Raw genomic sequence first — 56728 nt, 5'->3', positions numbered from 1 at the left:
CCCACGCTCCTGAGGGCTTCCCGAACACTTGACAGGGTGCGTCGTCGATCGCGCTGGACTCCGCCGGGTCCAGCGCGATCTTTTTTGTGCGCGGAACGTGGGCGAACGGGCGGCTCTGTGAGCGGCCTTGTCGGAGTCTGGGGAGGGGTGTCGGATCTCCTGTGGGTCCGCCCTGACGCTGGTGCAATTGCACATATTAAATTGACCAGTTGTAGGTGAGGCGTAAGTACCGCGGTTTTCAAAACTCATGCGGTGACACCCGTCACATGCCAGAGTCCTTGTTGCCGCTGGCTCATGTGCGCTAGGAGAGGCGGGTGTTGGGCTCGTCCTCGACGCTCGCGTCCGGCGAGGCCTGCGCGGGCCGCGGCGCGGAGTCCAGCGCCAGCCGCAGCAGGCGGTGGCAGATCGGGCAGTGGCGCGTCAGGTGGCGGTAGGACGAGGCGGCCGCCAGATGCGCACGGAGCAGGGCCCGCGTCTCGTGCCTGGCCGTCGCCGCCATACGCCACCTCCAGTGGGCCGTACGGAAAGCGGGGCCCTGGTCTCTGAGTACCGGGGCACGGAGGTGCCGTCAAGACGGCGGGAACGCAACAGAGCCCGGGTCCGAAGACCCGGGCTCTGTTTGATGTTGCTGTTGCGGTCCTGACGGGATTTGAACCCGCGGCCTCCACCTTGACAGGGTGGCGAGCACTCCAAGCTGCTCCACAGGACCTGGTTTCGCGGCGCTATTTGTGCGTTGCGCTGCGAGAAGAGACTCTACAGGAGGGTGAGCCCACTGGTCGAACTCACCCAGCGTGCGGGGTGCGTTACGGCACGGCCGCGTCGATCGCCTTCACGATGCGCTTGTCGGAGACCGGGTACGCCGTGCCGAGCGCGTGCGCGAAATAGCTGACCCGGAGCTCCTCGATCATCCAGCGGATGTCCAGGACCGACGACGGAACAGGCCGGCCCTGCGGCATCTGCTCCAGGAGCCAGGCGTACTCGTCCTGCATCTCGTGGACCTTCTCCATACGGGCCGTGTCCCGCTGGACGTTCGTCGGCATCTGCTGGAGCCGCCGGTCCGCGGCGACCAGGTACCGCATCAGGTCCGGCAGCCGCCGCAGCCCCGCCGCCGTGACGAAGCCGGGCTTCACAAGGGCGTCCAGCTGCTTCCGTACGTCCTGGAGGTTCGCCAGCAGCGTGGGGCTCCGTACGCCCTTCAGACGGCGCTCACAGGCCTGCCAGGCAGCAAGGACCTGCTGCACCTGCCCCACCGTACGAACCGTCGTGTCGACGATCTCCGCGCGCACCTTCTCGTACAGCTTCCGGTACGACTCCTCGTCCCACGCCGGTCCGCCGAAGTCGCCGATCAGCTTGTCCGCCGCCGCCATCGCGCAGTCGTCGAACAGGGCCTGGATGGAGCCGTGCGGATTCGCGGACAGGGCGAGCTTCTGGGGGTTCGTCAGCTTCTCGGAGGCGAACTTCGCCGGGTTCACCGGGATGTTGCGCAGGATCAGGCGCCGCGTGCCCTTCCACATCGCCTCGGCCTGTTCCGCCTCCGTGTCGAAGAGCCGTACGGACACGGTGTCGCCGTTGTCGACCAGCGCCGGGTACGCCTTCACCGGCTGGCCGGCGCGGCGGGTCTCGAAGACGGGGGTGAGGGAGCCGATGGTCCAGTCGGTCAGGCCCGTCCGCTCGATGGCCGCACCGCCCTGCCGCTCGGCCGTCGCGGCCGCCGCCTGCGAGATGGCCTGCCTCGCCTTCGGTTTGAGCTGGAGCTTCAGCGCCTCCAGATCCTTGTCCTCGGCCAGCTTGCGGCGGCGCTCGTCGACGATCCGGAAGGTGATGCGCAGGTGGTCGGGGACCTTCGCCCAGTCGAAGTCGTCGGCGGTGAAGGGGACCCCGACCATGCGCTTGAGCTCGCGGGCCATGGTCGTGGTCAGCGGCTCCTGGAGGGGCACGGCCGTGTCCAGGAACCGCTTCGCGAAGTTCGGGGCGGGCACGTAATGGCGGCGGATCGGCTTCGGGAGGGAGCGGATCAGCTCGGTGACGACCTCTTCCCGCAGACCCGGGATCTGCCAGTCGAAGCCCTCGTCCGTGACCTGGTTGAGCACCTGGAGCGGGACGTGGACGGTCACACCGTCGGCGTCCGCGCCCGGCTCGAACTGGTAGGTGACGCGGAACTTCAACGGTCCCTGGCGCCAGGAGTCCGGATAGTCGTCCTTCGTCACCGCCTGCGCCGACTCGCGGACGAGCATCTCCCGCTCGAAGTCGAGGAAGTCGGGCTGCTCGTGCCGCTTGTGCTTCCACCAGGAGTCGAAGTGGGCGCCGGAGACGACGTGGTCGGGGACCCGCTGCTCGTAGAAGTCGAAAAGGGTCTCGTCGTCGACCACGATGTCCCGGCGCCGGGCGCGGTGCTCCAACTCCTCGACCTCGCTGAGGAGTCTTCGGTTGTCGGCGAAGAACTTGTGGTGCGTGCGCCAGTCGCCCTCCACGAGGGCGTTGCGGATGAACAGCTCGCGGCTGACCTCGGGGTCGATCCGGCCGTAGTTGACCTTCCGCTGGGCGATGATCGGTACGCCGTACAGCGTGACCTTCTCGTACGCCATCACGGCCGCCTGGTCCTTCTCCCAGTGCGGTTCGCTGTACGTCCGCTTGAGCAGGTGCTCGGCGAGCGGCTCGACCCACTCGGGCTCGATCTTCGCGTTGACGCGGGCCCAGAGGCGGGAGGTCTCCACCAGCTCGGCGGACATCACGAAGCGCGGGGTCTTCTTGAAGAGAGCCGAACCGGGGAAGATCGCGAACTTGGCGTTCCGTGCGCCCAGGTACTCGTTCTTGTTGCCGTCCTTGACGTCCTTCATCCCGACGTGCGAGAGCAGGCCGGCGAGGAGGGAGACGTGGACGCGGTCGGCGGGGGCGTCGTCTTCGCTGAGGTGGATCCCCATCTGCTTGGCGACGGTCCTCAACTGCGAATAGATGTCCTGCCATTCGCGAATGCGCAGGAAGTTCAGGTACTCCTGCTTGCACATACGCCGGAAGGAAGACGAGCCGCGTTCTTTCTGCTGCTCGCGGATGTACCGCCACAGGTTGAGGTAGGCGAGGAAGTCGCTCGTCTCGTCCTTGAAGCGGGCGTGCTGCTGGTCGGCCTGGGTCTGTTTGTCGGCGGGGCGTTCGCGCGGGTCCTGGATGGACAGCGCGGCCGCTATGACCATGACCTCGCGGACACAGCCGTTCTTGTCGGCCTCCAGGACCATGCGCGCCAGCCGCGGGTCGACGGGAAGCTGCGCGAGCTTGCGGCCGGTGTCCGTGAGCCGTTTGCGTGCGTCCTTCTGCGCCGGGTCCAGGGCGCCCAGTTCCTGGAGCAGTTGGACGCCGTCGCGGATGTTGCGGTGGTCCGGCGGGTCGATGAAGGGGAACTTCTCGATCTCGCCGAGGCCGGCGGCCGTCATCTGAAGGATGACGCTCGCCAGGTTCGTACGGAGGATCTCCGCGTCCGTGAACTCCGGGCGGGCCGCGAAGTCCTCCTCGCTGTAGAGGCGGATGCAGATACCGTCGCTGGTCCGCCCGCAGCGGCCCTTGCGCTGGTTGGCGCTGGCCTGGGAGACCGCCTCGATGGGGAGCCGCTGGACCTTGGTGCGGTGGCTGTAGCGGGAGATACGGGCGAAGCCGGGGTCGATGACGTACTTGATGCCCGGGACGGTGAGGGAGGTCTCGGCGACGTTGGTCGCCAGGACGATGCGGCGGCCGGTGTGCTGCTGGAAGACGCGATGCTGCTCGGCGTGCGAGAGCCGCGCGTAGAGCGGCAGTACTTCCGTGAACCGGTAGTTCTTCTTCACCAGCGCGTCCGCGGTGTCGCGGATCTCCCGCTCTCCCGAGAGGAAGACGAGGATGTCGCCCTTGCCCTCGGCCTGGAGCTCCTCGACGGCATCGCAGATCGCGGTGATCTGGTCCCGGTCGGCGTCGTCGCCGTCCTCTTCGAGGAGGGGCCGATAACGCACTTCGACGGGGTACGTCCGCCCGCTGACCTCGACGATCGGGGCGTCGCCGAAATGCCGGGAGAAGCGCTCGGGATCGATGGTCGCGGAGGTGATGACGACTTTCAGGTCCGGCCGCTTGGGCAGCAGCTGAGCGAGATACCCCAGCAGGAAGTCGATGTTCAGGGACCGCTCGTGAGCCTCGTCGATGATGATCGTGTCGTAGGCGCGCAGCTCACGGTCGGTCTGGATCTCGGCGAGCAGGATGCCGTCCGTCATCAGCTTGACGAAGGTCCCCTCCGGATTCACCTGGTCGGTGAACCGCACCTTCCAGCCGACGGCCTCTCCGAGAGGTGTGTCCAGCTCCTCGGCGACCCGCTCGGCGACGGTACGGGCGGCGATCCGGCGGGGCTGGGTGTGCCCGATCATGCCCTTGACGCCTCGCCCCAGCTCGAGACAGATCTTGGGAATCTGGGTGGTCTTGCCGGACCCGGTCTCACCGGCGACGATGACGACCTGGTGATCACGGATGGCCTCGGCGATCACGTCCTTCTTCTGGCTGACGGGCAGCTGCTCGGGGTAGCTGACGGCGGGCACGCGCTCGCGCCGCCGGCTCATCCGCTCCTCGGCCCGTGCGACCTCCGTCTCGATCTCGGCGACCACGGCGGCCCGGGCCTCCGGCTTACGGATCTTGCGCGCACCTTCGAGCCTGCGCCCGAGCCGGTGCGCATCGCGCAGGGACAGCTCGGTCAGGCGGGGGGCGAGGGCGCCGAGGGCGGGGGTGCCCGGCGCGGGGGTGCCGGGGGCGGAGTGCGTAGACATACGGGATCCAGGATCTCATCCCGGGGATTTTCGTGGCGAACGCTTTTGGGAGGCATGAGAAACGGTGGCATGAGAAACGCCCCCTCCGGTCTCCCGGAGAGGGCGTCTGTTGTGGCTGGGGCCGGGATCGAACCGGCGACCTACCGCTTTTCAGGCGGTCGCTCGTACCAACTGAGCTACCCAGCCACGAGGTTTCACGTGAAACCCCAGCGGTCCTGACGGGATTTGAACCCGCGGCCTCCACCTTGACAGGGTGGCGAGCACTCCAAACTGCTCCACAGGACCAAGCATGCGTACGACAGTGTCGCACACTGCGACTGTCGGACTACCTCGCCTTCGTCGCCGGACTGGTGGTTCCCAGTGACCGGTTGGAGGTTGGCTGGCGTGCCGATGTCGCTGGAAAAGCGTATCAGACCACGGGGCGTGCTCAGCGCACTTAAGGAGCGGCTCGACGGCCCCTGCGGTCAGGAGGTTTCGCAGGTCAATGCGGCGTAGAAGGCGGTGAGCTTGGCGACGGCCGGGGTGACGTGCTCGTCCTTGTCGTAGAGGGAGATGTGGGTGCCGCCGTCGATGACGAAGAGTTCCTTGGGCTCGGCTGCCTTCTCGATGGCTTCGCGGCTGATGTACGCCGTGTTCGCGTCGGATCCGATGATCATCAACAGAGGGCGGGGCGAGATGAGGTGGATCAGGGCGTACGAGTCGTACTGGATGAGCTGGTCGAGGCTGCGGACGGGCCAGGGCTGGACCGCGCGGGGGTGGTGACCGCGTGGGGTGCGGTAGTACTCGTGGGTCTCGGCGTCCACGGCCTCGGTGATCCATTCCTGCCGGGGGACGGCCTCGCCGCGGGCCTCCGCGGTGCGTGCGGCTCCGGCGAGCTCGAGCAGGGAGCGCGTGGTCCGCGGGTCCTGGGTGCGGCCGAGGCCGTCGCGCATCACCGATCCCAGGTCTCCCGCGCTGACCGTGGCGACGGCCTTGATGCGCAGGTCGGTCTGGGCGGCGTAGGGGACGTAGCCGCCGGAGGCGCAGATACCCAGAGCGCCGATCCGGTCGGGATCGATCTCCTCGCGGGTGGTCAGGAAGCTCACGGCGGACTTGACGTCCTCGGCGCGCTGGAAGGGGTCCTCCAGACCGCGCGGCTCGCCCTCGCTCTCGCCCTGGTAGGCGGCGTCGAAGACCAGCGCGGCGAAGCCCTCGCGGGCCAGGCGCTCGGCGTAGATGCTCGCGGTCTGCTCCTTCACGCCGCCGCCCGGGTGGGAGACGACGATGGCCGCAAGCCGCTCGGCGGGGGGTGTGTCGGGCAGGAAGAGGGTGCCGGCGAGCTTGAGATCGCTGCTGAGGAAGGTGACGTCTGTCTTCATGTCCTCGACCCTGGCAGGCGGGCCGCGCTGGGATAAGGGGACAGAACTGGCCCCCTCACCGGCCCGGCTCCCGGTGCCAGACTTGCTCGCGTGAGCAGTGAACTGGGTGACTTCCTCAAGGCCCGGCGCAGGGAGCTGAGCCCCGCGACGGCCGGGCTCCCCGACGACGGGCGGCGGCGGGTCCCGGGCCTGCGCCGGGAGGAGGTCGCCCTGCTGGCGTCGATCAGCCCCGGCTACTACACCCGCCTGGAACAAGGGCGTCGCCGGGCCTCCGAGCCGGTGCTGGACGCCCTCGCCCGCGTGCTGCGGCTCAGTGAGGACGAGCGTGCCTACCTGTACGAGCTCTCGGGCAAGGACGCCGGCCGACCGCGCCGGCGGCCCACTCAACGGGTCCAGCCGCAGCTGCGGCGCCTGCTCGACGATCTCACCGACACCCCGGCCCTCGTCCTTGGCCGGTGCACCGACATCCTGGCGTGGAATCCGCCGGCGGCCGCGCTGTTCACCGACTTCGCGCTCCTTCCGGAGAGCGGACGCAATTTCGTGCGCCTGGTGTTCTGCGACCCGAAGGTGCGGGCCCTGTATGTCGACTGGGACTACATGGCGCGGGCCTGCGTGGCGCAGCTGCGGATGGAGGCGGCCCGGGACCCGGAGGATCCGCGCCTGGCGATGCTGGTGGGAGAACTGTCGGTGCGGGACCCGGACTTCCGGACATGGTGGGGCGACCATCGCGTGGCCGTGCGGACCGCGGGCACCAAGGCCCTGCGCCACCCGGTGGTCGGCGAACTCGCCCTTGACTGGTCCACACTGACTGACGCGGCCGACCCGGACCAGCAGCTCATCGCCCTGACCGCCGAGCCCGGCACGCCCTCTCACGACGGCCTGCGTCTCCTGGGCGCCGTCACCGCGGAACCATCCGCGTCGCCACGGTAGTCGGACGGCCAGGAGATGGTCCGCGGGGGTGCACGGGGAGGGTCGGCTCGCGGTGGCAGGGCTCAGATCGACGTGATCGGCGGCTCGTCGACGGGCAGTGGCAGCGCGACGATACGGCGTGCCTCGGCTTCTTCCATGCCGAACATCCGCAGCACGTTGAGCACGCTCTGGTCGGCGATGTCGTCGACCGAGGCCTGCGGGTCGACGTCGCACAGGTGCATCGTGGCGATCAGGCAGCCCGCCGTGCAGGCGAGCGCGACCCCGACGTCCTCGGTGACGAAGCGGCCGGCGGCGATCGCCGCCTCGATGTCGCGGCGGGCGTGTGCCGCGTGGCCGTACGACGCGGAGAGCAGCGCGCCCTTGCCGCTCATCAGCACCCGTGCCATCCGGGGGCGCGTGCGGATCAGGCGGCCGGTCAGCCGCATCGACGTCGCGAAGACCACGGCCGGGTCGTCGACGTCCGCGAGCAGGCCGTCGAGCCATGCGGCGTGGGCCTCGAGCGCCTCGGCGATCGCCGCGTCGAGCAGCTCGGCCTTGGACGAGAAGTGGTTGTAGAACGAGCCGAAGCCGACGTCGGCCGCCTCGGTGATCTGCTGGATGCTGACCTCGAGGTCGCCGCGCTGGGCGTAGATCTCCTGCGCGGCCTCGATCAGCGCCGCACGCGTGCGCAGCTTGCGCCGCTCTCCACGTGACGGTGGCCGTTCTGACATGGCCGGAATCGTATCCGGGCCGACCGCCGGCTCACCCATCGGTTGCTGACCAGGTGAGCGCCGGGCTCGCGCCGGTGAGCCCGGCGCCCTGCCTCAGCCGCCGGTGGCGACCGCCTCGCGCAGCCGGGCCAGCTCCTTGTACATGACCTCACCCGGGCAGTCCGTCTCCAGCCAGTCCTGGTGGCCGCTGATCTCCGCGACCTCCTTCGGTGTGCCGTTGACCGGGTTCGTGTACGTCACGGTCGCCTGCGGGTCGACGCCGTGGACGCGCACCAAGGCCCGGACCAGGCCGGTGAGCGAGCTGCGGGCGGCGTCTGTGGGCCCCTGCTCCATCAGGTTGCCGAGCAGGGCGATGCCGAGGTTGCCGGAGTTGAAGCCGACGGTGTGGAAGGCGGTGACCAGCTTGCTGTCGGCGTCGTGCGCGGGCATTGCGTCCTCACCGGAGTAGCGGCCCTCGTAGATGATGCCCGCCTCGTCGATGAGGAAGTGGTAGCCGATGTCGCCCCAGTCGTTGGTGACGGCGTGCAGCTCGTAGATTCCGCGGACCGTGGCGGCCGGGTCCGGGTCGGCGTTGACCGTGGCGGTGTGGTGCACGGTGATGGTCTGGAACGGGTAGTACTCGGTCGGCGTGTTCTCCGTGCCGTCCGGCTTGAACCGCAGCGACTCGTCGGCGCCCCAGGCCGGCCGGGACCGATAGGCGAGGCCCCGTATCCGGGTCGTGTCGGCCGGGACGGCCATGGTGCGCTGCGGGCCGCGCGTGGTGTCGAGGGCCAGCGAGCGCAGGCCGGTGGCGCCTTCGGGGGCCTTCAGCTCGTAGCCGGAGGCCTGGTCGGCGGGGACGAGTAACGCGCCGCCGTTCGCGTCCGAGCAGCCGCTGGCGCTGAGCGCGCGCCACTCGCCCGGCTTGCCGTCGGCGTCGCGCAGGCGGATGCCGCCGCCGGTGGCCTTGGGCGTTCCCTCCCAGCGGACGCCCACATAGCCGATCGGGAAGGCGGCCTCGACGAGTGCCTCACCGGTGGCCGTCTTGGCCCGGGTCTTGGGGAAGGCCTCGGAGGTGGTGCCGGGCTTGGCGTCGTCGATGTCGGCGGCCGTGGGCTCGGCGTCGTTCGTCGTGGCCATCACGGTCGGCGTGATCACCGCACCGGCGGCGACCGCGCCCGCGGCACCGATCAGGGAGCGCCGGGCGACGCGGGTCTTTGTCCGGTGTTGGGGTGACGTGGGGGGAACTGTCACGGTGGTTCCTCAATCATGAGTCGACGTACGAAAGGACTGACTCCTGAGGCCACAACAGCCCCTGAGGCCAGTTGAGTTGAAGACGCAAAAGGGAGCGTAGGGGTTCGGTCGCCGTGACTGAAGGGAAGCCAGTCGGGTACGAAACTGTTTCGTTTTTGTCGTGTTAACCGTATCGTTCACCTCGGGAAGGTGAGTGGGGTGGCGGCAGCGCCACACGTACCCCGGACCAGCGCTTCCCTGGCCTGAGCACTTGAGAGGCAGCAACCATGACCACCACCGGAACAGGCGGCCTTCGGGCCCGGATCCGTACCAAGGACGGCTGGGCCGTGCCGCACGCCGTGCTGACCGTCACCGACATGGCGGGCCGGCAGACACTCCGCCAGGGGGCAGCGCAGGACGGTCTCGTGGCGACCGACGCCCTGGCACCCGGAACGTACACCGCGATCGTCACCGCCGTCGGCTACGGCCCGGTCGCCGCCACCGCCATCGTGACCGCCTCCGGTGGCGCCGACCTCGGCTCGCTCGTGCTGGCCCGCGCCGGGGGCGTGGAGCTTCCGCCGCCCGGGCCGTGGACGATCGACCCGGCGCACTCCACGGTGACCGCGGCCGCCCAGCACCTCGGGCTGACCAGCGTGCACGGCCGTTTCAAGGAGTTCGGCGGACGCATCGAGGTCGCTCAGAACCCGCTGTCGTCGAGCGTGGAGGCGGTCATCGAGGCCGCCTCGATCGACACGGGCAACGCGATGCGCGACGACCACCTGCGCTCCGCGGACTTTCTCGACGCGGACGTCCACCCCAAGATCACCTACCGCAGCACGGGCCTCGCCCCGGCGGGCGAGGCCCGCTGGACCGTGCACGGCGAACTCGCCCTGCACGGCGTGGCCCGGTCCGTCGATCTGGACCTGTCCTACCTGGGCACCGGCCCGGACCCGTGGGGCGGTGTGCGGGCGTCGTTCCGCGCGACCACCGAACTGCGGCGCGAGGACTTCGCCATGAACTACAACCAGGTCGTCCAGGCGGGCATCGCGGCCATCGGCGCCACCCTGCGCGTGGAGCTCGACATCCAGGCCGTCCAGGGTGAGCAACTGCCGCCTGTCGCCTGACAGAAGCGGCCGTGGATACCCGTAAACGCCCGTACACACCACAGCGTCCGCCGCCCGGTTCTTCCGGGCGGCGGACGCTGTCGTCACCGTGTCGACCGGTGTCGCTAGGCCTCCTTGTGGCCCAGCAGGATGTCGACGTCCTCCCCGCTGCCGTTCAGCGTGACCGACGTGGCCACCGGCGGGTAGCCGCTGGCGATCACGGTGTACTGGTCGCTGGAGAGGTCGGTGAAGGCGTAGCTTCCGTCGACGCTCGTGGTGCGCGTCCCGACGACGTTCCCGGCGGCGTCGATCAGCGTGACCTGGGCGTCGTCCAGCGACCGCCCGTCGGAGGTGTGCACCGTGCCGCGCAGGGTCGCCGCGGCGGCGAGCTGGATGTCGCAGCGGGCGGTGTCGGCGGAGACGGTGGCCGGCACGGCGGCCGGGCGGTGGCCGGGCGCGCTGACGCTGACCGTGTAGTCCCCGGGCAGCAGGTCGCCCAACCGGTAACCGCCGTCCATTCCGGTCGTGGTGGAGGCCGTCACGTCACCGCGCTGGTCGGTGGCCAGCACCAGCGCGCCGGGCAGGGCCTCGCCGTCCCCGGCGCGCACCGTACCGGCCAGGCCACCCGAGCTGGGCAGGACCACGAGATCGTGGGAGACGGGTGCGCCGTTCAGGCTCAGGGTGACGACCTGTGGCTGGTAACCGGGCGCGGAGCCGATGAGGACCAGGCTGCCGCGCTCGGACGTGTCCACGGCGTACGTGCCGTCCGCACCGGAGGTGGCACGGGCCAGCTGGTGCCCCGACCTGTCCAGCAGGGTGATCGCGGTGCGGGGTACGGGTGCGCCCGCCCTGTCCCGCACCTGTCCGCTGACGATGCCCGTACCGCTCACGCCCGTACCGTCCACGCCCGTCTCGAAGGCGCTGACGGCCGCGGGCGTGGCCGGATCCGGGGCGGGGGCCGGAGCCTCGACCTGCGCCTCGGACTCCTCCGCGGCCACGCTCGCGCTCTTCTTCGAGCGGAACAGCAGCGCCGTGATGATCACGGCCACGGCGAAGAAGCCGGCCGACCACCAATAGGCGACCTCGTAGCTGTGCAGCGCCGCGTTCGCCTTGACCATCGGGTCGGACAGGTGGTCCGCCACGTAGTTGGTGGCGGCGGTGGCGGCCAGGGTGTTCAGCAGCGCGGTGCTGATCGAACCGCCCACCTGCTGGGTGGTGTTGAGGGCCGCCGAGGCCACGCCCTGGTCGCTCGCCTGCACCCCCAGGGTGGCGTAGCTCATCGCCGGGGGCATCGACATGCCGAGCCCCGCGCCGATCAGCAGCAGCGGCCCCAGCACGTGCGCCGCGTAGCTGCTGTCCAGGTCGAGGCGAGTCAGCCAGACCATGCCGCCAAGGGCGAGCAGCAGGCCGGTGGGCACGACGATCTTGGGACCGATCTTCGGCACCAGCCAGTTGGTGGATATCTGCGCCAGCACCATCAGCGCGGCCACCATCGGCAGGAAGGCCACGCCGTTCTTCACCGGCGAGTAGCCCAGCGTCGACTGCAGGTAGTAGGTGAGGAAGAGGAAGACGCCGAACATCCCGGCGGACGAGATGAGGATGGTCGACAGGGCGGCCGCGCGGTCGCGGTCGGCCAGGACGCGCAGGGGCAGCACGGGGTGCTTGGCACGGGTCTGCCAGAAGAAGAACGCCAGCAGCAGGACGGCGCCCCCGGCGAGGAAGCCCCAGGTCATCCAGTTGTCCCAGTCGTGCGTCTCCGCGTTGGCGAAGCCGTAGACGATGCCGAACAGGCCGCCGGAGACCAGGATGACACCGAAGATGTCCAGCTTCGGCCGCTCGGCCGGGACGGAGCGGCCGAGGAAGACGATCGCGCCGATCAGCGCCGGAACCGCGATGATGTCGTTGACGTACAGCGTCCAGCGCCAGTCCAGGTACTCGGTGAGCACACCGCCGAGGACCAGGCCGACGGCCGCGCCGGAGCCGGCGATGGCACCGAATATGCCGAACGCCTTGGCACGTTCCTTGGCTTCTGTGAACGTCGTGGTCAGCAGGGAGAGCGCCGCCGGAGCGAGCAGGGCGCCGAACAGACCCTGCACCGCGCGGGCGACGACCAGCATGGTGAAGCCGTTGGCCGCGCCGCCGAGCGCGGAGGCGGCGGCGAAGCCGACGAGGCCGACGATGAAGGTCGTCTTGCGGCCGAAGAGGTCGGCGAGCCGGCCGCCGAGCAGCAGCAGACTGCCGAAGGCCAGGGAGTAGGCGGTGACGATCCACTGCCGCCCGTTGTTGTCGAAGCCCAGGTCCTGCTGGGCGGACGGCAGCGCGATGTTCACGATGGTGGCGTCGAGTACGACCATGAGCTGGGCGAGGCCGATCACGGCCAGCGCCCACCATCGGTGCTTCGGCGGGGCATGAGTGTGGTCGGACGACCCGGCCTGGACGGAGGCGGCGGCCGGAATGGCTTCCACGATGGTGCTCCCCTCAAGGGGCTCGGATTTGCCCGGACCACTCGTATCGGTCCGAAACCGTTTCGTACAGCAAACTAATGCACTTTCGCAGCGAAACTCAAACGTTTCGATGGCGGGCGCAAGGACTGTGGGGCAGGTCACAGCCGAGACGGCGGCTCACTGCTCGTAGAGCTCCTCCACCTCCGCCTCGAAGTCCCGCATCACGACCTCCCGCCGCAGCTTCATCGACGGGGTGAGATGCCCGGACTCCTCCGTGAGGTCGACGGGGAGGATCGTGAAGCGGCGAATGGACTCCGGGCGGGAGACCAGCTTGTTGGCCTCGTCCACCGCCCGTTGCAGGACCTGCTTCAACTCCTGGTCGTCGAGGAGGAGTTCCGCCGTGGCGGCGGGGTGCTTGCCGTGCATGCGGCGCCAGTGGGCGACGCCTTCCATCTCGAGCGTGATGAGTGCGGCGACGTAGGGGCGGCGGTCGCCGACGACCATCACCTGGGAGATCAGAGGGTGCGCGCGCAGCCAGTTCTCCAGGGGGGCCGGGGCCACGCTCTTGCCGCCCGCCGTGATCAGCATCTCCTTCTTGCGGCCGGTGATGTAGAGGTAGCCCTCGTCGTCCAGCCGCCCGATGTCGCCGGTGGCGAGCCAGCCGTCGACGGTCGCGGGGACGACCCCGCCCGCGTTCGGGTCCCAGTAGCCGCGCAGGACATGCTCGCCGGCCAGCAGGATCTCGCCGTCGGCGGCGATGCGGACCTTCGTGCCGGGCAGGGGCCAGCCGACCGTGCCCAGGCGGGGCTTCAACGGTGGGGTGACGGTCGCGGCGGCCGTCGTCTCGGTCAGGCCGTAGCCCTCGTAGATCTCGATGCCCGCTCCGGCGTAGAACGCGGCCAGTCGTCGGCCCAGCGGGGAGCCGCCGCAGATCATGTAACGGACCCTGCCGCCCATGGCGTTGCGGATACGGCGGTAGACGAGGGGGTCGTAGAAGGTGCGGGCCGCCTTCAGCGCGGCATTCGGGCCGGGGCCCGTGCCGGACTGGCGGGCCTCCCGCGCCTCGCCGTAGCGGACGGCCACGCCCACCGCGCGGTCGAAGGCGGTCACCCGGCCGCCGGTCTCGGCCCGTGCGCGGGCCACGTTGAAGATCTTCTCCAGCATGTACGGGATGGCGATGAGACAGGTCGGCTTGAAGCTCGCCAGGTCGGGCAGCAGTTCCTCCGACTTCAGGCTCGGCGCGTGGCCCAGGCGGACCCGCGCCCGGATACAGGCGACCGCGACCATACGGCCGAAGATGTGCGACATCGGGAGGAAGTGCAGGATCGCCGCTTCCTCGCTGGTCCGCGCCCGGAAGACGGGGTAGAGGAGTTCGATCGCGTTGTCGACCTCGGCGAAGAAGTTGCCGTGGCTGATCACGCAGCCCTTGGGCCGGCCGGTGGTGCCGGAGGTGTAGACGAGGGTGGCCACGGTGTCGGGGCCCAGCATCCCGCGCCGTACGTCGACCTCGTGCTGCCGCACGTTGGCCCCGTGCTCCGCCAGCCGCTCCACGTGCCCCTTCTCGATGACCCACAGATGCCGCAGGTCCAGCAGCCGGTTCAACTCCGGTCCCAGGGACGCCGCCTGGGCAGCGGTCTCGGTCACCAACGCCACCGCCCCGGAGTCCTGGAGGATCCACCGGGTCTGGAAGACGGAGGAGGTGGGGTAGATCGGGACGGTGACCAGGCCGCAGGCCCAGGCGGCGAAGTCGAGGAGCGTCCACTCGTAGACGGTCCGCGCCATGACCGCGAGCCGGTCGCCCGGCGCGAGGCCCGCGGCGATGAGCCCTTTCGCCGTCGCCAGCACCTCGTCGGCGAACTGGGCCGCCGTCACATGCGCCCACTTGCCCGACTCGCCACGACGGCTGAGAACCTTGTCCTCGGGAGCGATGCGTGCGTTGTCGAAGGGCAGGTCGGCCAGCGAGCCGTGGGTCAGCAGCGGCACGAAGGGCGGCGTGGAGACCTCGCGCACCTCCCCGTCGAGCCGCCGTATCGCGGGCTCCACGAGAACCGGCGTGCCGTCGTACGTGGTGGAGTGGACCGCCGCCACGTGGGCGGGAGGGTGCGAGGTGGACACGGGCGACTCCAGAGGTTCAACGGAGTTGCCCTGCGGGGGAGTTTCCGCAGGTCGAGGGAGGTGATCGTACGGGGCCCGCGTGATGGGCCGGTGAGGGTTCGGCGGTGGTCCGGCGGCGGGGATGCATCGGGGATGTGCAACATCGTCGCTTTTCTGGGCGATGGCACCCTACCGGCTGGTATGTTGAGCGCTTTTCACGTTCTGTTGCCACCTTGAGCGGGCCGTTTGCCGCCTCGCTCAGGGGCCGTCGGGTGCGGGGCCGGCCTCGGGGAGCAGGGCCGCCGTGACCTGTTCCGCGAGCCATTGCTCCGCGGCGTCCCAGGACCAGCCCTGCTCGATGACCAGTTCGTGCCAGGAGCGGTGGCCGAGGTAGAACCAGAGGATGCCGGTGGCGCGGTCGGGAGCGAGGCCCGGCCGTAGCGCGTCCAGTTCACACAGCTGCCCGGTCACGGCGGCGAGCGCCTCCTGGTACGCATCGTTGGCGCGGGCCAGCGCTGCGGCGGCGTGCTCGTCCGTGTGCGCCGCGTTGACCATGACCCGGACGAGACGGTGGTGCCGCTCGTTGTCCAGGCGAGTGCCGCGCGCGGCCCCGGCGAGGGCCTCGCGTGGTACGCCGGTCCCGCGCACCACGGCGAGTGCCTCCTCGGCCGCGGAACTCCGCAAGCCGTCCTCGATGAGGGTCGTCAGGATGGCACCCTTGCCGCCGGTGCTGGCGTACACCGTGGGCACGGCGGTCCCCGCCTCCCGGGCGATCTCGGCGACGGTGACGTTCGCGTACCCGCTGTCGAGGAAGAGCCGTGTCGCCGCGTCAAGGATCGCCTCCCGGGTCTCCGCGGCCGCCTTCGTGCGGCGAGGCGCGTGGTAGGGGCGTCGAGGACTCGGCTGTACGGAGGCGTCCTCCTGGTGCGCGGCACTCTTCCCTCACCTCGGCGGAGGAGACCGACGGCCGCCACGATGTGACGGACTCCTTCATGCCCGCCGGCGCGGCCACCCCGCTGCACGCCCACACCGAGTACGAGGAGCGGCTCTGGGTCTCCGCCGGCTCGCTGACCGTATGGGCGGGGGACAGGAAGGTGACCTTGGGCTCGGGGGATTTCTACACCATTCCCCTGCACGTTCCCCACGCGATGGCAGCCGGTGCGGACGGCGCCCGCGCCCTCAACATCTCCACGCCCGCCGGATTCGCCGAACTCATCGCTCGTACCGCCACCCCGCTCCACTTGGCCACCGAGACGACCGCACTCGACGTGGAGCTGTTCAACGCGGTCGCCGATGAGTTGGGCGACATCGTTCTCGGCCCGCCCGGAGCCACACCTGCCTTGCTCCTCGAACGTCCGGGAGACGTAGGCACTTTGTTTGGCCCAGCCGTGTGGTCCCGCGCCGTGCAGGAGTGTGTCGATGACGAGTGTGGCCAGTGTGTCCGGGTCCTGGGCGGCGGGGTCCTGGTCCGAGTGGGGCCTGTCGAGGGCTTCGCTGAGGAGGAGGACCCCGGGGCGACCGCTTGCCGAGTGTGCGGATACTCGGAAGGCGATCCGACGTATCGCCGTCCGAACCCCTTCTTCCGAACCCAGCGGAGCTTCCCCTTGGTAGACCGCGCCGTACGCCGACGCCGTCAGGCTTTGTTCCTCTTTTTCTTTCTTCCCGGCATCGCCATGTCGTCCTGGGTCACGCGCACCCCGGACGTCCGCGATCAACTGGGTCTGTCCACCGGGCAGATGGGTCTGGTCCTGTTCGGTCTGTCCGTTGGTTCCATGATCGGCATCCTGTGTTCCGGCCGTTTCGTGTCCCGGTTCGGCACCCGGCCGGTCATCGCGCTCGGCACTGTCCTGATCATCGCGGGCACCGTCGTCATCGGTGTGAGCAGCGCCGTGCCGTCGGCACCTCTGGTAACCGCGGGACTGTGCCTGTTCGGCGCGGGCATGGGCGGGGGCGAAGTGGCGATCAATGTGGACGGCGCCGACGTGGAGCGCATCACCGGGACCGCGGTGCTGCCCACGCTGCACGGCTGCTTCAGCCTGGGCACGGTGATCGGGGGTTCGGCCGGAATGGCGGCCACCGCCGCCGCGGTCCCCGTCCACTGGCATCTGACCGTGGTCGCTCTGGTCGCCACGGGGATTCTGGTCTACGCCCTGCGTGCCGTTCCCGCCGGTGTCGGCATCAGCGCCGCGCCGTCGACGCCGGGGCCGGGGCAGGTGCGGGGGCAGGCGCGACGGTCCAAGCCGCAGGTGTGGAAGGACCGGAAGCTGCTGCTGATCGGCGCCATCGTGCTGGCCATGGCGCTGGCCGAGGGCGCCGCCAACGACTGGCTGCCGCTGCTCATGGTCGACGGCCACGGCCTTGACGCCGCGATGGGCTCGCTCGTCTTTGTAGGGTTCGCGGCGGCGATGACGCTGGGACGCTTCAGCGGCAGGTTCTTCCTCAGTCGTTTCGGGCGGGCCGCCGTCGTGCGCGCGAGCGCCGTCTCCGGTGCCGTCGGACTCCTCCTGGTCATCTTCTCCGACAACGCTGCGGTCGCGGCAACAGCCGTACTTTTCTGGGGACTTGGAGCCTCCCTCGGCTTCCCGGTGGCCCTCTCGGCGGCGGGCGACTCAGGCCCCGACCAGACCGCCCGTGTCTCGCTGGTCGCCATCATCGGCTACGTCGCCTTTCTCGTGGGGCCGCCCGCCCTCGGGTTCCTGGGCGACCACTACGGGCTGCGTTCGGCGATGGTGGTGGTTCTGGTGTTCGTCGCCTCCGCCATCTTCATCGCTCCCGCCGCCGACACCAGTGACCGTTCCGCCGCCGCGCTGGAGATACCCCAGCCCACGCGGCCCAGCACAGATCCCGCAGGACAACACCAAGGAGACCGCTCATGAGCCCGCAGGAAGCGTCCGGCACGATCGGCGTCCTCCTCCCCCGCGACATCCCGCACGCCGACGTCATCGCCTTCGCGCAGGAAGCGGACGACTACGGCTTCGACGAACTGTGGGTCGTCGAAGACCTCGGCTACCGCGGCGGGCTCGTCCAGGCCGCCACCGTGCTGGCCCGCACCCGTCAGATCCGCGTCGGAGTCGGGCTGCTGCCCGCCGCGGCCCGCAACGTCGCCTTCGCCGCGATGGAAGCGGCCACGCTCGCCCAGCTCCACCCCGGCCGCCTCGACATCGCGGTCGGACACGGCATGCCCGACTGGATGCGCAGCGTCGGAGCCTGGCCCGCCAGCCCCCTGACACTGCTGGGCGAGTACATCCACACGCTCAGGACCTTGATGGCAGGCCGGTCGGCCGATACGGACGGCCGTTACATCCGGCTCGACGGACTGCGCCTGGACCCGTCGGTGCTGCCCGAGCACGTCCCCGACATCTTCGCCGGCGTTCGCGGCCCCAAGTCGCTCACCCTCTCCGGTCAGGTGGCCGACGGGACTCTGCTCGCCGAGCCGGTATCACCCGAGTACACCCGCGAAGCCCTCGCCAGCATCAACCCACAGCGCCCGCACCGGATCACCGCCTACAACATCACCGCCGTCGACGACGACCCGCACGCCGCCCTCGCCGCGGCACGGCCCGCCCTGCAACCCTTGGGCGATCCCGACTGGGCGCCCCACATCGTCCCCCTCGGCTTCCATGACGAGCTCGCCGCGCTGCGCCGTACCAGCAAGAGCCCGCAGGAGTTCGCTCAGGCGATACCCGAGGAGTGGGCGCACCGACTGGCCCTGACGGGCACCCCCGACGACGTCCGTGCCCGCGTACAGGACCTCTTCGAGTCAGGCGTCACGACCGCCGTCCTCAGTCCGGTCGGCCCCGACTACCGGTCCGCGCTCGCCGGCCTGGCCAAGGTCCTCTGACCTCTACGGGGAAGTACGCCAACAGCGGGCCGAATTGAGTCCGGCCGTGGTGCAGACGCTCACGCCGCGACCGGACCTGGTCCTCATGGAGGTGCGGCTGCCGCACCTGACGGCATTCCGGCCACCGAGCAGGTACGCGCACTGCTGCCGGAGACGACAAGGTGATCGCCCCTTCGGTGACGCGGCGGCTGATCGACCGGTACGTCACGGGCGCCGCCGTCCCGCCCGCCAACGAGCTGTTCGACCGGATTCAGGCCGTCGTCGTGGCCTACGAGAGCGGACTGGTTCGTCCTGGCGGATGACCCTGTCGGGCGCTCGGGATGGTTTCAGACGACACAGCCGATACCTAGTTTCTGGGCATGTCGATCATGCGCGAGTTCCTTCGCCGCCCCCGGCGCACCGCCCCCGGCGCACCGGCACCGGCGCGATCACCGAAGCGTGGACGGTCATGCGGCGCCGCGAGCGGCAGCGCCGGATCCTCGACGCGGTGGCCGGCGTACTGCGTGCGAGCGCGGCCAGCTGGCCGCACGGTTCTCCAGCGTGGAGCGGAGCCGGGTCGTGAGGCCGAATCTCCCGCCTGCGTACGTGCACCGCGCGGTCCCGCCGATGCACACACCACTTCCCACTCCCGCTCGAATTCCCACCTCACTCGAACCTTCAGCACCGGAGCACACCGTGACGCAGCACAGCATGTTCAGCATCGAGACCGTGGCGCCGAAGATCCGCAGGGTCACCTTCTCGAATCCGCCCGTGAACGTCGTCGGCGCGGACACCGTCGTCCAACTGCTCGATGTTGTAGACGAGTTGAGTCGCGACGAAGAGGTTCAGGTCGTTGTCTTCGACAGCGGCACGCCCGGATACTTCTTCAACCACGCCGATCTCGGCCAGGTGCCTGAACTCCTGGCGTTGAACGCCGCGGACGGGACCCCGAGGTGGGTCGAGCTCGTCACCCGCCTGACCAGCGCCCCGTTCATCAGCATCGCCTCCATCCGTGGACGTACGCGGGGCGGAGGGGACGAAATCACCCTTGCCTTCGACCTGCGCTACGCCAGCCGCGAGGAGGCGATCTTCTGCCAGCCCGAGGTCGCGATCGGCATCGTCCCGGGTGGTGGCGGTAGCGACCGGCTGGCCCGCCTGCTGGGGCGGGACCGCGCGCTCGAAGCGATCCTCACCAGCGAGGACTACGACGCCGAGCGTGCCGAGCAGTACGGATGGGTGACCCGGGCCGTCCCCGACGCCGAACTCGACGACCTGGTCCATGGTGTCGCGGCGCGCATCGCGTCCTTCGACAAGGCGTCCGTCCTGGGCGCCAAGGCGCAGATCAACCGGTCGACGTTGCCGCCGGTGGCCGACCTGCGCGCGTCCTGGGCCGAGTTCGCGGATTCGGTCAACTGGCCGGGATTCCAGGCGCGTGTGCCGCGGCTCGGGAAGGCCATCGCCGAGGTCGGCCTCGACGAGATCGAGCGGAATCTCGGCCATTACGCCGGTCTCATCAACCAGCAGGCATAGACGCCGAGGGACATGACCGAGCGCATGGCCGCCGGCTGACCCACAGCCCATCCCCGGCCGCACCAGGTGGCGCCGTACGGCAAGCACCGGCGTTCGCCGCCACGGACCTGCGACGGCGCGTCCCGCAACCGACTCCCACACATCCTCGGGGAACGAGGAAGGACCTCCATGACCAGGGACCGTGCCCCCTCAGCCGGCGTCTCGGTGTCGGCAGCCGGCCGTCTGCCGGGCGGCGGCGGAGGCAGCCCTCAGGCAGGAAAGGGCAGCCGAATTTCCGTACGGCGCAGGGAACTTCTGACGCCGGCGGCGATGTGTCTGGGCGTGATGATGACGTTCCTGCTCATCACCGCCACGATCTCGGCACTGTCGGCCATCCAGGCCGACCTGCGCCTCAGCCCGAGCGCGCTGATCTGGATTCCCAGCGCGTACACGCTGGTCGTGGCCGGCCTGGTGCTGTCGGCCGGCACGCTGGGCAATCTCCTCGGCCGCAAGCGGATGTTCTGCGTCGGCGTGGTGATCGTGATCGCGGGAGGGCTGCTGGCCGCGACCGCCGGCACCACCGCCACGGTGATCGCCGCACAGCTGGTCGCCGGTCTCGGCGGCGCGCTGATCCTGCCCAACAGCCTCGCCATCCTCGGTGCGACCTTCCCCGACCCGCACCGGCGGACCGAGGTGATCACCGCCTGGGCGGCGTCGTCGGGCATCGGCCTGGCCATCGGCCCGCTGCTCGCCGGTGTCCTGCTCGACCACGCCGGCTGGCACGCGGTGTTCGTGTCGAACACCGTCCTGGGAGCGGTCACGCTGCTGATCGCGGTCCCGTTCGCCGCGGAGTCCCTGGCCCGCGGCGAACGCCTGGACGTGGGCGGTGCGCTGCTGGGCACCGTGACGGTCGCGGGTCCTCGTCGAACTACGTGTCGTGGCGCCGATGCTGGACGTGCGGAACGCGCTGGACACCAGCTGGCGCATGCTGCCCCTGTTCGGCGTCGTCTCGGCGTTCCTCACCGGCAGGGTGATCCGGCGTACTGGTTTCAAGGCACCCCTGACGGCCGGCCTGCTGCTCGGCGCGCTCGCCGGCCTGGGCCTGACCACCGTCGGCCCGGACACCCCCTACAGCCGGGTCTGGCCGCTGTTCGTCCTGTTCGGGGCTGCCTGCGGTCTGGCCATCGCGCCCAGTACGGCCGCCGCGCTGGTCAGCGTCGCTCCCGAACGCGCGGGCATGGTCTCCGGCGCCGTCAACACCACCCGCCAGGTCGGCGCGGTCATGGGCACCGCGCTGCTCGGCTCGCTGTTCACCGGCCGCGTCACCGCGGACCTGCCCCACCAGCTCGCCGTCCACGGCGTGCCCGCCGCCGCGCGCGGACCCGTCGAGCAGGCCGTCGCCTCCGGGACGACCAGCACCACTGCGCCGTACGGCACGGTGCGCGCGGCGATCGAGGACGCCTTCGCCTCCGGCGTGCACGCGGGCCTGGCTGGCCGTCGTCGCCGCGATCTTCTTCGCCGCCGCTGTGCTCGCCCTGACCTCCGTACACAACCGCCCCCATCAGCCCCATAAGCCCCATCAGCCCCATAAGAACGGAACGCACATGCCCGCCCCCACGCCCGCCCCCGCGACCTCATGAGCACGCAGCCCACACCCCAGCACCGGGCCTACACCTGGCAGGATCCCCGCCCGACCGTCGAGGCCATCGGACAGCTCAGCGGCCTGGAGGTGCTGCAGCAGATCGGCAAGGGAACACTGCCGACCCCGCCCGCCATGGACACCCTCGCCATCGAACCCGTCGAGGTCGAACCCGGCCGCACCGTGTTCGAGCTGACCCCCGCGCAATGGCACTACAACGCACTCGGCACCGTCCACGGCGGCATCCTCACCACCCTCGCCGACAACACGCTGGGCGCCGCCGTCTACACCCGCCTGCCCGCCCGAACCGGCTACACCACACAGGGCCTCACCATCACCTTCCTACGCCCGGTCACCATCGACACCGGCCGCATCCGCTGCGAAGGCACCGCCGTACACGTCGGCCGACGCACCGCCTACGCCACCGCCACCATCACCGACCCCACCGGCAAGCTCCTCGCCCACGCGACGACCACCTGCCTGATCTTCCAGGCCGACGGCCATCAACCCCCACACACCCCTCAACACGCCGCCCAGAGCACTTCTCCGACTTCCTGATCGGCAACCCCTTCCCCCACCCGATGCGACAGGGACCCCTCATGAACCTCTCCACCAGCACCGCCCTCGTCACCGGCGCCAACCGCGGTCTCGGCCGCGCGCTCACCGCCGAGCTGCTCAGCCGCGGCGCCACCGTCTACGCCGCCGCCCGCAACCCCGACCAGGTGGACCTGCCGGGCGTGAAGCCGATCGCGCTCGACATCACCGACCCCGCCTCCGTCACGGCCGCCACCAAGGCCACCGGAGACGTCACCGTCCTGATCAACAACGCCGGCATATCCACCGGCGGCAACCTGCTCACCGGCGACCCGGACAACATCCGCCGGGACATGGACACCAACTTCTACGGCACCCTCTCGGTAGTCCGGTCCTTCGCACCCCAGATCGCGGCCAACGGCGGCGGCGCGATCCTGAACATCCTGTCCGCCCTGTCCTGGTTCAGCTTCCCCGAGCTCGGCGCCTACTGCGCCGCCAAGTCCGCCCAGTGGTCCCTCACCAACTCCCTGCGCGTCCAGCTCGCCGACCAGGGCATCCGGGTGGCCGGACTGCACGTCGGCGGTATGGACACCGACATGACCCGGGATCTCGACGGGCCCAAGTCCGCCCCCGCCGACGTCGCCCGGCTCGCCGCCGACGGCCTCGCCAACGGCGCGTACGAGATCGTCGCGGACGACATCAGCCGCCAGGTCCAGGGCGGGCTGGCCGGAGGGGTCACCGCGCTGTACCCGCAGCTGCCCTGACTCCTGACTGACAGTCGTCCGGCACGCGGCGGCGAGATCGACGTCCTGGTCCAACGCATCGAACCGGCAGCCCAGCCCCACCTGACCGCCGCCCTGGAAGAAGCGGTACGGGGCAGATCCGCCGCCGTGGCCCGGATCGCCGACGGCCCCGGCGAACTCCTCGGCCGCACCCTCACCCTCCTCAGCGACGGCAGCGCGTACGACGGCACTCTGGGCGGCACACGCGAGGACCGGGCGGTGGCGGCACAGGCCCGCGCCCTGCTGAGGACCGGACGCACCGCCCTCAGCGAGGTCGGCGGGGAATCCGACAACTGCCCCGAGCGCATGACCGTCCTCGTCCACATCCAGGCATCCCGCCCCCGCCTGCTGATCTTCGGCGCCGTCGACTTCGCCGCCGCGTTGAGCCGGACCGGACGCTTCCTGGGCTACCGGGTCACCGTCTGCGACGCCCGCCCCGTCTGCGCCACCGCCGCCCGCTTTGGGCTCCCGCCGCACCCACGCGAGGCTCGCGCTGACGCCTCCCACTCACCCCTTATAAGGGATACATGGATGCCTCGACTACTTCTATAATTGATGCTCCGCTGTTGCTTTTCATCTTGAACCTGATACATTCAAGCAACCGATCGGGGATCGCCCCGATCCCATGAGTCAGGAGCTCACAATGGCGACAACACGTCCGGTAGCCCTCGTGACGGGTGCGTCCTCCGGTATCGGCAAGGCAGCCGCGCTCGCGCTGGCCGCGGCGGGTTACGACGTGGTCGGCACCAGCCGCAACACCGCGCACGTCACCCCGCTCAAGGGCGTGACCTTCTTCGACCTCGACGTGACCAGCGACGCCTCGGTGACCGCCGCGGTCGGCGAGGTGATCGACCGGTTCGGGCGGATCGACGTCCTGGTCAACAACGCCGGTATCGGCTCGGCGGGCGCCGCCGAGGAGTCCTCCGCCGGGCAGGCCCAGGGCCTGTTCGACATCAACGTCTTCGGCGTCATCCGCATGACGAACGCCGTCCTGCCCCACATGCGCGCGGCGGGCAGCGGACGCATCATCAACCTCTCGTCCATCGTCGGCTTCATGCCGCAGCCCTACATGGCCGTCTACGCCGCCTCCAAGCACGCCGTCGAGGGCTACTCCGAGTCCGTCGACCACGAGGTCCGCGAGTACGGCGTACGAGTCCTGCTCGTCGAACCCGCCTGGACCAACACCGCCTTCGACGCGGCCAGCGTCCGCCCCGACCGGCCCCTGGACGTCTACGCCAAGCAGCGCCACGTCTTCGAGGAGTACATGGCCGGTGCCGTCAAGGACGGCGACGACCCCGCCGTCGTCGCCAAGGAGATCGTCGCGGCGGCCACCGACACCAAGCCCAAGCTGCGCTACACCGCCGGCGCCCTCACCGGACGCGTGCGCACCATGCGCCGCATGGTCCCCTCCCGCATGTTCGACCAGCAACTGCGCAAGCTCAACCACCTGCCCGCCGCCTGACAACCACCCCTCGTCACAGAAAGCGCGCCATGAGCACCTATCTGGCAGACACGGCCGAGAACCTCACCGTGGAAGGCCCCTCCGCGACGTTCACCTATCGGCGCATCGGCCCGCGCGGCGGCATCCCGCTGGTCCTGCTGAACCGGGTCAGGGGCACCCTCGACTGGTGGGACCCGGAGTTCCTGGACCACCTCGCCGCCACCCACGACGTGATCGTGTTCGACAACGTCGGCACCGGCTACACCACCGGCACCCCGCGCGATTCCGTGGAGGGACTCGCCGACGGCACCGTCGAGTTCATCGAGGCCCTCGGCCCGGCGCAGGTGGACCTGCTCGGCTGGACCCTGGGCGGCACCGTCGCCCAGCACATCGCCCGCACCCGGCCCGGCCTGGTCCGCAAGCTGGTCGTGGCGGCCGCCAACCCCGGCGGCACGGTGCCGGGCGCACCCGCTCCGGACCCGAAGGTCGGGGCAACCATGACCAAGCCCGAGGTCACCGGGGACGACCTGGTGTTCCTGTTCTTCCCCGAGACGGAGACCGGCCGCGCCGCCGGGTACGCGCACCTCGCCCGGGTGGCGACCCGGCTGGCCACTGGGCGTCCCGACGTGTCCGAGGCGGCGGCCATGGGCCAGATCGCCGCGATCCAGAAGGACGCGGCGATCCCCTTCGAGCAGGTGCGCGCGGACCTGGCGACCGTCAAGCAGCCCGTCCTGTACGCCACCGGCATCCAGGACGCGATGATCCCCGCCCTGGCCTCCTACACCGCCGTCCATCACCTCGCCGACGCCACCCTCGTCGCCTACAGCGACGCCGGCCACGCCTTCCTCTTCCAGCACGCCAGGGACTTCGCCGCCCAGGTGACGGCCTTCCTCGCCGACTGAGCACCACCGCGAAACCATCGAACGAGGAGATTCGTCGTGCAGTCGACCAGCGTTCCGGCGCGCCGGGAGGTCACGCCGCTGGAGTTGTTCTTCGACCTGGTCTACGTCTTCGCGATCGGCCAGCTGTCACATCAGCTGTTGGCGCACCCGACATGGACCGGCGCCGCCCAGACGCTCGTGCTCTACCTCGCCGTCTACGCGGCATGGGCCTACACCACCTGGGCGGTCACCCTCGTCCCGGCCGAGGACCCGCGGACCCGCCGGATGCTGCTGACGGTCATGCTCCTGGGGCTCTTCATGAACGCCGCCATCCCGCGCGCCTTCGGCGATGCCGGATGGGCCTTCGTCGTCACCTTCCTGCTGATCCATCTGGGCCGGACGGCGTGGCTGCTCAGGGTGGGTCTCGACCGGCGTGAACAGGAGCATTGGCGCCGCGTCCTGGTCTGGTTCACCGCGGCCGCCCCCTTCTGGCTGACCGGCGCGGCGGCCGACGGCGGCGCACGGCTGGTCTGGTGGGCCGCGGCGACCCTGATCGAGCTGGCGGGCACCTGGACGGCGCATCCCCTGCCCGGCCGCAGGCTGGACTCCCGGCAGGTCGGCTTCGCGGGCAGACACCTGCTGGAACGTGGTCGCCTTTTCATGATCATCGCGTTCGGTGAGGCGATCCTGACCACCGGCACAGCGCTCACCGCCGCGCCGTACGTGCCCATGACCCTGCTGACCAGCGGCGTGGCGCTCACCGGCACGGTCGCGTTGTTCTGGCTGTTCTTCAGCCGCTCCGAGCACATCGTGCGCCACTACGAGCGGACCGAGGACCCCATACGGGCCGGGCGCAGCGGCGTCTACAGCCTCATGGTCTCCGTCGCCGGGATGATCGCCGCCGCCGCGGGCGACGAACGCGTCATCGCCCACCCGGTCCATCACGCCGGTATCACCACGAACCTGCTGCTGTTCGGCGGGCCTGCCCTCTATATCGGCGCGCAGACCTGGCACGGGGCAGCCTTGTTCGACGACCTGCTCCGGTCACGGCTGCTCGCGCTGTCCGCTCTGGTCATCGGCTGCGCCGTCACGATGACGGCCCCGGCGTACCTGGCGGCCGTCATCGCCGTCGCGATCGTGGTCGCCCTGGTCATGGTCGAAGAGCGCCGTCCGGCGGGTGACGGGCCTGCGCGGCCGATCCCCTCAGGCCTCCAGGTCACTGACAGGAACACCTGACCTACGGCACCCGCGGCCACCCTGCCCGTCGGCAGGGACATCGGCAGGCCGTTCGGTGAGACCAGCGCCCCGTTCCCATTCACCCTGTTCACCCCATTCGCCGGGAGGATTTCATGGGCATGTACGCCAGTACCGTCATCGTCACCGGAGCCGGCCGGGGCCTTCACCTGGCGCTCGCCGCTGAGCCGTCAAACCGTGGCGCCGCCGTCCACGCCGGTGCCCGCAACACCGACCGGGCAGCGTTCGGGCACGGGTCGACCGGTGTGCGGGAGCGGGTGGCCCGGCCCGGGGGCGGGGCGCCATGACGGAGGCCGACGTGTTGATCTGCGAGGCCCAGGAGTTGATGCGGGCCGGCCTGCGCATGGTCGTGGACGGCCAGCCGGATCTCACGGTCGTCGGCGAGGCCGGTGACGGCGAGACAGCTGTGGCGCTGGCACTCACGCTGCGCCCGGACCTCGTCCTCATGGAGGTGCGACTGCCGCGCCTGGACGGCATCTCAGTCACCGCGCAATTGCGCGCCGCCCTGCCCGACACGCGAGTGCTCGTCCTCGCCGCCTGCGACCGCGACGAGTACGCCTACGCGGCCCTGTGTGCGGGAGCGAGCGGCTTCCTCGTCAAGGACACACCGGCCGCCGAGTTGCTCGTCGCCATCCGCGGCGTCCTGCGCGGCGACACGATGATCGCCCCTTCGGTGACGCGGCGGTTGATCGACCGGTACGTCACGGGCGCCGTCGCCCCCCTCGCCGACAAACGCCTCGACGTCCTCTCCGACCGGGAGCGTGAGGTGCTCGGTCTGGTCGCCCGCGGGCTGAACAACGCGGAGATCGCCGGGAAGCTGTTCCTCGGCGAGACCACGGTCAAGACACACGTGGCCCACGTCCTGTCCAAACTACGCGTCCGCGACCGGATACAGGCCGTCGTCGTGGCCTACGAGAGCGGACTCGTTCGCCCCGGCGGATGATCCAGGCGGGCGCCCAGGATGACGCCCAACGACCTGGCCGCCGCCTGATCGGACCCCGCGGGCCTTCAGATCTACACAGCGGCGGACCCGGCTCGACGAAGTCGCCGGGTCAGGAATAGCCCCGCTTCCGCGCACGACAAGTTCACCACGCCGGGGCAATCCTCCGGCTCTGACTCAAGGAATTGGCATGCCCTCAATCAACCGACGTACCCGTATCTCCCGGCGCACCGCGATGGCGCTGGCCGGCATCTCGGTCGTCGCGGCTCTCACCGCCACGGCACCGAGCCTGGCCAATGCCGTGGGCGACAGATCCAGCGGCACGCGACACTCGGCCACCCAGACGCAGAACACCGAGAGCGCCAGCACCGCCCCCAACCTGCGCGTCAAAGCGGCCAACGGCGTCACCTACCAGTACCGCCGCTTCGGCCGTCCCAGCCCCGGCAGCGTGCCCCTGGTCTTCCTGCAGCACTTCCGCGGCACCCTCGACAGCTGGGACCCGCAGCTCATCGACACCATCGCCGCCAAACGCGAGGTCGTCCTCGTCGACAACGTCGGCGTCGACGGCTCCACCGGCACCACCCCCAGCACCGTCCAGCAGATGGCCCTGGACGCCATCGACTTCATCGACGCCCTCAAACTGCCCCGCTACGACGTGCTCGGCTTCTCCCTCGGCGGCGAAGTCGCACAGGAGGTCGCCCTGCGCCGCCCCTGGCAGGTCCGCCGCGTCGTCCTGGCCGCCACGGGCCCCCAGGGCGGAGTGGACCAGCGCGCATCCGACCCCGACATCCTGCAAAGGACACTGAAGGACAACCCTGGCCCCGAGGACTACCTCTTCCTCTTCTTCAAGAACACTCCCACCAGCCAGGCCGCGGGGAAGCAGTTCCTGCAGCGCCTCGGCAGGCGCACCACCGACCACGACGCCCCCTCCAGCCTCACCACCCGCGACCACCAGCTCACCGGGTGGTCCGACTGGGGCATCCCCGACAAGTCCAGGCTGGTCCGCCTCAAGGCCCTCTTCCAGCCCACCCTGGTCGCCGACGGCGAGAGCGACATCCTCATGCCCGCCAAGAACTCCCACCTGCTGGCCAAGCACCTCCCCAACGCCCAACTGCACATCTACCCGGACGCCGGCCACGGCTTCCTCTACCAGTACGCCGTCAAGTTCGGCACCGAAGTGAACACCTTCCTCGACCGCTGACAGCCCCTCCGCCACACGGCGGTGCCCTGCCGTAACCCCGTGGCCTGGTCGGACCAGCCGTATCTTCTCGCGTCTGCACATTGACCACGCACACCAGTGGCCACCTTGCGTTCCTCTGACCAACTGTGGGCGCCCGCGCCCCGGAGCCGAGGTCGAGCTGCGGGACGGAGACGGCAGGCCCGTGCCGGTCGGGCAGGTCGGGCAGGTCGGTGAACTGTATGTGCGCGGCGGCAGCGGTCACTTCGAGTAGAGCGAGCGCGAGTTCGCGGCGACCGTCGCCGTCAGCGCTCTCAACAGCCGGGCGGTCAGCAGGGCTGCGCGCAGGGCTCTCTTGTCGGTCTTGCCGACAGCGGCACCATGGTTCGGCGAGACGATTGCTCGTCAGGGCAGTTCCGGGTAGAGGGCGGCGGCGCTCGCCGAGCCGATACCGGCGTTGGTCTCCACAATCGGTTTCATCGCTGCATCAACTAATGATAGAAATGCAACACTAGAGAAGCCGTTAATGAAAGAGTCGTAGCTTTCACGTATCGTCTACAAGAAAGCAGGAACCGACGACGACGCGGCAGGAGACAGACATGGGCCGAGCACTGCGGGCAGATGCCGAGCGCAGTGTGCGCGCGATTCTGGAGGCGGCCGAGCGGGTCCTCGCCCAGGACGCCGGCGCCTCCATGGAGCAGATCGCCGAGGCGGCGGGACTGACACGAATCACCGTGCACCGGCGGTTCGCCAACCGGCAGGCACTCCTGGAGGCGCTCGCCGTCTCCGCGAAGCAGCAGCTCATCGAGGCCATCGAAGACGCCCGGCCCGACGCAGCCCCCGCCCTCGTCGCGCTCTACCGGGTGACCGCGAACACCCTGCGGGTCAAGAGCACCTGGCGGTTCACCCTCGGCCACGCCACACCCCACACCGAAACCGCAGCCGCCCTCTGGGACGACATCAACGCCCGCACCCTCCGCCTCCTCGCCCGAGCACAAGGCGAGGGACTGATCGCGCCGGACGCGGACCTCAAGTGGACGCGGCAGGTGTACATCGCCCTCCTCAGCGAGGCCATCAACCGGCCCGATGGCGACCAGGACCCGGACGCCCTGGCCAACCTCGTCATCGACACACTCCTGCATGGCGCAGGACCACACGACTGAGCCCCACGCGCGACCACACCCACCGGCCAGAGGCAACCAGGCCCAGACGTTCCACGGTGTAGGCATGGGCGGCCGTCACAACCGGGTGCCGGTCGACGTCGGTCCCGCAGACCACCAACGATTCAGAGCCCCTTACCAGAGCCGACGCGGCGGACCAATGTCTTCCCGGTGTGGGGATCGATGCGGATGCGACTGCGGCGCCGTGGTGCACCAGCAGTTGCCGTCGTCGTCCCACGCCAGACCAGGCCGACCAGACCAGGTCCGACCAGACCAGACCAGGCCAGGCCAGACCAGGCCGGGTCGGTGCCGTACCGCCCCCGGACAGCCGGACCGGGTCGGACCAGAGGCCGGCCGTGTCGGTTGCCGTGAACAGCGGGTTGCCGTCGCCGCTCACCTTCGTGACGATCAGCCGGAAGCGGCCGTCGTGGTAGCGGAGCGTGGGCGCATAGCTCCCTGCCGCAGCCTGGCCGCCCTGCGTACCGCGCGGGCTACACCCCGGGGTGCGGGACGGTAGTGGAGCGCACGATGAGCCGTGGAGCGAGTTGCGCGGGGTGGGTTGGGCGACCGGTGTCCTCGATCCGGGCGGTCAGCAGGGTCACCGCGGTCGCTCCCATGTCTTGGCGGGGGGTGTCGATGGTGGTCAGGTCGATATAGCCGAACTGGGCGAGAACCGTGTTGTCGAAGCCGATCAGCGAGAGGTCTTCCGGCGCACTCATCCCTCGATGCTTGAGGGCCGCGAGGACACCGAGGGCGGACAGGTCGTTGGCCGCGAAAACCGCGGTGGGAGGGTGGGAACTCGACAGCAGGATCTCCGCTGCTCGCCTACCGCCGTGCTCGGTGTAGTCGCCACGGACAATGCGGCTGTACGCGGACAGTCCGTGCTGCTCCATGGTGTCGAGGTAAGCCCGGCGGTGGCTCTCAGCCCCAGGGCCCTTGCCGCCGTCGATGTGGGCGATGTCCGCATGGCCGAGTCCGACGAGATGTTCGACGGCGAGGCGGGTGCCGTGCCGGGTGTCCACCGCGACCGAGTCGACGCCCTGTACATGACGGCCCACGACGACCAGGGGCACGCGGCCGGCGAGCTCGCGCAGGTCCTTCGACGGCAGACGGGGACCGACGAGGACGATGCCGTCCACCCGGTGCTCCAGCAAACCGTCGACAGCCCGTCGCTCGGTGTCCGCGGTCAGAAGTTCTCCGCCTGAGAGGAGCACGCCGTAGCCGGCCTTCTCGGCCTGTTCCTGGACGCCGGTGAAGATCTCCGTGTAGACGGGATTGCGCAGCTCCACCAGGACGACCCCCACCGTCATGGTGCGTCGGCTGGCGAGCTGGGCGGCATGGGCGTTGGGGCGGTAGCCCAGCTCGGCCGCCGCCTTCAGTACCGCTTCCCGGCGCCGTGCGGAGACGCGGGGGTCGTTTCGCATCACCAGGCTGGCCAGGGACCGCGATACGCCGGCTCGGGCCGCGACATCCTCCAGCGTTACCGACACGCAACCTCCCGGACCTATTGACGTACTCGTTGGAGCGCTCCAAAGTTTAGGTCATTGGAGCGCTCCAACAGAAGCCGTCCTCCGGCGCCGCGACGCCGCTCGAGCCACGCGATCTCCAGGACCTCAGGTTCTGAGCCCGCACGGTTCCCTCTCTTCCTTTCTCTGTCGGACAGTAAGGTTCAAGACAGATGCACCGCTCTTCTCATCCGCGCAGATTCGCCTCCCTCGTGACCGTGACCACGGTCACGGCACTGGCCCTCGCCGGCTGCTCCAGCAGTTCGGGCGGGAAGCAGGCCGAGCAAAGCGCCGGCGGCTTGTCCGCGGGCAAGGCGACCACTCCCCGTCTGACGGTCGCGATGATCACCCACCAAGGGCCCGGCGACACCTTCTGGGACATCGTCCGCAAGGGCGCCGAGGCGGCCGCCGCGAAGGACAACATCCGGCTCGTCTACTCCGGCGACCCGAGCGCGGCCAACCAGGCCAACCTGGTCCAGAACGCCATCGATCAGAAGGTCGACGGCATCGCGATCACGCTCGCCAAGCCCGAGGCCATGAAGGACGTCGTACACAAGGCCACGGCAGCGGGTATCCCCGTCGTCGGCCTCAACTCGGGTGTGAGCGAGTGGAAGAAGCTCGGCCTGATGGAGTTCTTCGGTCAGGACGAGACCGTCGCCGGCGAGGCGTTCGGCAAGAAGCTGAACGAGGTCGGCGCGAAGAAGGCCGTCTGCGTCATCACCGAGCAGGGCAACATCGGCCTCACCAAGCGCTGCGACGGCGTGAAGAAGACCTTCCAGGGCAAGACGGAGAACCTCTACGTCAACGGCACCGACATGCCTGCCGTGAAGGCGACGATCACCGCCAAGCTGCAGCAGGACCGCTCCATCGACTACGTCGTCAGCCTCGGCGCCTCGTACGCGCTGACCGCCGTGCAGTCCGTGTCCGAGGCGGGCAGCAAGGCCAAGATCGCCACCTTCGACCTGAACAAGGACCTCACCGGCGCCATCAGCGAGGGCGCGATCCAGTTCGCGGTCGACCAGCAGCCCTACCTCCAGGGCTACCTGGCGATCGACTCGCTGTGGCTGTACAAGAACAACGGCAACTACATGGGCGGCGGTGAACAGGCGATCCTGACCGGCCCCGCCTTCGTCGACAAGTCCAACGTCGACCAGATCGCCCAGTTCGCCGCGAGGGGCACCCGTTGATGAGCCTGGACCGGCGGTCGGCGCCGGCGGTGACCGCACCGCCGGTCCCCGGCCCCACCGGTTCCGTCGCCGCGGACGACTCGGCCACCTCAGTCACCCGAGAGCCGGCGCACCAGCCGCACGGGAGAGCTACGGGCCGGACCGGAGCTGATGCGATGCGGGTGGAAGGCTGGGCCCGGGCCCCGTTCGAAGCCCTCGCCGATGTGTTCGCGCGAGTCGTCGCGGAACAGGGAGGCGGTGCCGCCGCCCTGGCGATCTACCTGGACGGGCATCCTGCCGTAGACCTGTCGTACGGAGGCCCTGGCGACGCCCGGTACCTGCTGTTCTCCGTCTCCAAGGGCGTCTCGGCGATCGCCGCCCAGCACGCGCACGCTGACGGACAGCTCGACCTCGATGCCCCGATCTGCGATGTCTGGCCCGCCATGCGGCGGACAGCGACCCGCCGCATCACCACCCGCCACGTGCTCAGCCACCAGGCGGGGCTGCCCCTGGTCGACCAGGAGCTCACCGTGGAAGACCACCTGGCCGGCAGGCTCGAACCCGCCCTGGAGCGACAGGAACCCCACTGGGAACCAGGGACGAAGCACGGCTACCACGCCATTACCTACGGCGCCCTGCTCGACGGCGTCTTCCGGCGGGCCCTGGGCATCAGCGTCGCCGATTACATCGACGCACACATCCGGCAACCGCTCGGTCTCGGCCTCGCTCTCGGGGTTCCGCCGTCGGACAACCACGACGTGCTACCGCTGCGGACACGCCCCCCGATGCGCACCCCGCTGCAGTCGGCGCGCGCAGGGCTGCTCTTCGACGCCGTCGGCCTCGGACTGCTCGATGACCCCTCGGTCTTCAACCAGCCGGATGTTCTCGCAGCGACCTGGCCCGCGACCAACCTGGTCGCCGGTGCCCGCGACCTGGCACGGCTGTATGCCGCGGCCGTCGGACCGGTTGACGACGTACGCCTGCTGGACGCCGAGAGCAGTGCCGCCCTCGCCCGCACCCGCTCGATCGGGCTCGACGAGGTCCTCGGCGAGCCGTCCCACTTCGGTTCCGGAGTCCAAAGGCCCACGGCTCGTCTTCCCCTGCTCGGCCCGGCCTCGTACGGCCATGACGGACACGCCGGCTCGCTCGCGCTGGCCGATCCCCGGTTCTGCGTCGGCATGGCCTTCACCACCAACGTCAGCCCGCCCGTCGGCGGAGCGAGTGCCGCGGCCCTCACACTCGTCGCGGCGGCGAGGCACTGTCTGAACGCATCCGGCCGCGGCACGACCGAATGATCGGCTCAGGTGCGGTCGACCGGAGCGTCGATGCAGTACCAAGGGCTACACACGAAACGGCGGTCACCCCACCACCGCAGGATGCCGCCGATCGCACGAAAATCTGTGAAGTGCCCCCAACGGGATTCGAACCCGTGCTACCGCCTTGAAAGGGCGGCGTCCTAGGCCGCTAGACGATGAGGGCTATCGGCCCGCCTGGGCGCCTCGCGGCGCGTCGGGGACGTGAGAAGCATATGGGATGCCGGGAGGTATCGCCAAAACGGTTTACGGAGCCGTGGTGGACGGAGTGGGGGACTGGGTGGAGGAACGGGTGGGGGACTGGGTGGGAGAGGCCGGTGAGGGCGACGGGGTCGCTCCGGGCTGGTTCTCCTGGGGGAGGTGGCGGCTGACCTCGGCCGTCGTCAGGCCCAGGCCGCCGAGCTTGATCTCGTCCCAGGCCTGGAGATGGCGGGTGGCGCGGTCCATATAGAGGATCGACGCCTCGATGGGGTCGGGATACTTGCCCTCGATCGCGCGCAGGCCGCTGCCGCCCGTCGAGCCCTCGATGCGCAGCCGGGTGCCGTTCTTCATGATCTCCATCTCGTTGTGGTGGAGATGGCCGGCCAGGACCAGCGGGACCTCGCCGTCGACCAGGCGGGCCGCCGACGGTTCGTGGGCGATGGCGACGTCGACCGGTGTGCCGGCGGCGTCCTGGGCGCGCAGCGCGGCGGCCAGCCGGGCGCCCGCCCGCTCCTGGGACTCCTCGGCGCCGGGTTTGTCGGCGCGGTCGGGGGTGAATTGAGGGTCGCCGATGCCGGCGAAGCGCAGGCCCTCGATGGTCTCGGCGCGGCCGTCGTCCAGGACGTGGACGTTCTTCAGGCCTTCCAGGTAGCGCTGGGTGGTCCGGGAGTCGTGGTTGCCCCGGACCCAGACGTAGGGGGCACCGAGGTCCTCGATCGGGTCCAGAAAGCCGTTCTCGGCCGCCGAGCCGTGGTCCATCGTGTCGCCGGAGTCGACGATCACGTCCACCTTGTACTGGTCCACCAGCGAGGCGATGATCTTCCAGCTCGCCGGGTTGAGGTGGATGTCGGAGACGTGCAGGACGCGGATGGTGGACGGGTCGGGTGCGTAGGTGGGGAGCGTGGACGTGGCGTCGTACAGCTTTGTCACGTTGGTCACCAGGCGGGCCAACTCCTTCTGGTAGACGTCGAATTCCGTGACGATGCTGCGCGCGTTGCCGACCAGGGAGGGTGCGGAGGACAGCAGGCCGGAGAACTTCGGCTCCAGGATCGACTCCGGGTTCCAGGTGGCGTACGCCGTTCCTCCGGAGGCGACCAGCAGGGTCAGCGCCAGGCCGCCGGCCGCCAGGGCCCGGCGGGGGCGGCGGTAGACCGCGAGGCCGAGGGCGGTGGCGCCCGAGACGACGGCGACGCAGGAGCGTACGGCCAGGTCCAGGGTGCCGTGTTCGACGTCCCGGCCGACCTCGTCCTGGAGGCCCGAGAGGCGTTCGGGGTGGTCGACCAGGGCCTGGGAGCGGACCGGGTCGAGCTGGTCGACGTTGACGTCCAGGCGGACGGGGGCGTGGTGGCTGTCCAGTTGCAGCGCCCCGAGCGGCGAGACGTTGATCTTCGTGCCGCCGGTGAGCGACGGGCGCAGGGTCATCGTCGTGTTCATGGGGCCGACCGGGGTCCGCACGTTGCCGACGATCAGGAGACCGAGCCAGGCGCCGAGGACGACGACGGCGACGAGGCCGCAGGCCCGCGTCCAGGGGTGGGGCTGGGGGACGAGTTCGACGGGCGGGGGCGGGGTGTGGCCGCGTGCGCGGCGGCGGGCCAGGGTGCGCGAGGTCCTGCGTAGGGGGTTCACGACGTTCCGGACTGCGACGGGGACGCGGGCCATTGGTCCCGTATGCCCAAGTCCGCGCGTCGATATGCGGGTGTGCTCATGACTCTCATACGGCTGCCGCGTGCCGGACAATGGCCCTGTGCTGGAGATGACGCGCGAGGAGTTCGAAGAACTGGTGGCCGAGGCGCTGGACCGGATTCCGCCGGAGTTGACGCGGCTGATGGACAACGTCGCGGTGTTCGTCGAGGACGAGCCCCCGACGGACGATCCCGAGCTGCTCGGGCTCTACGAGGGGACGCCGTTGACCGACCGGGGCGAGTGGTACGCCGGGGTGCTGCCGGACCGGATCACGATCTACCGGGGGCCGACGCTGCGGATGTGCGCGTCGCGGGAGGAGGTCGTCGAGGAGACCGAGGTGACGGTGGTGCATGAGATCGCGCACCACTTCGGGATCGACGACGCCCGGCTGCACACGCTCGGGTACGGGTGAGCCTGGTCGATACGGGGCGCGTGTCCTCTTGTGGGCGGCGGGAGTTGGAGAGGTTGACTCCCTCGCCCTCCACCGGAGGTGGCTGCTCGTGCGCCCCTTGTACGTACCCGTCCGTCTGGCCGCCACGGTCATGGCCGTCGCCGCTGCCGCCGGCTGCATGAGCGTGGGCGAGGACGACGACGGGGGGAGCGCCAAGCCGTCGCGCTCCGCCGGGCAGCGGGGCGGTGAGGTGCCCGACGGCGGGGCGGAGGTGTCGGGCGGCGGGCCCGGAGCCGGCGCGGCGGTCGGTGACGGCAAGCACGGGCACGGCAAGCACAAGAAGGGCAAGAAGGGCAAGGAGGGCTCCTCCGCGTCGCCTTCGGCGTCCTCGTCGGCGCAGCCCGGTGTGTCCGCCCCGGCGGACGACGAGGGAGGCAAGGCCGGCAAGGGCCGGCCGGGGAAGCCCGTGGAGCCGGGGGTGCCCACGCCGACCGAGGAGCAGCCCAGCCCTACCCGAACGGCCGAGCCCGAGCCGACACCCACCCCGCCGCCCGCGTCGCCCACGCCGACTCCGACGGTCGCGGAGCCGTCCTCGTCGGCCCACGAACCGGCCGGACCGCAGCTGGCCCAGCGGGAGCCGGCACCGGCGGCGGGGTCGCCGGCGTAACCCGGAATGCGCTGCTGACCTGCGGTGATGGGGGTCGGTTTGCCTTTAGGGGGAGGGGGTGCGTATGGTAATAGATCGTTTGACCATCTTGCCCGGCGCCAACGCAGAGCGCGCCGTGTGGCGCGTACTCTCCCTTGCCGTGGCTGACCGCATAGAGGCGGTCGTATTGCGAATCACGGAGTTGACGGGCGCGTGCCGACGAGACTCCGGAAGGTTTCGCATACGCATGTCCATTTCCAGTACTGATCACATCGTCGTGCCCGAGAACGGCGACAACGCCGAGAACCCCGAGAACGACGTCGTGATCGAGTCGACCGAGACGATCGTCGCGACTGAGACGACCGAAACGATCGTCGCGACTGAGACGATCGAGACGAACGGGACGAACGGGACTCCCGAGGTCACCTTCGCCGCACTCGGTCTCCCCGACGGCGTGGTGCGCAAGCTCGCGCAGAACGGCGTCACCTCCCCCTTCCCGATCCAGGCCGCGACCATCCCGGACGCCCTGGCCGGCCGCGACATCCTCGGCCGTGGCCGCACCGGCTCCGGCAAGACCCTCTCCTTCGGTCTGCCGACCCTGGCCACGCTGGCCGGCGGCCACACCGAGAAGCGCAAGCCGCGCGCCGTCATCCTCACGCCGACCCGTGAGCTCGCCATGCAGGTGGCCGACGCGCTCCAGCCCTACGGCGACGTCCTCGGCCTGAAGATGAAGGTCGTCTGCGGCGGTACGTCGATGGGCAACCAGATCTACGCCCTGGAGCGGGGTGTGGACGTGCTGGTCGCCACCCCGGGGCGGCTGCGCGACATCATCAACCGCGGTGCCTGCTCGCTCGAGAACGTGCAGATCTCCGTCATCGACGAGGCCGACCAGATGTCCGACCTGGGCTTCCTGCCCGAGGTCACCGAGCTGCTCGACCAGGTTCCCTCCGGCGGCCAGCGCATGCTCTTCTCCGCGACCATGGAGAACGAGATCAAGACCCTGGTCGACCGCTACCTGACCAACCCGGCCACGCACGAGGTCGACGCGGCGCAGGGCGCGGTGACGACCATGTCGCACCACATCCTCATCGTGAAGCCCAAGGACAAGGCGCCGGTCACCGCCGCCATCGCCTCCCGCAAGGGCCGCACGATCATCTTCGTCCGTACGCAGCTGGGCGCCGACCGTATCGCCGAGCAGCTGCGCGACGCCGGTCTGAAGGCCGACGCGCTGCACGGCGGCATGACGCAGGGCGCGCGGACGCGGACGCTGGCCGACTTCAAGGACGGTTACGTCAACGCGCTGGTCGCGACCGACGTCGCCGCCCGCGGTATCCACGTCGACGGCATCGATCTGGTGCTGAACGTGGACCCGGCCGGTGACCACAAGGACTACCTGCACCGTTCCGGACGTACCGCTCGCGCGGGCCGCTCCGGCACCGTCGTCTCCCTGTCGCTGCCGCACCAGCGCCGGCAGATCTTCCGGCTGATGGAGGACGCGGGCGTCGACGCCTCGCGGCACATCATCAACTCCGGTACGGCCTTCGAGCCCGAGGTCGCCGAGATCACCGGCGCCCGTTCGATGACCGAGGTCCAGGCCGAGGCCGCGGGCAACGCGGCGCAGCAGGCCGAGCGCGAGGCCGTCCAGCTCGCCAAGCAGTTGGAGCGGGCGCAGCGGCGCGCGACCGAGCTGCGCGAGGAGGCCGACCGCCTGGTCGCCCGTGCCGCCCGCGAGCGGGGCGACGACCCGGAGGCGGCGGTCGCCGAGGCGCAGGCCGCGGTCGCCGAGGCGGCGGCCCAGGCCTCCGTGCCCGCGCAGCCGGTGTCGCAGGACAACAGTTACAAGTCCGACAGGCGGGACGACCGTGGTGACCGTGGCGGGTTCCGTCGCGACGACCGTGGTGACCGTGGCGGTCGCTCCTCCGAGCGTCGTGACGACCGGGGCGGCTTCAACCGCGACCGTAACGACCGTGGAGGCCGTTCCTTCGAGCGTCGTGACGACCGGGGCGGTGACCGCAACGACCGTGGCGGGCGTACCTTCGAGCGTCGCGACGACCGTCGGGACGACCGCGGTGGCCGTTCGTTCGAGCGTCGTGACGGCGGCGACCGTGGCGGCTTCCGCCGTGACGACCGGGGCAGCGACCGTAACGACCGTGGTGGACGTACCTTCGAGCGCCGTGACGACCGCGGTGGTGACCGCGGTGGGCGTACCTTCGAGCGTCGGGACGACGAGCGTGGTGGCGGCTTCCGCCGTGACGACCGTGCCCCGCGTTCCTTCGACCGCCGGGACGAGCGCGGCGGACACCGTGGCAGCGACCGTCCGTTCAACCGCGACCGCCAGGCCGAGCGCCCCGGCTTCCGTCCCGGTGGCCACGACCGCCCGTCCGGCCGTCGTGACGACCACCGTGGCACCACCGGTACCGGCACGGGCACCGGTACCTTCGGCCGCCGCGACGACAAGCCGCGCTGGAAGCGCAACGGCTGACGCCGGTTGTAAGTAAGTAGTCAGAGCGCCGTGGACCCCGGAGACCGGGGGCCACGGCGCTTTGTCATGGGCGAGTTGTGCGGCCCGAATACCTCGAATCGATCGGGGCAGGCGACGAAAACGCACGCCGGATGTCGGGCGGCACAGGCCCCGGCACCGGCCAGGCCGACGAAGGGCAGTGCTGATGCCGACGAACTTATCCGCCGACCCCGGTGTGCAGGTGTGCTCCCTGAAGGTCGACACCCCGCAGGCGGTCTCGCCCGGGACGACGTACCAGATCGTCAAGTTCCCTTTCGGGGCGAAGGAGTCGACCGACCGGTTCGAGATGCACCAGGCCACGCAGCCTGACGGGTACGTGGTGGAGGACTGGGAGAAGGATGACCGCAGCGGCCTGATCTGGCCCTCGAAAGCAGGCTGGGGACACCTGTACGCCATGATCCAGTGGGGGGAGCCCAGCGGCGTGGGCGCGTATACCGAGCTGCGGGATCAGTACGTGCGTGACCCTCTCGGCCTGACCCCGAACCCCAACGACACCACCGCGACCGAGCATCGCGCGCCGACACCCGGCGGCCAGTACTTCGTCAAGAACCACGGCCTGTTCGTCACCCCGGGCACGCCCCTCGCACTGCGCGTGACGCACAACGCCGCCCTCCCCGTGGCGTTGAAGCTCGCCGAGTTCAAGCTCGTGATTCACGACGCCGCGTAGGCGGTAAGCCGACGAGGGCACTTTCTGGCCAAGTCGTGACGTGTGTCACGCCCCTGGCAGGGGAATCGCTGGGGACATGACAGATGACGCCACAGCGAGTGGGCTCACGGACGAGGAACGGCTGGCCCAGCTCGGCTACACCCAGGTTCTGGCACGCCGCATGTCGGCGTTCTCGAACTACGCGGTCTCCTTCACGATCATCTCGGTCCTGTCGGGCTGCCTGACCCTGTACCTGTTCGGCATGAACACGGGCGGCCCGGCGGTGATCATGTGGGGCTGGGTCGCGGTAGGCCTGATGACGCTCTTCGTGGGCCTGGCGATGGCCGAGATCTGCTCGGCCTACCCGACGTCGGCGGGCCTGTACTTCTGGGCGCACCGGCTGGCGCCGTCCCGGACCGCGGCCGCCTGGGCGTGGTTCACGGGCTGGTTCAACGTGCTGGGCCAGGTGGCGGTGACGGCGGGCATCGACTTCGGGGCGGCGTCGTTCCTCGGCGCGTACCTGAACCTCCAGTTCGACTTCGAGGTGACCCCGGGCCGGACGGTCCTGCTGTTCGCCGCGATCCTGATCCTGCACGGCCTGCTGAACACCTTCGGCGTGCGGATCGTCGGCCTGCTCAACAGCGTGAGCGTGTGGTGGCACGTGCTGGGCGTGGCACTGATCGTCGGCGCCCTCACCTTCGCCCCCGACCACCATCAGTCGGCGTCCTTCGTGTTCGGCGAGTTCGTGAACAACACGGGCTGGGGGAGTGGGGTGTACGTGGTGCTGCTGGGCTTGCTGATGGCCCAGTACACCTTCACGGGCTACGACGCCTCGGCCCACATGACGGAGGAGACGCGCGACGCGTCGACGGCGGGCCCGAAGGGGATCGTGAGGTCCATCTGGACGTCCTGGATAGCGGGCTTCGTGCTGCTCCTGGGCTTCACCTTCGCGATCCAGTCGTACGATGGCGCCCTCGCGTCCCCGACGGGGGCGCCGCCGGCCCAGATCCTGCTCGACGCCCTGGGCGCGACGGCGGGCAAGCTGCTGCTGTTGGTCGTGATCGGGGCGCAGTTGTTCTGCGGGATGGCGTCGGTGACGGCCAACAGCCGCATGATCTACGCGTTTTCGCGGGATGGCGCGCTGCCGTACTCGAACCTGTGGCACACGGTGAACCCGCGCACCCGCACGCCGGTGGCCGCGGTGTGGCTGGCGGCGCTGGCAGCGCTGGTGCTGGGACTGCCGTACCTGATCAATGTCACGGCCTACGCGGCGGTGACCTCGATCGCCGTGATCGGCCTGTACATCGCGTACGTCATCCCGACCCTGCTGCGGATCCGGAAGGGGGACGCCTTCGAGCGGGGGCCGTGGCACCTGGGCCGCTGGTCGCGGGTGGTGGGTGTGGTGTCGGTGGTGTGGGTGGGTGTGATCACTGTGCTGTTCATGCTGCCGCAGGTCTCCCCGGTCACCTGGGAGACCTTCAACTACGCCCCGATCGCCGTCCTGGTCGTCCTCGGCTTCGCGGCGACCTGGTGGCTGGCGTCGGCCCGCCACTGGTTCCTGAACCCGGACCACGAACGGACGCGGGTGCGTGAGGCGGCTCGCGCGGGGGCGCCCGAACCGGTGGATCCGTAACACTCCGCGCGTTCCGACCACGCGGCGACCACCCGACACGGCCGTGGCCCCGATACCCGATCGGCGACACGGCCGCGTCCCGCTATGCTCGGGGTGGCAACATCGCCTGGGCCCTTAGCTCAATTGGCAGAGCAGTGGACTTTTAATCCATTGGTTGTGGGTTCGAGTCCCACAGGGCCTACCAGGAAGCCCCAGTTCAGAGCACATCTGAGCTGGGGCTTCAGTGCATTTCGGGGGCCTGGAGATCGTTAGCTCGCCCTATGCTCGCCCGAAGTGCAGACGATCAAGACATGGAGCGGCCCCGGCCGGATCGGCGTCCGGCCGGGGCCTGGTACCGCCCGCCCCCAACGGGGGGTGGGGACGGGCGGGGGTCTTCAGTGGCGGCGTATGGGATAGCTGGGCCCCGTCGGTGATGGCGCGGGCTTGCACCAGACTGGGCAGACGTAGATGGTGGCGCCCGGGCCCGTCGGGGACGGGTTGTCGATGGTGTCGAACGAGCCCTTCAGGGGCTTGTTGCAGCGCGCACAGAAATTCATCGACGCCTTCCAGGGGTGCGGGGAACGTATGGGGTGACCGCGCAGGAGGGGCAGGCGTAGACCTCGATGCTGAGGTCGTGGCTGCCGAGCGTTCCGGTCGCTCGCCCTTGGGACTTGGCGCCCTTGCTGAGCGGGGCGGCACACCAGACGCAGGCCCAGCCGTCGAACTGTGGGCGGGTGAGGTCCAGCGCGGACGGTAACGGTCGCCCCCGCTGCGGGGGCTTCTCGGTGTTCCTCACGGCAGGTCCGCCAGCGGGACCAGGTCGTAGACCTCGCGGCAGGACCGGCAGGCGAAGCAGTTGCCGCCAGACCCGGATCCCTGCTCGTGGACCTGGATCAGGCGGACGCCCCACGCGTAGTTCTGGTGCCAGGCGCACCAGCCGTAGCCAGTGGGGGTGTTCGTGGCGCCCGCGGTCTGCGTAGGCTCCGGCATGTCGACTCCAACCAGTCGGCCGTGCCCGGGGCCGTTCACAGCGGCCGCCGGGTTTCGTTGTGTCTCCCGACGCTAGGAGCGTGACGTGCAGCTCAGCCAGCAATGTGCAGAACTGTGCAGCACACCCACTCTGTAGAGGCACGTTGGCGGAATCACGCCCTTGACCCTGCGGCTGTGTTGCGTGACGGTGTTGCAGAAAACTGCACAACATATCGAGGGAGACAGCCGTGGCACTGCAGTTCATCGGTATCGACCCGAACACCGGCGACGACGAGAGCCCTACAGTCTGGGTCGACCAGGAGAAGCAGGAACTCGTACTCCAGGGCTGGAAGCCCGCCCCCGAACTCGAAGCGGAGTGCGCCGAGTTCACCATCCCCGGCCATGCGGTGGGCATCCCGGAACACGAGGCCGTGATCCGTATCCCCGCCAGGATGGTGCCGATGATCAGGGAGGCGTGCGATGCCGTCGAGCGTGCCGACGTTCGCTGAACTCATCGCAGGCTGTACCCACACCGCGGTGCACCTGGAGATGCGCGATGCTTACTCGGTCGACAAAGAGCGGCAGCAGTTCGAGGCATGGCGCCAGGGATTCCGCCACGACCCGGCGGACCGGGCGTCCTGGTGGCGGCCGTGGCTCGACATGGTCCAGGAGACCGTTGCCCGCGGCGTCGTTGTACGGCGCGCCCGGATCGTGTCCGAGCCCGTCAGCGAATACATCCGCTTCGAGCACTCCGGCACCTTCACGAACGTCGCCGCGGGCGAAGAGGTGCGCTGGCTGCCCCGTCGCCGCGCCTCGGACATCCCGCTGCCGGGCAACGACTTCTGGCTCTTCGACAGCCGCCTGATCCGGTGGAACCACTTCACTGGCGACGGCGGGTCAGCAGGCCAGGAACTCACCGACGATCCCGCCGCCGCCAAGCTGTGCGCCACCGCATTCGACGAGGTGTGGGCCAGGGCCGTCCCTCACGACCAGTACGAGATCCACTAGCAGGAAGCACCGGTAAGCCAGCTCATGCCTGTCTCCCCATCCTCGTCCGCCCAGGCCGCGCGCGCAGCTGTCGCCGGACGACTGCGCGGCCTCCGCAAAGAGGCAGGACTGACGATCGCCGAGCTGGCAGACCGGTGCGGCTGGCACCACTCCAAGACGTCCCGCATCGAGAACTCGATCACTGCTCCCACCACCAACGACATCCGCCAGTGGTGTGCTGCCACCGGAGCAAAGTCCCAGGCGCAGGACATCGTCGTGCAGTCGGTGAACGCCGAGTCGATGTACAGGGAATGGCGCCACCAGACCCGCAGGGGTCTGACGGAGCTACAGCAGAACACCGGCAAGCTCTTCCGCACCACCGACCTGTTCCGCGTGTACTCGTCCACGCTCGTCCCCGGTCTCCTGCAGACCGAGGGTTACGCGGCCGGCGTTCTCGGCGCGGCGGCCCGTTTCCGTCAGCTCCCTGACGACGACAGCAGCGAAGCCGCGCGCGCCCGGGTCGAGCGCTCGCGCATCATCCACGACCCCGGCCGCCGCTTCGTCCTGCTCATCGAAGAGCCGGTTCTGTACTGCCAGATCGCCGACGTCGACGCCATGGCTGCGCAGCTCGGCTACCTCCTCACCGCTGGCGCGATCTCCACGGTGTCCCTCGGCATCATCCCGGCAGCCGCGAGCCTGCGTTCTCAGTGGCCGCGCGAGACCTTCCACGTGTACGACGACAAGCTCGTGTCCGTCGAGTTGGTCTCCGCCAGGGTGCGGATCAATCAGCCCTCTGAAATCGAGCTGTATGTCAGGGCGTTCGAGGAACTGCGCGGCATGGCCGTGTACGGGGCCGAGGCTCGCGCCCTGATCCTGAAGGCCATTGAGGCACTGCACTGACCCCGGGCATGACGAAACGCCCCCTGCACGGCCGCGTGGACCGTGCAGGGGGCGTCGTGGTGTTCAGAGTTGGGTGCCGCCGCGGGCGACGAAGGCTGCGTTGCGAATGATGTGGTCGTCGTCGAGGCCGCCGTTCGATCCCGTCCAGCCGATCCGGGCTGTGGCGACCGCCGACACTGCGACAGCGTTGAAGATTTGCACGCCGTCGATCCACACGGACATCGCACCGGCCGCGTACCGCACGCGTACCGAGACCGGTGCCGGCCGGAGCGTGAGCGCTCCGCCGTAGGTTGCCACGGTGGTCATTGCGGCGGGTGTTGTGGTGACGATACGGGCCCGGGATCCGGCGCCCGTATCGAGAGCCAGCGCGACCGCCGTGCAGCCGACAAGGCCCAGGTCGCCACCACCCGCACCGACAAACGATGTTGCCGTGTCGGCCGGGTCGGCGAGCGCGAAGCAGACGCCGTCGGCGCCAGTCCCGCCGGACATCTCGCACTCGAACGTCACGTCGAGACCATCGCTCGGCTGGGTGGTCCCGCACCAACTGCTTCCCGCACCGAACCCGTCGGCCGCATGCGTGAGATACAGATCGGCGCCGGTGAGACCTGCGAAGCCGTTCCTCGTCCAACCGCTCTCGGTAGGCGCGGGCACCACACTGAACGCCGGCCACGCCCCGGACGCCTTCGGCCCGTACAGGCGGCGCGTGCCCGCATCGAGCGCCCAGTCACCGTCGATGCCCAGCCCCGCCGCGGGTGCCCCGTTCGTCGCGAGGGTGACGCCGCCGCGGGGCGCCTGAAGGACCGTGAACTCCCCGGCGACAGGATCGGGGACCAGGACGTCGGCGAGGATGACGCTGGGCGTGGCCTTGGGGAGGCTGATGTACCGCACCCACCCAGGCGCGTTGGACAGGGCGGCCGTCACCTTGTATGTCCAGCCGGTCGGCGACATGCCGGTGGCGTCGGTCGCGCACAGGGTGATGGTGAACTCGCCGTCGACGAGCCGCGCCTCGACGGTGCCGCCGAGGATTACGTCATCCTCTCCGATCGTCACCAGGTCAGGGCCGGTGAAGACGAGACGGCCCTGCATCCAGGTGCCGTCGGGCAGCGACAGCGGTTCGCCCGTCGACACGGTGACGGTTTCCACGCCTGCGGGCAGTGGCATCGAGGGACTCCTTACGCGTCCTTGCGGCGCGGGTCGATGGCAAGGGCGAGCGGGTTGTTGCCGTTGCCTGGCTCGTCTGGCTGTGGTGCGCCGTCCTTCCGGCAGACGAGGGCGTCCGGGTCATACGACGGGGCTTGGAGGCTGTAGCCGTCGGGGCAGGTCTGGCCGTCGGTCCCGTCGACGCCGTCGCGTCCGTCCCTGCCCGGTGGCCCGCTTGGGCCGGGGACGGTCGAGTCGGCGCCAGGCTGTCCGGGAGCCCCTGAAGGTCCGGGAACGGTGGAGTCTTGCCCGGGTTCGCCAGGCGCCCCGGACTGGCCGGGCGACGGGGTGATGGTCGGCGCCGGCTCCCCGGGATCACCCTTCTCGCCCTTCTCCCCTGGAACAGGGATCGGGACCGGTACCCGGGTCCGGTCGTCGAGGTCTTCGACGGCCTTACTCGGGTCGGGCACCTTGGGCGTCTCGCCCGCCGCCTGGACCTGCGCGCGCAGGATGCGCACATCGTCGGCGAGGGTGTTCACCGCCGTGCCTCGTCGGTCGGTCTCGTCAGCGAGCCGGCCGTACCAGGACGCTCCGATGACCACGGCGCCCGACAGGGCGACGAGCCAGCAGAACACGGCGATCCACCGCCAGCGCCCGGCGAGGGCCTGCTGTGCACGGGTCACGGATCGCCTCCCAAGTTGACGACTTTCACACGGAGGCGGGCGATCTCCACCTGATCGGCGACGCGCTGTTCGAGGAGTCCCTCGATCTTCTGGTCCCGGGCGGTGAGCTGCTCGCGCAGCTTGTCGCGCTCTTCCTGGATCTGGTCAAGCTCCGAGTTCATGCGGGTGGTCGCGTTCTCCCCGCGCTTCCCGAGGTACGCCACCACCGAGCCGGACATGACCCCAGCGAGCGCGAGTACCGCGCCGATGGTGGTGGCGTCCAAGGGTGGCTCCTACAGGTCGCGCGGAGGGGTGACCGCCTGCCGGTTCGGGACGGCGTAGGTGATGCCCCAGGCGCCGAGGACGGCGAGCGCGATGGTGACGCCCTCCCCGGTGGTCAGGACGCTGTCCTGTACGGCGGTGACCGCAGCGGTGGCGCCGGCCGCGAGACCGGCGACGATCGACTTGGCGATGCTGGAGATCTTCACAGTCAGGACTCCTTCGTGAGCGCGTCGAGGATGGCGTCGAGCTTGCGGTCCATCTCCGCCTGCCGCTTCTCCATGGCCCGCACCTTGGTGGTGAGGCCGATGACGTGGGAGCCGAACGACCAGTAGTGGCCCGGGTGCTTGGGGTCGTCGTTGTAATCGGCGGCGTCCTTCGGCGCGAGGAACACGCCGTCCTTGCTGGCGAGCAGCTTGATGTCGTCGGTGTCGAGGCCAGCCACGTCGGTCTCCTTCGGGGGCGGGGTGGTGGTTCCGGTCGTCGCGCGGGCGACGATGCCCGGGAACACGACCTGGTTGAACTGGCGCACGCGTGCGTCGCCGGGGCATGCGGTGCCGGACGTGGACCACTCGCGGTGCAGCCGGTGGTAGCCGAAGCCGGGGTCGGATGCGGTGCGGCAGATCCGCAGCGGGATGTCGTGCCGCTGGTGCAGCCACACCCCGAGCCGGATCAACTCCTCGACCTGCTCTGCCGTCCACGGGTCGGACGCCTTCGTGTTGGACGCGGTCTCGATACTGACCGCGCCCGTGCCGTCGGCTCGCCGGTTGGCGCCGGCGTTGGCGTCGGCGCGTGTCTCGGTGCCGATGTACTGGCCCATCGACCCGTCGTAGTCCAGGCCGAAGTGACTCTCGAGCGAGGTGCTGTCGCGCCAGTAGGCGTAGATCCGGTGTTCGTCCCACGGTGCGACCACGCTGTGGATGATGAACTGCGTCGGCCTGATGGCCGGTTGAGCATCCGACTCGGGCTGCAACTCCAGCTTCGTCGCTCGGGAATACCAGGCCATCAGGCCTCCAGACATGAGAAAGGCCCCGGCCTGGTGGCGCGGGGCGACGGCGGGCGAGTGGTTTGGATCAGTCGATCCAAGTAACGGAGACGCGCATGTTCCGGTTCGGGTCCACGTCGGGGATCGACAGGTTCGATGAGCGGAGCGTGATGACACCGGTGGTGCCGATCGTGCACTCGCCGCTCTCGGTGCCATCGCCCCACTCGGCGTTGACCACGACGGGCGGTCTCCAGTCCGAGGGCAGCGTGCACATGGTCGTGTCCGGCAGGTTGCCGCTGGCGAGAGCGATGCCGGTGCCGGTGTATTCGAGGATGCACATCACCGAAACGACGCGGCCCGATCGTGCGGCCCAGAAATCGGCGACGGTGAAGTTGGCCGCGGGGACGAGTCCCGTGGTGACGACCGTGGGGTCGATGCCGTCGTTGAGTCGTTCCTCCGTAAGGATCATGCCGGGTTGCCACAGCGTCACCGTGGGGACTCCTCTCTCACAGGGCAACCACAGTGGGCTGCGCGAGCCGTACCTCGCTGCCGGCCGCCTGGGCCTTGACGACGTTGTTTCGGGACCGCAGGACGGTCATCCGCTGCGGGGTGCGCAGATCGAAGTTTTTGAACCGCAGCTGCGGGTTCGGCGCCGTGCTGCCCGTATTCACGAATGACCGCAACCCGAGGTTGTTCGCTGCTGTCAGCGAGGTGTCCAGCGCGGTCACGTGCCACTCCCCAGGCTCACGCGCGGACGGCAGCCACACCTTTGCGCGTAGCGTGCTGCCCTCCGCCTGGATTCGCACCCGGTAGAAGCTGCCGGTCGTGTGCACCAGCGCCGACGTGTAGACGGCGAGCTGGCTTTCGACGTTGGCGAGACGCTTGCGCAGCGACAGGATGATCGTGTTCGCCACGGTGAACTCGATACGTGCCATGTAGTGGTCCGTGTTGCCTGTGGCGCGCACGATGGGCCCGGCGAGACGGCTCGCGCCCGCTGCCAGCGCCGATGACCCGACGTCCACGTACAGGTCTACGTCGGGGCCCGGCGACGCGACCTGCGCGATGTGGGCAATGCCAGTGGCCGGCTGGCTCATGGCCCCCCAGCCTCCGGTCACCTCATAGTCGGCGGCCGTGCCGACGACAGACCAGGCCTGCCCGGTGTCCGTCGTGCCCCACCCGCCTGCGACGGTCCGGCCGAAGGTGTCCAGCACGGCCGGGCTGTTCGCGGTCACCCGGGCGACTTCCCCTGCGATCCGGATGTCGTAGGGGAAGTCGCGTGCGTAAGCGTCGGCCGCGCCGTTGCCGAGGAGTACGACGTCCGCGAGCAGGATGTGCGAGGCGGGTGGGGTGGAGGCGAGGGTGGGCAGTACTCGCGCGGTCGCCGCGCCCACGGGAGCGGTGAAGCTGCCCGCGTACTCCGTCCATGTGTCCGCTGTGACGGTGTGGTTGACGGTGCTGGTGGACAGGTAGCCGTCCCCGGAGTCGTACCAGTTGACGTTGAGGTCGACGCCGCGCGTGGCAGCGCAGCGCAGCCACCCATACGGGTAGTACGTGGTGCCTGGTATGACCGGTGTGGCTGGCGATGCCGCGAAGGCGAGGCTGGCCACCCCGTTGGGGGTGACTTGCAGCGACCAGTCCCCGCCGAACGGTGCCGGGCGCGGGGTGGGCACCCGGTCGATGGTTGCGCCGCTCGCCGTCCATCCGGTCAGGTCGGTCTCGAAGTCCGGGTTGCTGCTGAGCCGGTCGGTGGAGGTGATCCAGGGGAGCGGAGGCAGGGCGCCGCGGGCCGGGGTGTGTACCAGCAGCTGCGTGTCGGTGGCGGTCGCGGCCGTGGTGAGGGTGGAGCCGCCAGGGTTGGCGTCGACGCGGCCCCGTGTGCCGTCGGCCAGGACACCGACGTGCCAGGGCTGGCCAGGGGAGCAGTTGAACGTCGCCTCCCAGTGTTGCAGTCCGGCCTCGTGGCGGATGCCCTCGACGAGCAGGTCGACGTCGCCGAACCCGACGTATTTGGGCAGGCCGGTGATGCGGATCAGGTCTCCCTCGCCGAGCGCGAGCACGGCCGGGATCAGGTTCGGGGCCTTGTGCAGCAGCACCTTGACCTGCGGGTAGCGGGGCCCGTCGAAAGTGCCCAGGTGCAGGCGCCAGTAGGCGATCGGCTCGGCCTGGGCATCGTCGTACAGGGACAGGGTGACCGAGTCGTCGTACAGGCCGATACCGTCCGGCGGCTCGTTGACCGACAGCGGCCCTTCCTCGAGGACCGCGTGCCCCTCGCTGCCTCCGTCGCGCACGACGGTGCGGTCGTTGCGGGTGGCGGTGTCGTCGTCGACCGGGTCCAGCGGTGCGGCCAGCCCCGGCGCGGCGCTGTAGGACAGGGTGAGCTTGGGTTCCTGGCTGTACATGCTGGAGCGTTCCCGGTACACCAGGCCGGGCCGTGTCTGGTCTTCCAGGAGCATGCCGCCGTCGGCGTCCGCGGCGGCCTGTAGCAGCGTCAGCAGTGTGTCGGGGGTCTGCGGCCCGACCAGCTCGGTCGTCTCCGGGCCGGGGATGCTGCCCAGGGGCAGGTTCTCCTCGGTGGCCAGGCGGCGCATCCGGTCCCAGGCGCTCTCTCCGGTCCAGGCGTCGATGGCCCGGTCGTAGGCGGCGGTGGTGTCGGTGGGCCACACCGAGATGTGCCCGATGGCCATGCCGTTGAGGTCGGGAGAGTAGCCGTTGGGGGGTGAGGCCACACCCACCGGACGGCCCACGGTGCCCGCGAACGAGGTGCTGAACTGGCCGGCGTCACCGCCGACATCGGTCCAGATGATGGTCCAGGTGACGTTGCCGCCGTTCTGTACGGCGGCGAACTTCACCCGCACCCACTGCCCGAACAGGTCCGTCCCGGTGCCGATGACCTGGCTGAAGACGGTGGCGCCCTCCACATCACGGCCCAGAATGGTGGTGCCATCGGTACCCGACTGGATGTACCAGTCCCTGACCGTGCCCGTGGACAGGATCCGAAGGAACGTGCGCCTGATCGCGGGCCCCTGGTCGATTCGGTACAGCCACTGCACATGCCATGAGGTCAAAGACGTCGCCGGGGCGGGGACGCGGCCGCTCATGATGCAGGCCGTCGCGGTTGTCGAGTTGATCGTCGGCAACGGGTTGGAACTCGGCAGGGTGCCTTCGGCCGCCCAGGTGGCCGGGGACAGAGACAGAGGCGGCACCCCGGCGATCGGGGATGAGGACTGCGTGGCCGACTTGCCTTCCTCCATGGTCCAGTACGCCAGCGGACTGTAGGAGGGGATACGGCGGCGCAGGGTGGACTGGAGGGCTTTCTTGCCCTGGCCCATGCGGCGCAGGATGCCGGCGCCCTCGATGGCCACCCACGCATCGGAGGCGTCGGGCTGCCAGCTCTGGGGCCACTCGGGGACCTCGACCACGATCAGGTCGGCGCGGTCGCGGATGGTCGCGGTACCGGACAGCGACCAGGTGCGGCCCGCCGAGTCGGCGAAGCTGGTAGTGCCTGCCGTCTGGGCGGTGAAGTCCGGGCTCGCGACGATCGTGCCGTTGATGCCGTTGCGGACCTCGGCCCGGTAGCAGCGGCCCGTGACGGGGTAGCGCTGCGGGTTGCCGATGACGTCGAGTTGCTCCGGGGCGATGCTCAACGGCGCGCTGCTGGAGAAGACGGTGAAGTTGGGGGCGCCGACGATGTCGTCGCTGAACTGGGTCCAGGGACCGTCCAGGGACTCGGCCCAGTACATGCGCCAGATGCGGCCGCCGGCGCCGTCGTCGACGTCGACAGTGGCGCGCAGCGCCGCCCGACGTGGCAGCGAAGGAAGGACCCAGAAGCCGTTGTAGGAGAGGGTGCCGTCGTAGGACGCCATCAGGTACAGGAAGCCGTCCTGCACACGCAGGTGGTACGCGCGCTGCCCGGGCAGGCCCCACTTGCCGATCAGGATCTGGGCGCCGGGCGCGTACCAGTCGGCCTCACCCTCCCACCGCAGGTCGAGATCGCCGGTGATGTCGAGGCTCGCGTGATCGGGAGTGGAGGCGTTGTTGGCGGCGCTGCCGTCCAGTTCCAGGTAGGAGAGGGTGCCGGGCACCGACAGCCGCCCGCGGCTGTTGCGGCCGAACTGGCCGTAGAGGTCACTCTCGGGGTTGCGGGGGCTGAAACGGCCGTCCCGGTTGTTGATCGTGATCTGCAAGCTGCCGGGGTCGGTCTGAGATGCCATGTCGGGGCGGCCGTGCTCGACGACGATGGTGTCCCGCTCGTAGGTCGGCACGGGGATCCACACACCGTTGACGAGCAGTTCGAAGCGGGCATCGAGCGGGGTGTCGGGGAACGCCACGGCGAGGCCTCCTTACTTGGTGCCGAAGGTGTCGTCGGTGTCGCCGCCGCGGCCGTTGGTCTGCACGATGCGGCGGATGAGGCGCTTCATGTCCGCGGGGCCGGCCAGCTCGATGCGCAGTCCGGCCGCTTGGGTGGCGAGCTGGGAGCGGCGGCCGCGGTTGACGGCTCCGAGGCCGGGCACGTCGACCAGGCCGGACAGGGCCTTGTTCATGGCCGGTGCCTCGTCCTGGGCGCCTTGGAGGATGCCGGGCGGCAGCCAGCGGCCGATCTGCTTGGCCATGACCTTCGAAGGGCTGCCGATGCCTAGTGCCTTGGCGATCGGCCCGGGGATCAGGTCCTTCGCCCAGCCGATCAGGGTGGAGCGCAGCCAGCCGCCCATGGACTGGATGCCGCGCCACAGGCCGGTCACCACGTCGCGGCCTTTGCCGACGAGGAGGTCGGAGAGGGAGCCGATGGCGCGCGAGATCCGGCCGGGCAGGCCGGTCACCCAGGAGACGAAGGCCACCGCCTTGTTCACGGCCGCGTCACGGAAGGCCTGGAACGCCGAGCTCGCCCGCTGCCGAGCGACGCCGAGCAGCCCGGCCAGGGCATTTCTCACCCGCCCCGGCAGGCCGGCCATCCATGTGACCAGCTGGACCGCCCGAGCGATCGCGGCGTCCTTGGCCTGGGTGAACCAGCCACCGATCTTGCCGGGGATCGCGGCGAGCAGGTCGATCGCGGCCAGCATCAAAGCGACGGCTGACTGGATCTTCTGCCAGATCCAGTCCCAGACGGCGAGCGTGAACGCCTTGATCTCGTCCCAGTAGATGATGATCAGCGCGACCAGTCCCGCGACAGCAGCGATGACCAGGGCGATGGGCCAGAACGCGATCAGCCACTGCGCGGCCATGGTCGCCGCCCACCAGATCGCCCGCCCGGCCATCATCGCGAACCGTGCGACGGTGACCGCGGCCACCCGGATCATGGTGGCCAGCCAGGTGACGGTCGCGCGTGCGGCCGCGGCCGCCCACGCGCCCCCGGTACGCGCGGCGCTCACCGTCGCCGAGGCGGCGATCCGCACCCCCGACTTGATGCTCGTGGCCGCGGTGGCCACCCAGCGGCGGGCCAGCCTCCCCAGCCGGGAGTCGATCAGAGCGCTCGCGGTGTCGACCGCCGCCGAGACCGCGACGAACGTCTTGAAGGCGACGACGGCGGCGAGGATCGCGTAGGCCAGGGCCTGCACCGCCGACGGGGGAAGCGAGTTGATGAACTCGGCCAGGTGCAGGGCGATGACCGCCGTCACCCCGATCAACGGCGCCAACGCCACCAGCACCTTCAGCGCCGCGGAGGCCAGCGCGCCCAGCGTCTGCCCGCCCTGCCGGGCCAGCTCGACGAACTCGGCGAAGCCTTCCGACTCGGACAGGCCTTGGCCCCACCTGGCGAACGCCGCTGTGGACTCCTCGAACCCGCCGCTCATCTCGTCCGACAGCGGCAGGAACGCCTTGATCACCCCGCCGACCCCGACGGCGATGTTCTTCAGGCCGCCCAGGAGGCTCTTGAGGTTCTGCCCGGCGACCTTCGCCATGGAGTCGGCGAACTTGTCCAGGCCCTTGCCCTGGGTGCTGCGGTCGATCTCGTCGACGAACTCCCCGAACGCCTTGGAGGCTTCCTTGACGAACGGCGTCAGCAGCGGCAGCAGACGCCGCGCCACCTCCAGGCCCTTGGTGAAAATGGGCATGGTCGAGCTGGACAGCTCGTCGGACCACTGGCGGTAGTCCTTCTTCAGCCCGATGAACTCCTTGGCCATCGCCTGCGTGGACGGCGGCAGCTCCTTGAGGGCGTCGTTATAGGCCTTCTGCTTCTCCGCCGCGTCCTCGGCGCCGGCCGCGGCCGCCTTCTCCGCCTCCTCGGCCAGACCGGCGACGTCGGCGACGTCCTGCATCTGCGGACCGACCGCCAGCTGGAAGGCTTTCGCAGCGATACCCGCACTGGCGAAGGCGGCCGCCATGCCGCCGACACCGGCGGCCACCGCCGCAGCGGCCGGCACGCCGACGCCGAGCCCGGCGACGGCCTTGCCCAGGCCGCCCAGGATGCTCTTGGCCTTGGCCGCGCCCTCGCGCACGGCGTCGGTGTCGATGCCCAGGCGCACCGTCATGGAGGCGAGCGTGGCCACAGGCCATCACCCCCTTCAGACGGGACCCGGAGTCCCCTATGGAGTTGTGGTGTTGAAGCCGCCGCCGAGGGCAGCGTTCGCCATCTGCGCCTGACGGAACAGTTCTTCGGGCGTCTTGCGGACCTTGGCCCTGTCCCAGCGGGGCATGAAGTCGGCCACCGTCGGCGCCCGCTGGCCCTTGCCGCGGTTCACGCCCGCGATGACGGACGCGATCATCGCGGCCTGGACGTCACCGCGCGCACCGCCCAGCGGCCCGGTGAGCTTCTCGTAGGCCTGCCACTCGGCCAGCTCCGCCGATCCGGTCTCGGCGAGCAGGCGCCGCACGGTCATCCCGAGGTGCGCGGCCAGCCGGAAATAGAATTGCCGACTGGGCCGCGCCCTCAGTTTCCCGTGAGCTCCTTGACGTCCTCCTCGGACATCTTCGACAGGCGGGTGGCGACGTCACACACCCGCTGCAATGCGCGGGCGGACTTCTCGCCCAACCGCTTGACCTCGGCGACGGACCGGAACAGCTGCTTGCCGTCGGCGTCGACGATGGAGGCTGCGGCGAGGCGGGCGCGGAATCCTTCCAGGCCCTCGGCGCGGACGCTGGCGCCGTCCTTGCCGACGAACGCCGACTCGAACTTGTCGCGTTCGGTGCCGGGCAGCTCCCGCACCCGCACCGTGCCGCCCCACTCGGGAACGGGCACGTCCTCGCAGGCGAGGTCGTCGGCGCCGAGGATCTGCTCAGCGGACAGGTACGTCACTTCATGCTCCCGTTGTGATGGTCGGCTTGCCGGACACCTTGAACGTCAGGCTCGCGGCGAGCTTGTCGTCGTGCGGTGCCTCGGGCTCGAAGTTCGTCAGGATCGCCCCGAACGCCCAGTTGCCCAGGTTCTGGGGCCAGACGACCTTGTAGTTGCGGGGGTTGGGGTCGGCGAAGTCGGCGATCAGCGCGTCGTGGTCACGCGGGTCGTAGTTGACCTCGATCTCCACCTCGCCGCCGTCCTTCAGACCGCCGATGAACTCCCGCCACGCCTCCGGGCTGTCGTGGGCGGTGACGTCGTAGGTCTCCCGCTCGATGCCCGGAGGGGTGATGTCGGTGACGTTCGCGAGCGCCGCGAACGTCTCGGTCGGGGTGGCACCGTCACCGCGTTGCAGCTGGGTGCCGAAAGCGTCCAGACCAGCCATGGCCTGTCCTCCTTACGCTTTGGTCAGCCACACGCGATAGCTGACGTTGATGTGCCTGATCTCGGGGTCGGGGTCGCGCACCTGCGTGTGCTGCTGGTGGGCGATCGACACGTCGGTGAAGCCGGCCACCGTGAGCGGCTGCCGGTCGAGGGCCGTGTCGAGGGCGGCGAGGATGGTCGCGGCCTCCTTGAAGCCGCGGTACTTCGACCACACGTGCAGCACCACCGAGGCGTCCAGGCCGCGCTGGTTGTGGGCGTCGTCGACGTTCTCGGTGATCGAGCCGAGCGTCACGTAGGGGTGCGCGGCAGTCTCGGGGACCTCGTCGTACACGCCGGACACCAGCGTCATCAGCGGGGCGTGGCCGGTGAGCTTGGCGTAGACGGCCTGCTGGAGCGGCCACAGGGCGGCCGTCACGGGGCAGCCCCTCCCATGTGCCGTCGGAACGCGACCCGGTAGGTGCGGGTGACCTGCCGTCGGTGCTCGTCGAACGCGGGCACCAGGTAGGGCTGATCGGGCATGCTGCTGGTGCCCTTCTCGACGTACTGGGCGTACTCCAGCTCGTCCGCCTCCCACACGCCGACCTCGGCACGGCCGAAGTGCTCGTTCACGCGCTGGTCGAGGGCCTGCCACAGGTTGCCCTCGTCCTGCGGCACCCGTTCCTTGGCGGTGTCCTGGACGCTGTCCGCCCACTCGTGCAGCGTCTCCGTGCGGGCCTCGCGCATCGCCTCGGGCACCCGCTCGATCGCGCGCAGCGCCCGCTGGAGGCCGTCCAGCCTGATGCGGCGGGCCACAGTCAGGGCAGCTGTAGGACGGCCACGGTGACGCTGGTGACCGCGCTGTACGTGATGCCGGCCCGTCCGGTCGCCGGGTCCCGGAACACGGACTTGAGCGGGATCAACGCGTTGCCGGCAGCCGGGATGACCTGTACGGCATCGGCCACGGCCAGGTCCCCGACGGTGCCGGGGGTGGCGACGGTGACGGTCTTGGCGGTGGCGTCGCCATTGCGGACGTGCAGCACCAGCTTCTCCCCGATCGGGGCCTGGTCGCCGCCGCCGGCGGCGTTGGCGTAGGTGGGCTGTAGCCCAGACAGGGGCAGGGCCTGCGCGGACAGGATGGCCATGATGGGTCCTCAACTTCCGTTCAGTTGTTGGCGGGTGGTGCAGTCCGCCCGCAGGTAGGTGCCGGGCTCGGACGGCTCGAAGACGGCGATGACCTCCAGCACCCGTCCGAGCGGCCGCAGTTCGTCGCCGCGCCGCACGCCGGCGTCGGGGTGGAAGTACCAGGTCTCGTCCAGCTGGGCGCCGGCCTGGTCGGCGGCCTGCCGCTCGCGTGCGGACGGCTGCGAGCGGCGTGCGCGCGGGGTGCCGACCGTGACCCAGGTGGTTTCCTGGCCGCCGCCCCCGTCGTCGACGGTGCTCGCCCGAAAGACCGGGACGGTGGTGTTGAGCAGGCGGCCTACGCGGCTCATCGGGACTTCACCACCGCGACGCCGCCGCCGAACCGTGCGCGCAGTTGCTCGCGCAGGTAGTCGGGCAGCTCGACCTCGGTGATACGGCCGCTGTCGCCGTACTGCACGGAATAGTCGCCGATCCGCTCGGACCGGACGTCCTTCGCGGCCAGGCCCTCACCGTCTGGCTGCGAGCGGTAGGCGATGAGTGTGGCGGCGGCGATCCGGCATACCAGATCGACGATGTCTGCCGGGACGGTGGG

54 protein-coding genes, 5 tRNA genes and 2 pseudogenes (1 of these 61 running past the window's edge) are annotated in these 56728 nt (G+C 69.8%); 30 read left to right on the top strand and 31 right to left on the bottom strand.

The window, feature by feature from the left end:
- Window positions 1-301: 301 nt before the first annotated feature.
- The 6 genes from AB0I77_RS29960 to AB0I77_RS29935 form a co-directional block, all read right to left on the bottom strand.
- Window positions 302-499 carry a DUF6274 family protein gene (locus tag AB0I77_RS29960; protein ID WP_363285850.1) on the bottom strand — a complete coding sequence of 66 codons (198 nt, stop codon included), beginning with the start codon at window positions 497-499 and terminating at the stop codon, window positions 302-304.
- A 135-nt stretch (window positions 500-634) separates the two neighbouring features.
- Window positions 635-709: transfer RNA gene (locus tag AB0I77_RS29955), tRNA-Asp, on the bottom strand.
- 94 nt (window positions 710-803) lie between these two features.
- Window positions 804-4772 (bottom strand): ATP-dependent RNA helicase HrpA, encoded by a 3969-nt coding sequence (gene hrpA, locus AB0I77_RS29950; RefSeq protein WP_363285849.1) that lies wholly within the window; start codon window positions 4770-4772, stop codon window positions 804-806.
- Window positions 4773-4884: 112 nt separating this feature from the next.
- Window positions 4885-4958, bottom strand: a tRNA-Phe gene (locus AB0I77_RS29945).
- Between the two features lie 24 nt (window positions 4959-4982).
- Window positions 4983-5057 (bottom strand) — tRNA-Asp (locus tag AB0I77_RS29940).
- 179 nt (window positions 5058-5236) lie between these two features.
- Entirely contained in the window at window positions 5237-6130 is an 894-nt protein-coding gene (locus AB0I77_RS29935) for an alpha/beta hydrolase (RefSeq protein ID WP_363285848.1), read from the bottom strand.
- A 90-nt stretch (window positions 6131-6220) separates the two neighbouring features.
- Here AB0I77_RS29935 and AB0I77_RS29930 point away from each other — a divergent pair, with 90 nt between their 5' ends.
- Window positions 6221-7060 (top strand): helix-turn-helix domain-containing protein, encoded by an 840-nt coding sequence (locus AB0I77_RS29930; RefSeq protein ID WP_363285847.1) that lies wholly within the window; start codon window positions 6221-6223, stop codon window positions 7058-7060.
- A gap of 62 nt (window positions 7061-7122) precedes the next feature.
- Here AB0I77_RS29930 and AB0I77_RS29925 read toward each other — a convergent pair whose 3' ends face one another.
- Both AB0I77_RS29925 and AB0I77_RS29920 read right to left on the bottom strand, forming a co-directional pair.
- Window positions 7123-7770: a TetR/AcrR family transcriptional regulator gene (locus AB0I77_RS29925; RefSeq protein ID WP_363285846.1), complete on the bottom strand. Its 648-nt coding sequence runs from the start codon at window positions 7768-7770 to the stop codon at window positions 7123-7125.
- 93 nt (window positions 7771-7863) lie between these two features.
- A complete protein-coding gene (locus tag AB0I77_RS29920) occupies window positions 7864-9003 on the bottom strand; it encodes a peptidoglycan recognition family protein (RefSeq protein ID WP_363285845.1) in 1140 nt (379 codons plus the stop codon).
- A gap of 266 nt (window positions 9004-9269) precedes the next feature.
- Between AB0I77_RS29920 and AB0I77_RS29915 the strand changes: the two genes are divergently transcribed.
- Window positions 9270-10106 (top strand): YceI family protein, encoded by an 837-nt coding sequence (locus tag AB0I77_RS29915; RefSeq protein WP_363285844.1) that lies wholly within the window; start codon window positions 9270-9272, stop codon window positions 10104-10106.
- A gap of 104 nt (window positions 10107-10210) precedes the next feature.
- On the opposite strand, the gene AB0I77_RS29910 is transcribed toward AB0I77_RS29915, so the two are convergent.
- The 3 genes from AB0I77_RS29910 to AB0I77_RS29900 all read right to left on the bottom strand — a co-directional run bounded on the left by AB0I77_RS29910 (window position 10211) and on the right by AB0I77_RS29900 (window position 15460).
- Window positions 10211-12541, bottom strand: coding sequence for an MFS transporter (locus tag AB0I77_RS29910; RefSeq protein ID WP_363285936.1), 2331 nt, complete (start codon window positions 12539-12541; stop codon window positions 10211-10213).
- A 165-nt stretch (window positions 12542-12706) separates the two neighbouring features.
- Window positions 12707-14644 carry an AMP-dependent synthetase/ligase gene (locus AB0I77_RS29905; RefSeq protein ID WP_363285843.1) on the bottom strand — a complete coding sequence of 646 codons (1938 nt, stop codon included), beginning with the start codon at window positions 14642-14644 and terminating at the stop codon, window positions 12707-12709.
- Window positions 14645-14881: 237 nt separating this feature from the next.
- Window positions 14882-15460: a TetR/AcrR family transcriptional regulator gene (locus tag AB0I77_RS29900; RefSeq protein ID WP_363285935.1), complete on the bottom strand. Its 579-nt coding sequence runs from the start codon at window positions 15458-15460 to the stop codon at window positions 14882-14884.
- Window positions 15461-15615: 155 nt separating this feature from the next.
- Here AB0I77_RS29900 and AB0I77_RS29895 point away from each other — a divergent pair.
- The 17 genes and pseudogenes from AB0I77_RS29895 to AB0I77_RS29815 form a co-directional block, all read left to right on the top strand.
- Window positions 15616-15783: pseudogene (locus AB0I77_RS29895) on the top strand (cupin domain-containing protein); the annotation flags it as partial.
- A 369-nt stretch (window positions 15784-16152) separates the two neighbouring features.
- Entirely contained in the window at window positions 16153-17499 is a 1347-nt protein-coding gene (locus AB0I77_RS29890; RefSeq protein ID WP_363285934.1) for an MFS transporter, read from the top strand.
- On the top strand, window positions 17496-18464 hold the full coding sequence (locus AB0I77_RS29885) for an LLM class flavin-dependent oxidoreductase (protein WP_363285842.1): 969 nt from the start codon (window positions 17496-17498) through the stop codon (window positions 18462-18464). The genes AB0I77_RS29890 and AB0I77_RS29885 overlap by 4 nt, the downstream gene beginning before the upstream one ends.
- A gap of 161 nt (window positions 18465-18625) precedes the next feature.
- Window positions 18626-18766 (top strand): hypothetical protein, encoded by a 141-nt coding sequence (locus tag AB0I77_RS29880; protein ID WP_363285841.1) that lies wholly within the window; start codon window positions 18626-18628, stop codon window positions 18764-18766.
- A gap of 373 nt (window positions 18767-19139) precedes the next feature.
- Window positions 19140-19973 (top strand): enoyl-CoA hydratase/isomerase family protein, encoded by an 834-nt coding sequence (locus AB0I77_RS29875; RefSeq protein WP_363285840.1) that lies wholly within the window; start codon window positions 19140-19142, stop codon window positions 19971-19973.
- Between the two features lie 168 nt (window positions 19974-20141).
- Window positions 20142-20735 (top strand): annotated as a pseudogene (locus tag AB0I77_RS29870) (MFS transporter); the annotation flags it as partial.
- A gap of 163 nt (window positions 20736-20898) precedes the next feature.
- Window positions 20899-21525, top strand: a complete 627-nt coding sequence (locus tag AB0I77_RS29865; protein WP_363285839.1) for an MFS transporter — start codon at window positions 20899-20901, stop codon at window positions 21523-21525.
- Between the two features lie 63 nt (window positions 21526-21588).
- Window positions 21589-22149, top strand: coding sequence for a PaaI family thioesterase (locus tag AB0I77_RS29860; RefSeq protein WP_363285838.1), 561 nt, complete (start codon window positions 21589-21591; stop codon window positions 22147-22149).
- 41 nt (window positions 22150-22190) lie between these two features.
- Entirely contained in the window at window positions 22191-22889 is a 699-nt protein-coding gene (locus AB0I77_RS29855) for an SDR family oxidoreductase (RefSeq protein WP_363285837.1), read from the top strand.
- A 126-nt stretch (window positions 22890-23015) separates the two neighbouring features.
- Window positions 23016-23459, top strand: coding sequence for a hypothetical protein (locus AB0I77_RS29850; protein WP_363285836.1), 444 nt, complete (start codon window positions 23016-23018; stop codon window positions 23457-23459).
- A gap of 91 nt (window positions 23460-23550) precedes the next feature.
- Entirely contained in the window at window positions 23551-24369 is an 819-nt protein-coding gene (locus AB0I77_RS29845; RefSeq protein ID WP_363285835.1) for an oxidoreductase, read from the top strand.
- Window positions 24370-24398: 29 nt separating this feature from the next.
- Window positions 24399-25250, top strand: coding sequence for an alpha/beta hydrolase (locus AB0I77_RS29840; protein ID WP_363285834.1), 852 nt, complete (start codon window positions 24399-24401; stop codon window positions 25248-25250).
- Window positions 25251-25286: 36 nt separating this feature from the next.
- Window positions 25287-26465: a low temperature requirement protein A gene (locus AB0I77_RS29835; RefSeq protein ID WP_363285833.1), complete on the top strand. Its 1179-nt coding sequence runs from the start codon at window positions 25287-25289 to the stop codon at window positions 26463-26465.
- A gap of 119 nt (window positions 26466-26584) precedes the next feature.
- A complete protein-coding gene (locus tag AB0I77_RS29830; RefSeq protein ID WP_363285832.1) occupies window positions 26585-26770 on the top strand; it encodes a hypothetical protein in 186 nt (61 codons plus the stop codon).
- Window positions 26767-27426, top strand: a complete 660-nt coding sequence (locus AB0I77_RS29825) for a response regulator transcription factor (RefSeq protein WP_363285831.1) — start codon at window positions 26767-26769, stop codon at window positions 27424-27426. Before AB0I77_RS29830 ends, AB0I77_RS29825 begins: the two co-directional genes overlap by 4 nt.
- Window positions 27427-27613: 187 nt before the next feature.
- Window positions 27614-28624 (top strand): alpha/beta hydrolase, encoded by a 1011-nt coding sequence (locus AB0I77_RS29820; protein WP_363285830.1) that lies wholly within the window; start codon window positions 27614-27616, stop codon window positions 28622-28624.
- Between the two features lie 575 nt (window positions 28625-29199).
- Window positions 29200-29763, top strand: a complete 564-nt coding sequence (locus AB0I77_RS29815; protein ID WP_363285829.1) for a helix-turn-helix domain-containing protein — start codon at window positions 29200-29202, stop codon at window positions 29761-29763.
- Between the two features lie 488 nt (window positions 29764-30251).
- Here AB0I77_RS29815 and AB0I77_RS29810 read toward each other — a convergent pair whose 3' ends face one another.
- Window positions 30252-31250: a LacI family DNA-binding transcriptional regulator gene (locus AB0I77_RS29810; RefSeq protein ID WP_363285828.1), complete on the bottom strand. Its 999-nt coding sequence runs from the start codon at window positions 31248-31250 to the stop codon at window positions 30252-30254.
- 188 nt (window positions 31251-31438) lie between these two features.
- Between AB0I77_RS29810 and AB0I77_RS29805 the strand changes: the two genes are divergently transcribed.
- Entirely contained in the window at window positions 31439-32452 is a 1014-nt protein-coding gene (locus AB0I77_RS29805) for a sugar ABC transporter substrate-binding protein (RefSeq protein ID WP_363285827.1), read from the top strand.
- A gap of 155 nt (window positions 32453-32607) precedes the next feature.
- Complete coding sequence (locus tag AB0I77_RS29800; RefSeq protein WP_363285826.1) at window positions 32608-33726, top strand: serine hydrolase domain-containing protein; 1119 nt, start codon at window positions 32608-32610, stop codon at window positions 33724-33726.
- A gap of 111 nt (window positions 33727-33837) precedes the next feature.
- Here the strand turns inward: AB0I77_RS29800 and AB0I77_RS29795 are convergent.
- Together AB0I77_RS29795 and AB0I77_RS29790 are read right to left on the bottom strand one after the other, a co-directional pair.
- Window positions 33838-33910, bottom strand: a tRNA-Glu gene (locus tag AB0I77_RS29795).
- Between the two features lie 80 nt (window positions 33911-33990).
- Window positions 33991-35604, bottom strand: coding sequence for a metallophosphoesterase (locus AB0I77_RS29790; RefSeq protein ID WP_363285825.1), 1614 nt, complete (start codon window positions 35602-35604; stop codon window positions 33991-33993).
- 85 nt (window positions 35605-35689) lie between these two features.
- On the opposite strand from AB0I77_RS29790, the gene AB0I77_RS29785 reads away from it, so the two are divergent.
- From AB0I77_RS29785 to AB0I77_RS29760, 6 genes are all read left to right on the top strand, one after another.
- Window positions 35690-36040 (top strand): metallopeptidase family protein, encoded by a 351-nt coding sequence (locus AB0I77_RS29785; protein WP_363285824.1) that lies wholly within the window; start codon window positions 35690-35692, stop codon window positions 36038-36040.
- Between the two features lie 88 nt (window positions 36041-36128).
- On the top strand, window positions 36129-36686 hold the full coding sequence (locus AB0I77_RS29780) for a hypothetical protein (RefSeq protein ID WP_363285823.1): 558 nt from the start codon (window positions 36129-36131) through the stop codon (window positions 36684-36686).
- A gap of 226 nt (window positions 36687-36912) precedes the next feature.
- Window positions 36913-39147 carry a DEAD/DEAH box helicase gene (locus AB0I77_RS29775; RefSeq protein WP_363285822.1) on the top strand — a complete coding sequence of 745 codons (2235 nt, stop codon included), beginning with the start codon at window positions 36913-36915 and terminating at the stop codon, window positions 39145-39147.
- Window positions 39148-39331: 184 nt separating this feature from the next.
- Window positions 39332-39853 (top strand): hypothetical protein, encoded by a 522-nt coding sequence (locus AB0I77_RS29770; RefSeq protein ID WP_363285821.1) that lies wholly within the window; start codon window positions 39332-39334, stop codon window positions 39851-39853.
- Between the two features lie 76 nt (window positions 39854-39929).
- Complete coding sequence (locus AB0I77_RS29765; RefSeq protein WP_363285820.1) at window positions 39930-41465, top strand: amino acid permease; 1536 nt, start codon at window positions 39930-39932, stop codon at window positions 41463-41465.
- A gap of 108 nt (window positions 41466-41573) precedes the next feature.
- Window positions 41574-41649 (top strand) — tRNA-Lys (locus tag AB0I77_RS29760).
- A gap of 587 nt (window positions 41650-42236) precedes the next feature.
- Here AB0I77_RS29760 and AB0I77_RS29755 read toward each other — a convergent pair.
- A complete protein-coding gene (locus AB0I77_RS29755; RefSeq protein ID WP_363285819.1) occupies window positions 42237-42434 on the bottom strand; it encodes a hypothetical protein in 198 nt (65 codons plus the stop codon).
- A gap of 227 nt (window positions 42435-42661) precedes the next feature.
- On the opposite strand from AB0I77_RS29755, the gene AB0I77_RS29750 reads away from it, so the two are divergent.
- Genes AB0I77_RS29750 through AB0I77_RS29740 form a run of 3 tightly spaced genes read left to right on the top strand, consistent with a single transcriptional unit; the run spans window position 42662 to window position 44300 of the window.
- Window positions 42662-42922 (top strand): hypothetical protein, encoded by a 261-nt coding sequence (locus AB0I77_RS29750; RefSeq protein WP_363285818.1) that lies wholly within the window; start codon window positions 42662-42664, stop codon window positions 42920-42922.
- Window positions 42894-43421, top strand: coding sequence for a DUF6879 family protein (locus AB0I77_RS29745; protein ID WP_363285817.1), 528 nt, complete (start codon window positions 42894-42896; stop codon window positions 43419-43421). The genes AB0I77_RS29750 and AB0I77_RS29745 overlap by 29 nt, the downstream gene beginning before the upstream one ends.
- Before the next feature lie 24 nt (window positions 43422-43445).
- Window positions 43446-44300 carry a helix-turn-helix transcriptional regulator gene (locus tag AB0I77_RS29740; protein ID WP_363285816.1) on the top strand — a complete coding sequence of 285 codons (855 nt, stop codon included), beginning with the start codon at window positions 43446-43448 and terminating at the stop codon, window positions 44298-44300.
- Window positions 44301-44363: 63 nt separating this feature from the next.
- On the opposite strand, the gene AB0I77_RS29735 is transcribed toward AB0I77_RS29740, so the two are convergent.
- The 16 genes from AB0I77_RS29735 to AB0I77_RS29660 form a co-directional block, all read right to left on the bottom strand.
- Window positions 44364-45461 carry a hypothetical protein gene (locus tag AB0I77_RS29735; RefSeq protein WP_363285815.1) on the bottom strand — a complete coding sequence of 366 codons (1098 nt, stop codon included), beginning with the start codon at window positions 45459-45461 and terminating at the stop codon, window positions 44364-44366.
- 11 nt (window positions 45462-45472) lie between these two features.
- The gene (locus AB0I77_RS29730; RefSeq protein ID WP_363285814.1) at window positions 45473-46123 is read right to left on the bottom strand and encodes a collagen-like protein; all 651 of its coding nucleotides are present in this window, start codon (window positions 46121-46123) and stop codon (window positions 45473-45475) included.
- Complete coding sequence (locus tag AB0I77_RS29725; protein ID WP_363285812.1) at window positions 46120-46386, bottom strand: hypothetical protein; 267 nt, start codon at window positions 46384-46386, stop codon at window positions 46120-46122. The genes AB0I77_RS29730 and AB0I77_RS29725 overlap by 4 nt, the downstream gene beginning before the upstream one ends.
- A gap of 9 nt (window positions 46387-46395) precedes the next feature.
- A complete protein-coding gene (locus AB0I77_RS29720) occupies window positions 46396-46590 on the bottom strand; it encodes a hypothetical protein (protein ID WP_363285811.1) in 195 nt (64 codons plus the stop codon).
- 2 nt (window positions 46591-46592) lie between these two features.
- Entirely contained in the window at window positions 46593-47387 is a 795-nt protein-coding gene (locus AB0I77_RS29715) for an N-acetylmuramoyl-L-alanine amidase (protein WP_363285810.1), read from the bottom strand.
- 67 nt (window positions 47388-47454) lie between these two features.
- Window positions 47455-47856, bottom strand: a complete 402-nt coding sequence (locus AB0I77_RS29710; RefSeq protein ID WP_363285809.1) for a hypothetical protein — start codon at window positions 47854-47856, stop codon at window positions 47455-47457.
- Between the two features lie 16 nt (window positions 47857-47872).
- Entirely contained in the window at window positions 47873-51694 is a 3822-nt protein-coding gene (locus tag AB0I77_RS29705; protein WP_363285808.1) for a carbohydrate binding domain-containing protein, read from the bottom strand.
- 12 nt (window positions 51695-51706) lie between these two features.
- Window positions 51707-53830 (bottom strand): hypothetical protein, encoded by a 2124-nt coding sequence (locus AB0I77_RS29700; protein WP_363285807.1) that lies wholly within the window; start codon window positions 53828-53830, stop codon window positions 51707-51709.
- A gap of 54 nt (window positions 53831-53884) precedes the next feature.
- Window positions 53885-54178, bottom strand: a complete 294-nt coding sequence (locus tag AB0I77_RS29695; RefSeq protein WP_363285806.1) for a DUF4035 domain-containing protein — start codon at window positions 54176-54178, stop codon at window positions 53885-53887.
- 50 nt (window positions 54179-54228) lie between these two features.
- Window positions 54229-54594 carry a hypothetical protein gene (locus AB0I77_RS29690; protein WP_363285805.1) on the bottom strand — a complete coding sequence of 122 codons (366 nt, stop codon included), beginning with the start codon at window positions 54592-54594 and terminating at the stop codon, window positions 54229-54231.
- A gap of 1 nt (window position 54595) precedes the next feature.
- On the bottom strand, window positions 54596-55018 hold the full coding sequence (locus AB0I77_RS29685) for a phage tail tube protein (RefSeq protein ID WP_363285804.1): 423 nt from the start codon (window positions 55016-55018) through the stop codon (window positions 54596-54598).
- A 12-nt stretch (window positions 55019-55030) separates the two neighbouring features.
- Complete coding sequence (locus AB0I77_RS29680; protein WP_363285803.1) at window positions 55031-55432, bottom strand: DUF3168 domain-containing protein; 402 nt, start codon at window positions 55430-55432, stop codon at window positions 55031-55033.
- A complete protein-coding gene (locus AB0I77_RS29675) occupies window positions 55429-55809 on the bottom strand; it encodes an HK97-gp10 family putative phage morphogenesis protein (RefSeq protein WP_363285802.1) in 381 nt (126 codons plus the stop codon). The genes AB0I77_RS29680 and AB0I77_RS29675 overlap by 4 nt, the downstream gene beginning before the upstream one ends.
- Window positions 55810-55811: 2 nt before the next feature.
- Window positions 55812-56138 carry a hypothetical protein gene (locus AB0I77_RS29670; protein WP_363285801.1) on the bottom strand — a complete coding sequence of 109 codons (327 nt, stop codon included), beginning with the start codon at window positions 56136-56138 and terminating at the stop codon, window positions 55812-55814.
- A gap of 9 nt (window positions 56139-56147) precedes the next feature.
- Window positions 56148-56486, bottom strand: coding sequence for a head-tail adaptor protein (locus AB0I77_RS29665; RefSeq protein WP_363285800.1), 339 nt, complete (start codon window positions 56484-56486; stop codon window positions 56148-56150).
- Window positions 56483-56728: the 3' portion of a hypothetical protein gene (locus tag AB0I77_RS29660; RefSeq protein WP_363285799.1), read on the bottom strand. It continues 324 nt past the right edge of the window; 246 of the gene's 570 nt are visible here — the last part of the coding sequence; the start codon falls outside the window, past its right edge; its stop codon occupies window positions 56483-56485. Before AB0I77_RS29660 ends, AB0I77_RS29665 begins: the two co-directional genes overlap by 4 nt.

Source organism: Streptomyces sp. NPDC050619, from assembly GCF_040654815.1.
Taxonomy (GTDB): Bacteria; Actinomycetota; Actinomycetes; order Streptomycetales; family Streptomycetaceae; genus Streptomyces.
The sequence above is the reverse complement of the archived record's forward strand: the minus strand, read 5'-3'. Positions and strand labels throughout refer to the sequence as shown.

Coding starts and splice junctions, on each gene's coding strand:
- AB0I77_RS29960 (WP_363285850.1), bottom strand. CDS start 499: ATGGCGGCGACGGCCAGGCACGAGACGCGGGCCCTGCTCCGTGCGCAT.
- hrpA (WP_363285849.1), bottom strand. CDS start 4,772: ATGTCTACGCACTCCGCCCCCGGCACCCCCGCGCCGGGCACCCCCGCC.
- AB0I77_RS29935 (WP_363285848.1), bottom strand. CDS start 6,130: ATGAAGACAGACGTCACCTTCCTCAGCAGCGATCTCAAGCTCGCCGGC.
- AB0I77_RS29925 (WP_363285846.1), bottom strand. CDS start 7,770: ATGTCAGAACGGCCACCGTCACGTGGAGAGCGGCGCAAGCTGCGCACG.
- AB0I77_RS29915 (WP_363285844.1), top strand. CDS start 9,270: ATGACCACCACCGGAACAGGCGGCCTTCGGGCCCGGATCCGTACCAAG.
- AB0I77_RS29885 (WP_363285842.1), top strand. CDS start 17,496: ATGAGCCCGCAGGAAGCGTCCGGCACGATCGGCGTCCTCCTCCCCCGC.
- AB0I77_RS29865 (WP_363285839.1), top strand. CDS start 20,899: ATGCTGGACGTGCGGAACGCGCTGGACACCAGCTGGCGCATGCTGCCC.
- AB0I77_RS29860 (WP_363285838.1), top strand. CDS start 21,589: ATGAGCACGCAGCCCACACCCCAGCACCGGGCCTACACCTGGCAGGAT.
- AB0I77_RS29855 (WP_363285837.1), top strand. CDS start 22,191: ATGAACCTCTCCACCAGCACCGCCCTCGTCACCGGCGCCAACCGCGGT.
- AB0I77_RS29845 (WP_363285835.1), top strand. CDS start 23,551: ATGGCGACAACACGTCCGGTAGCCCTCGTGACGGGTGCGTCCTCCGGT.
- AB0I77_RS29840 (WP_363285834.1), top strand. CDS start 24,399: ATGAGCACCTATCTGGCAGACACGGCCGAGAACCTCACCGTGGAAGGC.
- AB0I77_RS29830 (WP_363285832.1), top strand. CDS start 26,585: ATGTACGCCAGTACCGTCATCGTCACCGGAGCCGGCCGGGGCCTTCAC.
- AB0I77_RS29825 (WP_363285831.1), top strand. CDS start 26,767: ATGACGGAGGCCGACGTGTTGATCTGCGAGGCCCAGGAGTTGATGCGG.
- AB0I77_RS29820 (WP_363285830.1), top strand. CDS start 27,614: ATGCCCTCAATCAACCGACGTACCCGTATCTCCCGGCGCACCGCGATG.
- AB0I77_RS29815 (WP_363285829.1), top strand. CDS start 29,200: ATGGGCCGAGCACTGCGGGCAGATGCCGAGCGCAGTGTGCGCGCGATT.
- AB0I77_RS29805 (WP_363285827.1), top strand. CDS start 31,439: ATGCACCGCTCTTCTCATCCGCGCAGATTCGCCTCCCTCGTGACCGTG.
- AB0I77_RS29800 (WP_363285826.1), top strand. CDS start 32,608: ATGCGGGTGGAAGGCTGGGCCCGGGCCCCGTTCGAAGCCCTCGCCGAT.
- AB0I77_RS29790 (WP_363285825.1), bottom strand. CDS start 35,604: ATGGCCCGCGTCCCCGTCGCAGTCCGGAACGTCGTGAACCCCCTACGC.
- AB0I77_RS29775 (WP_363285822.1), top strand. CDS start 36,913: ATGTCCATTTCCAGTACTGATCACATCGTCGTGCCCGAGAACGGCGAC.
- AB0I77_RS29770 (WP_363285821.1), top strand. CDS start 39,332: ATGCCGACGAACTTATCCGCCGACCCCGGTGTGCAGGTGTGCTCCCTG.
- AB0I77_RS29765 (WP_363285820.1), top strand. CDS start 39,930: ATGACAGATGACGCCACAGCGAGTGGGCTCACGGACGAGGAACGGCTG.
- AB0I77_RS29755 (WP_363285819.1), bottom strand. CDS start 42,434: ATGCCGGAGCCTACGCAGACCGCGGGCGCCACGAACACCCCCACTGGC.
- AB0I77_RS29745 (WP_363285817.1), top strand. CDS start 42,894: ATGCCGTCGAGCGTGCCGACGTTCGCTGAACTCATCGCAGGCTGTACC.
- AB0I77_RS29740 (WP_363285816.1), top strand. CDS start 43,446: ATGCCTGTCTCCCCATCCTCGTCCGCCCAGGCCGCGCGCGCAGCTGTC.
- AB0I77_RS29735 (WP_363285815.1), bottom strand. CDS start 45,461: ATGCCACTGCCCGCAGGCGTGGAAACCGTCACCGTGTCGACGGGCGAA.
- AB0I77_RS29715 (WP_363285810.1), bottom strand. CDS start 47,387: ATGGCCTGGTATTCCCGAGCGACGAAGCTGGAGTTGCAGCCCGAGTCG.
- AB0I77_RS29700 (WP_363285807.1), bottom strand. CDS start 53,830: ATGACGGTGCGCCTGGGCATCGACACCGACGCCGTGCGCGAGGGCGCG.
- AB0I77_RS29695 (WP_363285806.1), bottom strand. CDS start 54,178: ATGACCGTGCGGCGCCTGCTCGCCGAGACCGGATCGGCGGAGCTGGCC.
- AB0I77_RS29685 (WP_363285804.1), bottom strand. CDS start 55,018: ATGGCTGGTCTGGACGCTTTCGGCACCCAGCTGCAACGCGGTGACGGT.
- AB0I77_RS29670 (WP_363285801.1), bottom strand. CDS start 56,138: ATGGCCATCCTGTCCGCGCAGGCCCTGCCCCTGTCTGGGCTACAGCCC.
- AB0I77_RS29665 (WP_363285800.1), bottom strand. CDS start 56,486: ATGAGCCGCGTAGGCCGCCTGCTCAACACCACCGTCCCGGTCTTTCGG.